General features: G+C 38.0%; 59 protein-coding genes and 1 tRNA gene (2 of these 60 running past the window's edge). 33 read left to right on the top strand and 27 right to left on the bottom strand.

Annotated elements, in window-relative coordinates; all coding sequences use genetic code 11:
- The 4 genes from hemC to hemA all read right to left on the bottom strand — a co-directional run.
- Positions 1-1,244: the 5' portion of a hydroxymethylbilane synthase gene (gene hemC / locus ABD682_RS02740; RefSeq protein ID WP_344738745.1), read on the bottom strand. The gene continues 334 nt to the left of window position 1, outside the view; the window shows 1,244 of its 1,578 coding nt (coding positions 1-1,244); it begins with the start codon at positions 1,242-1,244; its stop codon lies beyond the left edge, outside the window.
- Between the two features lie 37 nt (positions 1,245-1,281).
- A complete protein-coding gene (locus ABD682_RS02735) occupies positions 1,282-1,968 on the bottom strand; it encodes a potassium channel family protein (protein WP_344738743.1) in 687 nt (228 codons plus the stop codon).
- Positions 1,969-1,979: 11 nt separating this feature from the next.
- The gene (locus ABD682_RS02730) at positions 1,980-3,713 is read right to left on the bottom strand and encodes a TrkH family potassium uptake protein (RefSeq protein WP_344738741.1); all 1,734 of its coding nucleotides are present in this window, start codon (positions 3,711-3,713) and stop codon (positions 1,980-1,982) included.
- A 74-nt stretch (positions 3,714-3,787) separates the two neighbouring features.
- Positions 3,788-5,050 (bottom strand): glutamyl-tRNA reductase, encoded by a 1,263-nt coding sequence (gene hemA / locus ABD682_RS02725; RefSeq protein WP_344738739.1) that lies wholly within the window; start codon positions 5,048-5,050, stop codon positions 3,788-3,790.
- A 203-nt stretch (positions 5,051-5,253) separates the two neighbouring features.
- Between hemA and ABD682_RS02720 the strand changes: the two genes are divergently transcribed.
- The 8 genes from ABD682_RS02720 (at position 5,254) to ABD682_RS02685 (ending at position 12,699) form a co-directional block, all read left to right on the top strand.
- Positions 5,254-6,138 (top strand): AraC family transcriptional regulator, encoded by an 885-nt coding sequence (locus ABD682_RS02720; protein ID WP_344738737.1) that lies wholly within the window; start codon positions 5,254-5,256, stop codon positions 6,136-6,138.
- Positions 6,139-6,143: 5 nt separating this feature from the next.
- Positions 6,144-6,302 (top strand): hypothetical protein, encoded by a 159-nt coding sequence (locus tag ABD682_RS02715; protein ID WP_344738735.1) that lies wholly within the window; start codon positions 6,144-6,146, stop codon positions 6,300-6,302.
- Between the two features lie 19 nt (positions 6,303-6,321).
- Positions 6,322-7,356, top strand: coding sequence for a ferrochelatase (gene hemH / locus ABD682_RS02710; RefSeq protein WP_344738733.1), 1,035 nt, complete (start codon positions 6,322-6,324; stop codon positions 7,354-7,356).
- Positions 7,356-8,711: an MATE family efflux transporter gene (locus tag ABD682_RS02705; protein WP_344738731.1), complete on the top strand. Its 1,356-nt coding sequence runs from the start codon at positions 7,356-7,358 to the stop codon at positions 8,709-8,711. The genes hemH and ABD682_RS02705 overlap by 1 nt, the downstream gene beginning before the upstream one ends.
- 17 nt (positions 8,712-8,728) lie before the next feature.
- Entirely contained in the window at positions 8,729-9,277 is a 549-nt protein-coding gene (locus tag ABD682_RS02700; RefSeq protein WP_344738729.1) for a CopD family protein, read from the top strand.
- Between the two features lie 99 nt (positions 9,278-9,376).
- Positions 9,377-10,834 carry a sensor histidine kinase gene (locus ABD682_RS02695; protein WP_344738727.1) on the top strand — a complete coding sequence of 486 codons (1,458 nt, stop codon included), beginning with the start codon at positions 9,377-9,379 and terminating at the stop codon, positions 10,832-10,834.
- A gap of 3 nt (positions 10,835-10,837) precedes the next feature.
- On the top strand, positions 10,838-11,620 hold the full coding sequence (locus ABD682_RS02690; protein ID WP_344738725.1) for an enoyl-CoA hydratase/isomerase family protein: 783 nt from the start codon (positions 10,838-10,840) through the stop codon (positions 11,618-11,620).
- Positions 11,621-11,625: 5 nt separating this feature from the next.
- Positions 11,626-12,699 carry a PA0069 family radical SAM protein gene (locus tag ABD682_RS02685; RefSeq protein WP_344738723.1) on the top strand — a complete coding sequence of 358 codons (1,074 nt, stop codon included), beginning with the start codon at positions 11,626-11,628 and terminating at the stop codon, positions 12,697-12,699.
- A gap of 66 nt (positions 12,700-12,765) precedes the next feature.
- Here ABD682_RS02685 and ABD682_RS02680 read toward each other — a convergent pair whose 3' ends face one another.
- A complete protein-coding gene (locus ABD682_RS02680) occupies positions 12,766-13,362 on the bottom strand; it encodes a hypothetical protein (RefSeq protein ID WP_344738721.1) in 597 nt (198 codons plus the stop codon).
- Positions 13,363-13,561: 199 nt separating this feature from the next.
- On the opposite strand from ABD682_RS02680, the gene ABD682_RS02675 reads away from it, so the two are divergent.
- The 4 genes from ABD682_RS02675 (at position 13,562) to ABD682_RS02660 (ending at position 15,299) form a co-directional block, all read left to right on the top strand.
- Positions 13,562-14,434: an AraC family transcriptional regulator gene (locus ABD682_RS02675; protein ID WP_344738719.1), complete on the top strand. Its 873-nt coding sequence runs from the start codon at positions 13,562-13,564 to the stop codon at positions 14,432-14,434.
- An 81-nt stretch (positions 14,435-14,515) separates the two neighbouring features.
- Positions 14,516-14,755, top strand: coding sequence for a ribbon-helix-helix domain-containing protein (locus tag ABD682_RS02670; RefSeq protein WP_344738717.1), 240 nt, complete (start codon positions 14,516-14,518; stop codon positions 14,753-14,755).
- A complete protein-coding gene (locus tag ABD682_RS02665) occupies positions 14,748-15,035 on the top strand; it encodes a type II toxin-antitoxin system RelE/ParE family toxin (protein WP_344738715.1) in 288 nt (95 codons plus the stop codon). The genes ABD682_RS02670 and ABD682_RS02665 overlap by 8 nt, the downstream gene beginning before the upstream one ends.
- A gap of 84 nt (positions 15,036-15,119) precedes the next feature.
- The gene (locus ABD682_RS02660; protein WP_344738713.1) at positions 15,120-15,299 is read left to right on the top strand and encodes a hypothetical protein; all 180 of its coding nucleotides are present in this window, start codon (positions 15,120-15,122) and stop codon (positions 15,297-15,299) included.
- A 3-nt stretch (positions 15,300-15,302) separates the two neighbouring features.
- On the opposite strand, the gene ABD682_RS02655 is transcribed toward ABD682_RS02660, so the two are convergent.
- From ABD682_RS02655 to ABD682_RS02640, 4 genes are all read right to left on the bottom strand, one after another.
- Positions 15,303-15,956 (bottom strand): HD domain-containing protein, encoded by a 654-nt coding sequence (locus ABD682_RS02655; RefSeq protein ID WP_344738711.1) that lies wholly within the window; start codon positions 15,954-15,956, stop codon positions 15,303-15,305.
- 16 nt (positions 15,957-15,972) lie between these two features.
- Complete coding sequence (locus ABD682_RS02650) at positions 15,973-16,968, bottom strand: acyl-ACP desaturase (protein WP_344738710.1); 996 nt, start codon at positions 16,966-16,968, stop codon at positions 15,973-15,975.
- Positions 16,969-16,978: 10 nt separating this feature from the next.
- On the bottom strand, positions 16,979-17,716 hold the full coding sequence (locus ABD682_RS02645) for a lysophospholipid acyltransferase family protein (protein WP_344738708.1): 738 nt from the start codon (positions 17,714-17,716) through the stop codon (positions 16,979-16,981).
- Between the two features lie 115 nt (positions 17,717-17,831).
- A complete protein-coding gene (locus ABD682_RS02640) occupies positions 17,832-18,242 on the bottom strand; it encodes a BrxA/BrxB family bacilliredoxin (protein WP_344738706.1) in 411 nt (136 codons plus the stop codon).
- 191 nt (positions 18,243-18,433) lie between these two features.
- Here ABD682_RS02640 and ABD682_RS02635 point away from each other — a divergent pair, with 191 nt between their 5' ends.
- Entirely contained in the window at positions 18,434-19,192 is a 759-nt protein-coding gene (locus tag ABD682_RS02635; protein ID WP_344738704.1) for a TerB family tellurite resistance protein, read from the top strand.
- A 4-nt stretch (positions 19,193-19,196) separates the two neighbouring features.
- Here ABD682_RS02635 and ABD682_RS02630 read toward each other — a convergent pair whose 3' ends face one another.
- The gene (locus tag ABD682_RS02630; RefSeq protein ID WP_395360183.1) at positions 19,197-20,213 is read right to left on the bottom strand and encodes a S66 peptidase family protein; all 1,017 of its coding nucleotides are present in this window, start codon (positions 20,211-20,213) and stop codon (positions 19,197-19,199) included.
- A 125-nt stretch (positions 20,214-20,338) separates the two neighbouring features.
- Here ABD682_RS02630 and metG point away from each other — a divergent pair, with 125 nt between their 5' ends.
- The 5 genes from metG (at position 20,339) to ABD682_RS02605 (ending at position 25,733) form a co-directional block, all read left to right on the top strand.
- A complete protein-coding gene (gene metG / locus ABD682_RS02625) occupies positions 20,339-22,405 on the top strand; it encodes a methionine--tRNA ligase (protein WP_344738700.1) in 2,067 nt (688 codons plus the stop codon).
- 218 nt (positions 22,406-22,623) lie between these two features.
- Positions 22,624-23,094, top strand: coding sequence for a lipocalin family protein (locus ABD682_RS02620; protein ID WP_344738698.1), 471 nt, complete (start codon positions 22,624-22,626; stop codon positions 23,092-23,094).
- A 33-nt stretch (positions 23,095-23,127) separates the two neighbouring features.
- Entirely contained in the window at positions 23,128-23,832 is a 705-nt protein-coding gene (locus ABD682_RS02615; protein WP_344738696.1) for a YiaD family glycine zipper/OmpA-like lipoprotein, read from the top strand.
- A gap of 389 nt (positions 23,833-24,221) precedes the next feature.
- Positions 24,222-24,698 (top strand): lipocalin family protein, encoded by a 477-nt coding sequence (locus ABD682_RS02610; protein WP_344738694.1) that lies wholly within the window; start codon positions 24,222-24,224, stop codon positions 24,696-24,698.
- A gap of 132 nt (positions 24,699-24,830) precedes the next feature.
- Positions 24,831-25,733 carry a histone deacetylase family protein gene (locus ABD682_RS02605; RefSeq protein ID WP_344738692.1) on the top strand — a complete coding sequence of 301 codons (903 nt, stop codon included), beginning with the start codon at positions 24,831-24,833 and terminating at the stop codon, positions 25,731-25,733.
- Between the two features lie 7 nt (positions 25,734-25,740).
- Here the strand turns inward: ABD682_RS02605 and ABD682_RS02600 are convergent, their stop codons facing one another.
- Together ABD682_RS02600 and ABD682_RS02595 are read right to left on the bottom strand one after the other, a co-directional pair.
- A complete protein-coding gene (locus tag ABD682_RS02600) occupies positions 25,741-27,144 on the bottom strand; it encodes an OmpP1/FadL family transporter (RefSeq protein ID WP_344738690.1) in 1,404 nt (467 codons plus the stop codon).
- 157 nt (positions 27,145-27,301) lie between these two features.
- Positions 27,302-27,733: a TerB family tellurite resistance protein gene (locus tag ABD682_RS02595; protein WP_344738688.1), complete on the bottom strand. Its 432-nt coding sequence runs from the start codon at positions 27,731-27,733 to the stop codon at positions 27,302-27,304.
- A gap of 386 nt (positions 27,734-28,119) precedes the next feature.
- On the opposite strand from ABD682_RS02595, the gene mfd reads away from it, so the two are divergent.
- Both mfd and ABD682_RS02585 read left to right on the top strand, forming a co-directional pair.
- Positions 28,120-31,482, top strand: coding sequence for a transcription-repair coupling factor (mfd, locus tag ABD682_RS02590; protein ID WP_344738686.1), 3,363 nt, complete (start codon positions 28,120-28,122; stop codon positions 31,480-31,482).
- 21 nt (positions 31,483-31,503) lie between these two features.
- On the top strand, positions 31,504-32,847 hold the full coding sequence (locus tag ABD682_RS02585; RefSeq protein ID WP_344738684.1) for a TlpA family protein disulfide reductase: 1,344 nt from the start codon (positions 31,504-31,506) through the stop codon (positions 32,845-32,847).
- On the opposite strand, the gene ABD682_RS02580 is transcribed toward ABD682_RS02585, so the two are convergent.
- A complete protein-coding gene (locus ABD682_RS02580) occupies positions 32,848-33,207 on the bottom strand; it encodes a YraN family protein (protein ID WP_344738682.1) in 360 nt (119 codons plus the stop codon).
- Positions 33,208-33,456: 249 nt separating this feature from the next.
- On the opposite strand from ABD682_RS02580, the gene ABD682_RS02575 reads away from it, so the two are divergent.
- From ABD682_RS02575 to ABD682_RS02560, 5 genes are all read left to right on the top strand, one after another.
- Entirely contained in the window at positions 33,457-34,113 is a 657-nt protein-coding gene (locus tag ABD682_RS02575; protein WP_344740792.1) for a metal-dependent transcriptional regulator, read from the top strand.
- Positions 34,113-35,153 carry a metal-dependent transcriptional regulator gene (locus ABD682_RS02570; RefSeq protein ID WP_344738679.1) on the top strand — a complete coding sequence of 347 codons (1,041 nt, stop codon included), beginning with the start codon at positions 34,113-34,115 and terminating at the stop codon, positions 35,151-35,153. Before ABD682_RS02575 ends, ABD682_RS02570 begins: the two co-directional genes overlap by 1 nt.
- Positions 35,138-35,902 carry a FeoB small GTPase domain-containing protein gene (locus ABD682_RS14700; protein ID WP_395360178.1) on the top strand — a complete coding sequence of 255 codons (765 nt, stop codon included), beginning with the start codon at positions 35,138-35,140 and terminating at the stop codon, positions 35,900-35,902. The genes ABD682_RS02570 and ABD682_RS14700 overlap by 16 nt, the downstream gene beginning before the upstream one ends.
- A gap of 9 nt (positions 35,903-35,911) precedes the next feature.
- Positions 35,912-37,330, top strand: coding sequence for a nucleoside recognition domain-containing protein (locus ABD682_RS02565; RefSeq protein ID WP_395360176.1), 1,419 nt, complete (start codon positions 35,912-35,914; stop codon positions 37,328-37,330).
- Between the two features lie 89 nt (positions 37,331-37,419).
- Positions 37,420-37,944: a hypothetical protein gene (locus ABD682_RS02560; protein ID WP_344738676.1), complete on the top strand. Its 525-nt coding sequence runs from the start codon at positions 37,420-37,422 to the stop codon at positions 37,942-37,944.
- Positions 37,945-37,947: 3 nt separating this feature from the next.
- On the opposite strand, the gene ABD682_RS02555 is transcribed toward ABD682_RS02560, so the two are convergent.
- The 5 genes from ABD682_RS02555 to ABD682_RS02535 all read right to left on the bottom strand — a co-directional run bounded on the left by ABD682_RS02555 (position 37,948) and on the right by ABD682_RS02535 (position 42,012).
- Positions 37,948-38,733, bottom strand: coding sequence for a transporter (locus tag ABD682_RS02555; protein WP_344738674.1), 786 nt, complete (start codon positions 38,731-38,733; stop codon positions 37,948-37,950).
- A gap of 27 nt (positions 38,734-38,760) precedes the next feature.
- The gene (locus tag ABD682_RS02550; protein WP_344738672.1) at positions 38,761-38,898 is read right to left on the bottom strand and encodes an NfeD family protein; all 138 of its coding nucleotides are present in this window, start codon (positions 38,896-38,898) and stop codon (positions 38,761-38,763) included.
- 38 nt (positions 38,899-38,936) lie between these two features.
- Positions 38,937-41,036, bottom strand: a complete 2,100-nt coding sequence (gene feoB / locus ABD682_RS02545; protein ID WP_344738669.1) for a ferrous iron transport protein B — start codon at positions 41,034-41,036, stop codon at positions 38,937-38,939.
- Positions 41,029-41,265: a FeoA family protein gene (locus ABD682_RS02540; protein WP_344738667.1), complete on the bottom strand. Its 237-nt coding sequence runs from the start codon at positions 41,263-41,265 to the stop codon at positions 41,029-41,031. Before ABD682_RS02540 ends, feoB begins: the two co-directional genes overlap by 8 nt.
- A 72-nt stretch (positions 41,266-41,337) precedes the next feature.
- On the bottom strand, positions 41,338-42,012 hold the full coding sequence (locus tag ABD682_RS02535) for an SCO family protein (protein WP_344738665.1): 675 nt from the start codon (positions 42,010-42,012) through the stop codon (positions 41,338-41,340).
- Positions 42,013-42,181: 169 nt separating this feature from the next.
- Between ABD682_RS02535 and rseP the strand changes: the two genes are divergently transcribed.
- The 3 genes from rseP (at position 42,182) to ABD682_RS02520 (ending at position 44,194) form a co-directional block, all read left to right on the top strand.
- Entirely contained in the window at positions 42,182-43,525 is a 1,344-nt protein-coding gene (rseP, locus tag ABD682_RS02530) for an RIP metalloprotease RseP (protein WP_344738663.1), read from the top strand.
- Positions 43,526-43,655: 130 nt separating this feature from the next.
- Positions 43,656-43,814, top strand: a complete 159-nt coding sequence (locus ABD682_RS02525) for a hypothetical protein (RefSeq protein WP_344738661.1) — start codon at positions 43,656-43,658, stop codon at positions 43,812-43,814.
- A 306-nt stretch (positions 43,815-44,120) separates the two neighbouring features.
- Positions 44,121-44,194: transfer RNA gene (locus ABD682_RS02520), tRNA-Asn, on the top strand.
- Between the two features lie 169 nt (positions 44,195-44,363).
- On the opposite strand, the gene ABD682_RS02515 is transcribed toward ABD682_RS02520, so the two are convergent.
- Entirely contained in the window at positions 44,364-44,996 is a 633-nt protein-coding gene (locus ABD682_RS02515; RefSeq protein WP_344738659.1) for a hypothetical protein, read from the bottom strand.
- 321 nt (positions 44,997-45,317) lie between these two features.
- On the opposite strand from ABD682_RS02515, the gene ABD682_RS02510 reads away from it, so the two are divergent.
- Positions 45,318-46,094, top strand: a complete 777-nt coding sequence (locus tag ABD682_RS02510) for a DUF6090 family protein (protein WP_344738657.1) — start codon at positions 45,318-45,320, stop codon at positions 46,092-46,094.
- A 543-nt stretch (positions 46,095-46,637) separates the two neighbouring features.
- Entirely contained in the window at positions 46,638-46,967 is a 330-nt protein-coding gene (locus tag ABD682_RS02505; RefSeq protein ID WP_344738655.1) for a YegP family protein, read from the top strand.
- A gap of 207 nt (positions 46,968-47,174) precedes the next feature.
- On the opposite strand, the gene ABD682_RS02500 is transcribed toward ABD682_RS02505, so the two are convergent.
- Positions 47,175-48,152 (bottom strand): YHYH protein, encoded by a 978-nt coding sequence (locus tag ABD682_RS02500; RefSeq protein WP_344738653.1) that lies wholly within the window; start codon positions 48,150-48,152, stop codon positions 47,175-47,177.
- Positions 48,153-48,377: 225 nt separating this feature from the next.
- Between ABD682_RS02500 and ABD682_RS02495 the strand changes: the two genes are divergently transcribed.
- Positions 48,378-48,779 carry a cupin domain-containing protein gene (locus ABD682_RS02495; protein ID WP_344738651.1) on the top strand — a complete coding sequence of 134 codons (402 nt, stop codon included), beginning with the start codon at positions 48,378-48,380 and terminating at the stop codon, positions 48,777-48,779.
- A gap of 23 nt (positions 48,780-48,802) precedes the next feature.
- Here the strand turns inward: ABD682_RS02495 and ABD682_RS02490 are convergent, their stop codons facing one another.
- The 5 genes from ABD682_RS02490 to ABD682_RS02470 form a co-directional block, all read right to left on the bottom strand.
- Positions 48,803-49,663 (bottom strand): ChaN family lipoprotein, encoded by an 861-nt coding sequence (locus ABD682_RS02490; protein WP_344738649.1) that lies wholly within the window; start codon positions 49,661-49,663, stop codon positions 48,803-48,805.
- Between the two features lie 104 nt (positions 49,664-49,767).
- Complete coding sequence (locus ABD682_RS02485) at positions 49,768-50,100, bottom strand: antibiotic biosynthesis monooxygenase family protein (RefSeq protein WP_344738647.1); 333 nt, start codon at positions 50,098-50,100, stop codon at positions 49,768-49,770.
- A 75-nt stretch (positions 50,101-50,175) separates the two neighbouring features.
- The gene (locus ABD682_RS02480; protein WP_344738645.1) at positions 50,176-50,754 is read right to left on the bottom strand and encodes a YdeI/OmpD-associated family protein; all 579 of its coding nucleotides are present in this window, start codon (positions 50,752-50,754) and stop codon (positions 50,176-50,178) included.
- A gap of 50 nt (positions 50,755-50,804) precedes the next feature.
- Entirely contained in the window at positions 50,805-51,329 is a 525-nt protein-coding gene (locus ABD682_RS02475; RefSeq protein ID WP_344738643.1) for a YybH family protein, read from the bottom strand.
- A 119-nt stretch (positions 51,330-51,448) separates the two neighbouring features.
- Positions 51,449-52,120 (bottom strand): DUF6624 domain-containing protein, encoded by a 672-nt coding sequence (locus ABD682_RS02470; RefSeq protein WP_344738640.1) that lies wholly within the window; start codon positions 52,118-52,120, stop codon positions 51,449-51,451.
- A gap of 191 nt (positions 52,121-52,311) precedes the next feature.
- Between ABD682_RS02470 and ABD682_RS02465 the strand changes: the two genes are divergently transcribed.
- Complete coding sequence (locus tag ABD682_RS02465) at positions 52,312-54,990, top strand: alpha-L-rhamnosidase-related protein (RefSeq protein ID WP_344738638.1); 2,679 nt, start codon at positions 52,312-52,314, stop codon at positions 54,988-54,990.
- A gap of 40 nt (positions 54,991-55,030) precedes the next feature.
- On the top strand, positions 55,031-56,794 hold the full coding sequence (locus tag ABD682_RS02460; RefSeq protein ID WP_344738636.1) for a DUF885 domain-containing protein: 1,764 nt from the start codon (positions 55,031-55,033) through the stop codon (positions 56,792-56,794).
- A 111-nt stretch (positions 56,795-56,905) separates the two neighbouring features.
- Here the strand turns inward: ABD682_RS02460 and ABD682_RS02455 are convergent, their stop codons facing one another.
- Together ABD682_RS02455 and ABD682_RS02450 are read right to left on the bottom strand one after the other, a co-directional pair.
- Positions 56,906-57,487 carry an LOG family protein gene (locus tag ABD682_RS02455; protein ID WP_344738634.1) on the bottom strand — a complete coding sequence of 194 codons (582 nt, stop codon included), beginning with the start codon at positions 57,485-57,487 and terminating at the stop codon, positions 56,906-56,908.
- On the bottom strand, positions 57,484-57,671 hold the final stretch of the coding sequence (locus ABD682_RS02450; RefSeq protein WP_344738632.1) for an aldo/keto reductase. 796 nt of this gene lie beyond the right edge of the window; only the last 188 of its 984 coding nucleotides appear in the window; its start codon lies beyond the right edge, outside the window; its stop codon occupies positions 57,484-57,486. The genes ABD682_RS02455 and ABD682_RS02450 overlap by 4 nt, the downstream gene beginning before the upstream one ends.

Here is a 57,671-nt window from a genome sequence, read left to right as displayed (position 1 = left end):
TATTCTATTAAATATTTCGCCAGACTTTTCGCATTCTTTTCCTGATGCTTTACCGGGCCTATTTTTTTTTCGATAAGTCTTTTTGTTCTGCGCCCGACGCAGTAAATATTTTCGAATTGCAATTCGGCCGGTGAGAAGTTTGTTGTTAAGGCTTCTACCGCATTTTTACTGGTGATAATAACGTTTTTAATAGGGTTTCGCAAGATGCGCGGTGGAATCCGGTTGAGGCTGATTTTTATAAAATCGCTGCTTTCTGAAACCACTTTGTCATGGAACAGTAAACGTTGGTCTTCTGTTAAACTTTTAGTTGAATATATTGTGGTTTTTTTGTGCGAACGTCTTAGTGCATCCATGAGTCGTTTTCCACCACGTTCAATAATATAATTTGCCGCGAACTCAGCGATATCGTCATGTTGCCCCAGTTTCTTTACTTTGGAAACTTCAATTTTTTTGGTGCCGTCTTCACTTAATAGAACACCTTTAAAATTTACTTCCTCGTTTTTGATATACGCCAGGGCACCGATGGGTGCTGTACAGCCACCTTCGAGTTTATTTAAAAACTGGCGTTCGATAGTGGTGCAAATTTCAGTCTCTTTGTGGTTGAGGTGTGCACAAGCTTCCAGAACATAATCATCTTCTTCTAAGGCGGTGACCATGATAGCGCCTTGAGCAGGTGCGGGAATCATCCAGTCAAGATTTATAGCCTGTTCCGGACGGATCCCAATACGGCCAATTCCGGCTGCGGCAAAAATAGCCCCGTTCCAATCGTCGTTATCCTCAAGCTTTTGAAGGCGTGAATTCACATTTCCACGTAAATCCACCAAAGTATGCGTTGGATAACGGTTGAGCCATTGTGCACGACGGCGCAGACTTCCGGTAGCGACAACGGCGTGCTTCGCACTTAAAAATTCTTCATTGTTTTTATAAACCAGAGTGTCGTTTACATTACCACGTTTTAAAACAGCGGCCTGCACAATACCTTTAGGTAAAATAGTGGGGACGTCTTTTAAGGAATGCACGGCAATATCGATATCCTCATTGAGCATAGCGATGTCTAAAGTTCGGGTAAAAATTCCGGTGATGCCCAATTCGTAAAGCGGCTTATCCAGCACGATATCGCCTGTGGATTTTACAGGAACCAAAGTGGTGTTATAACCCTGTTCTTCCAATAATTTTTTTACAATATTGGCCTGCCAAAGGGCTAATTCGCTATCGCGTGTTCCTATTCGAATGGTTTTAGACATGTTTTGTTTTTGGTTTTGAAATTCTGATTACATACGATTAACTCATATTTCCCATTTCCGATATTTTTTCATTTAGTCCGAAGACTACCATGACATCTCCTTTCTCAATCTCCGTGTTACCTGTTGGAATCCCGATAACCTCCATTTGTGTGGTGGACACTCCGATGAGGTTGGTTTTTTCGTTTTTACGCAAAATGGTAATGATGTTTAGATTGTAATTTTTTCGGATATCAATCTCTTCAATGGTTTTGCCTACAAAATCATCAGGAACCTTAAGCTCGGAAATGGAATAACGGCTATCAATTTTAAAGTTGTCTACAATATTTTTAAGATTGATTTTATTAGTGAGTTTCTCCGCGGCTTCCTGTTCGGGATGTACAATAAAATCGATACCCATAGCCTGTAACACGGTGTCGTGTATTGGTGATAGCGAACGGCTGATCACACGGGCTTTGGATAGTTTTTTAATGATGGCGGTAGTGATGATGGCAGCACCTTCATTCTCCCCAATGGCCACCACGGCAATATCTGTTTGCTGAATAGGCAATGCCTGATACGCTTGTTCGTTGGTCGAATCCAGGCAAATACTATGAGAAATCTTATCTTTTATTAAATTGACTTTATCCATTTTGTTGTCAACACCAATAACCTCGTTCCCTGTTTCCGTTAGGCTTAAGGCTAAAGACATTCCAAAATTACCGAGACCAAAAATGATAATTTTCATAGTGTTTCGTTTTAGTTAATTAAAATATTTTCCTGTGGATACTGGTAGAATTTTTGTTCTACTTCACCCATAATTCCAAACAATAAGTTCAACATACCGATACGCCCTAAGAACATCACCAAAATGATGACAATTTTTCCGCCATAAGATAAAGTAGGCGTTACATTTAAACTGAGCCCCACGGTACTATATGCCGAAAAACATTCGAAGGCCAGTTCCATCAGGGTTTTATCCGGTTCAAAATAGAGCAGGAACATGATGGCTACACCAATAATGATCAATGAAATACTAATAATTGAAAAGGCTCTGTTCACGGTGCTACTGGAGATCTCACGGGAATTGATCTCAATGCGTTTTTTACCTCGGGCTGTTGCAAAAATGTTCAGGGTTGCAATGGCAAAAGTACTGGTTTTAATACCACCACCGGTAGAGGCCGGTGAAGCTCCGATCCACATCAATAAAATAACAAATAACAACGATGGCGTTGCCATATGCGTATAATCTACCGTATTAAATCCTGCAGTTCTGGGCGTAACCGAAGAAAACATTGCTGTGGTAATTTTGCCAAAAATTGAGGTGTGTGCTTTTTGAGTAAAATTGGCTTCACCAAAATAGAAAAACAAACCACCTGCAAGGAGTAATACGAGCGTGGTAACCAGGATTAATTTTGAATTCAAAGTTATAACACGAACCGTTTTTATTTTTTTTGCTTTGAACAGATTAAGTAAAAAGGTCTTGAAATAAGTAAATATGTTGAACACAATATTATAACCCAATCCGCCGCAAACAATGAGGATCATAACCACCCATTGTAGGCCGTAATTAAAGCGAAGCGTCGCAGCATAAAAACTAGATGATGAGGTTGAAAAACCCGCGTTGCAAAAAGCCGAAACTGAATGGAAAATGGAGAAAAAGAATTTATTGTTTACTGTAGGGTCGTCGCTAATTGAGGTATAAATAAGCAAAGCTCCAATAGCTTCAATTCCAAGGGTGAACAACACAATTTTTACGGCCAGATTAAATACGTCGTATAAATTTTCTGAAGACGTGAAATCCTTAATATACATACCTTCACTAAACGATGAATTTTCTTTAAAAAAGTAAGCAAAAAAGGAGGTGAAGGTCAAGATTCCTAAACCACCAATCTGGATGAGTACCATAATGACGGTTTGCCCAAGTTGGGTAAAATCTTTAGCGGTATCCAAAACGATAAGTCCCGTAACACAAATAGCACTTGTAGAAGTAAACAAGGCATCAATAAATGAAATACCGTGCGTTGTTACTTTGGGAAGCATTAAGAAAAAAGCGCCTATCAAAGAGAAAATTCCAAAACTCCCAACAAAAAGTATGGCCGGATTAAAGTATATTTTATAGATGTATTTGATGAGGAATGATAGCCGGATCAGCAAGTATAAAAACAATCCGATCTCAAAGATCACCTTGGTTTTAAGGGTTTGTTCTACAACCGTATGATCACTATTGTACAATATGAATACCGTGGCAGCAAAAAGTGTCCACAACAGAATGATCAGATTGATACGAACCGATTTTTTAGAACCTTTATCCCGAAACTGGTAATGCTTGATGACGTTGAAGGCAACTAACGTAATTGTAATTGCAAAAAAACCAACGAGTTTATAAGGTTTATAGTCGTCGTTTACGGAAAATCCAAAATCGAATACTAAAAACGTCAGGATTATAATATCAATGAAGCGGTATAAATTAACAAAAAGCTTATTTTTCATTGAGTTGTTTTAATATTCTAAGGAATTCGAAAAACCTTATGGGAAGCCTTAAAGCAGTAGCAAATGTACTGATTTTAGGCATTTGTTGAGTGTTGTTCCAGCTGAAATACTTTTTTGATGAGTTCCAGACTCTCATCTGTGGAAACGCCCTCATCTTTTAAATGATGTGCGAAGTGGTTTGTGATTTTTTGAATGATATTTTTACTGATGAGTTCTGCCTGAGATTCATTAAAATCAACAAGTTTTTTACGCTGTGTATCTAATTCCGCAAGGGCGAATTCATTTAATTTTAATTTTAAAGCTTTAATGGTAGGTGCAAATTTTCGGGTTTCAAGCCAACTGTTAAAATCGCTTTTAACCTCTTCAATGATGGCTTCCGCAGAAGGGATATGGGCTTTCCGGGCTTCTAGGGTTTGATCGGTGATCTGCGATAACTGATCCAGGTGTATGAGGGTAATCTGCGGTAGTTCTTTCACATTTTCATCAACGTTCTTGGGGATGGAAAGATCTAAAATGAGCAGTGGTTTTTTCGACTGAATGATTTGTTTATCGATCGTTGGGCGTTGTGCTCCGGTGGCCACAATTAAAATATCAGCCTGCGTAAGTTCTTCTTGTAAATTTGAATAATCCTTAACTACCAAATTAAATTTTCCGGCAATTTTCTCAGCTTTATCTTTGGTACGATTTATTAAGGTGATGTGTTTGTTTTCGGTATGTTTTACCAGATTTTCACAGGTGTTCCTACCAATTTTTCCGGTTCCGAAAAGTAAAATGTTTTTTTCGGAAACATTTTCAACATTGTCAAAAATGTATTGTACGGAAGCGAAGGATACCGAGGTTGCTCCGGTAGATATATCGGTTTCATTCTTGATGCGCTTACTTGCCTGGATCACGGCATTAATCAATCGCTCGGAGAAGGGATTTAATAAACCGTGTTTTTTTGAAAGTCGAGCACTGGATTTCAACTGACTGATAATTTCAAAATCTCCAAGGATCTGACTATCCAAGCCGGAACCTACACGGAACATATGCGTGATGGCTTCCTTGTTTTTATAGATATAGGCAACCTCTTGAAATTCTTCAACAGTGCCTTCTGTATTTTCGCAAAGGAGTTGAATGAGCTGGAAAGGATGTTGTGCAAAACCATAAAGTTCAGTACGATTACAGGTAGAAGTAGCTACCAAACTTTCCACGCCATTAGTCTTGGCTTGCTCCAGTAAAGCCAGCGTGGATGCTTCATCTAAACTAAAACGACCACGCATATCCGCATCGGCTTTTTTATAGCTCAAGCCGATGGCGTAAAATGATTGACTACGCGACATATTAAAGTTCTGCATCCTGTTTCTAAAAACGTCTAGCAAAATTATAGGGATGCTTTGTAAAAAAGTAACGCTGAAGGAACTTTTAATGTCGTTTCAAGTTTTTTAAAGTGATTTTTATAAAATGATGTATAAAAACCTTATTTTTGCAGCAATTACGGTTGTTTTGACGGTAATTATTTAGAACGAATCTAAATAAAAGGAATATGCAAAGCGTCGATATGTCGAAAAAAAATAACGCTCAAAGTTCTTTTGAAGAAACTCCGATTGATACCGGGTTTTTAATTTTAACCTATAAAAATGATGAATCTAGTGCGCAAAATATTGTAAAAGAGATTCATAGCGATTATATACAGTTTCATTTTTGTGTTAAAGGTACCGGTAAATTTAGCTTTAATCAAGGGCGTTACATTTTAGATATCCACGAGGAGAATTCCTTGTTACTTTACAATCCCCAGCGTCAATTACCAATAGACCTTACTCTGGAACCTAATTCCTGGATGGTCTCCATTTTAATCTCCATTAAAAAATTTCATAGTCTATTTTCAACTGAAGCGGGATATATCACGTTTTTAAGTGAAGAAAATCGCGATAAGAAATACTATAAAGATGGTTTGATATCGCCATCCATGGCTATCGTATTGAATCAGTTAATTAATTTTAATTTGAATCCTTCCATAAAAGGATTGTACTACCGGGCAAAAGCCTATGAGTTGTTAAGTTTATATTTTAATCGCAGTGAAGAAGCCGATGTGGAACAATGTCCGTTTTTAGTGGATGAAGCTAATGTGATCAAAATTCGTAAAGCCAAGGATATCATGATTTCGAGAATGGCAGAGCCGCCAACGCTTCAGGAATTGGCCGAAGAGATCGGGCTGAACATCAAAAAACTTAAAGAAGGTTTTAAACAGATCTATGGCGATTCGGTGTTTAGTTTTCTTTTTGACTATAAAATGGAATTTGCACGCAAGTTGTTGGAGTCAGGAGAAAATAATGTGAATGAAGTTGGTTTAAAGGTTGGGTACAGCACCTCGAGTCATTTTATTTCTGCCTTTAAGAAGAAATATGGTACAACGCCGAAAAAATATGTTATGTCTTTAAATTGATCGCTATGAAGTACTTAACACCAGAGATCGAAGCATTATCCAAACAATTCAACAGAGGTAAATCGTTGGCACGACCTAATGTGTCTTGTGGGATTTTTCAAGACCTCGATTACAATGAAAAACGGCCTGAGTTGTACCATCAACAAAAACAAAAAAATAGCTAAATCGAAATAGAAAAAGAAAATGAAAAAAGGAATATTGTTAGTGAATTTGGGCTCGCCCGACACACCGAAGCCTAAAGACGTTAAAAAATATTTAGGTGAGTTTTTAATGGATGAACGCGTTATTGATTTACCAAAATGGGCCAGAACCTTACTCGTTAAAGGCATTATCCTCAACACACGCCCAAAAGCTTCCGCAAAAGCTTACCAAAAGATCTGGTGGGACGAAGGTTCTCCCTTGATCGTGATTTCTGAAAGGCTTCAGGAAAAAATTCAAAAGCAGGTAGAGCAGCCCGTGGCTTTAGCCATGCGCTACGGAAGTATGAGCATCAAAAAAGGCCTTCAAGAACTGGTGGATCAAGGTGTGGAAGAAGTTTTACTTTTTCCTTTGTATCCTCAATTTGCGATGGCTACAACAGAAACCATTACTGTTTTGGCTGAAGAGCTGCGTCAGGAATTTTTTCCGCAGTTAAAAATGGAATCCGTACCCGCATTTTATAACAAACCGGATTATATCGAAGTGCTTTCAAACGCTATAAAAGAGCATTTGGAAGGCAAGGAATATGAACATCTGCTGTTTTCTTATCACGGTGTTCCGGAACGTCATATCCGCAAAAGCGATGTTACGAAATCACATTGCCAGATCGATGGGAGTTGCTGCCGAACACAAAGTGCAGCGCACGAGTTTTGTTACCGGCACCAATGTTATGAAGTCACCCGTTTGGTAGGAGAAAAATTAGGTTTGGAGCCCGGAACTTTTTCCACGTCCTTTCAATCGCGATTAGGTTTCGATCCGTGGCTACAACCATATACTGACAGAACCATTGAGCGTTTAGGAAAAGAAGGCATAAAAAATATGGCTATCGTAACCCCGGCCTTTGTAAGCGATTGCCTTGAAACACTTGAGGAAATTGCCATGGAAGGCGAGGAGATCTTCCATGAAGTAGGCGGCAAGAATTTTGTCACCATCCCTTGTTTGAACGATGATGAAGCCTTTGTAAATTTATTGTCGAATTGGATCAATGAGTGGGTAAGCTCTGAAATGGTAACGGCATAATGGCAAAGGTATCCTCTGAAGATTTAGGAAAACTTCCTATTAGCAAACTTCTCGTAAAACAAGCTGTACCGGCCTCTATCGGGATTCTGGTAATGTCGCTCAACATTTTAGTCGACACCATTTTTGTTGGTAATTGGATTGGTCCTACCGCCATTGCAGCGATCAACGTGGTGCTTCCGGTATCCTTCTTTATTGCGGCCTTGGGGATGTCCATCGGTATCGGTGGTTCTTCGATCATTTCTCGTGCCTTAGGCGCCGATGATATGAAAAAGGCTTTAAAGACCTTCGGTAATCAGCTCACTTTAACGTTGCTCTTAACGGTTTCCATGGCTATTTTGGGACTCATTTTTGTGGATTCCATTATTCCCACCTTTGGTGGAAAAGGCGCCATCTTTGAACCGGCCAAAATTTACTATATCATCGTACTTTACGGGGTTCCGTTTCTCGCCTTATGTATGATGGGAAATACGGTGATCCGGGCAGAAGGCAAACCAAAATTTGCCATGTATGCTATGATGATTCCATCAGTAGGAAACTTAATTTTAGATTATGTTTTCATCAATCTATTGGATCTTGGGATGGAAGGTGCGGCCTGGGCTACAACGGGATCTTATATGTTGTGTTTCCTGTTTATTCTTTGGTTTTTCCTTTCAAAAAATTCTGAAATAAAGATCACACGCTCACATTTCCGACTCGATAAACCCATCGTTTCTGAGATAGCATCATTAGGATTTGTAACTCTGGCACGCCAGGCTGTAGTGAGTGTTACGTATTTATTTATGAATAATATTTTATTCCATTACGGCGGTGAAACCTCTGTGACTTCATATGCCATTGTGGCTCGCATGCTCATGTTCGCCTTGTTTCCCGTTTTTGGAATTACCCAAGGATTTTTACCTATTGCGGGCTTTAATTATGGGGCTCACAAATACAACCGGGTTAAAGAAAGTATTTATACAGCCATTAAATATGCGGCTGGTTTGGCTACTTTAGTTTTCATCATGTTGATGCTTTTTCCAGATGCGATAACCCGACTCTTTACTGATGATGCGGATGTATTAGCTCAAACACCTTCGGATATGCGTTGGGTTTTTGCGGCAACCCCAATTATTGGGATACAACTTATTGGTGCTGCTTTTTTTCAAGCTATTGGTAAAGCACGGCAAGCCTTATTACTTACCTTATCACGGCAAGGGTTTTTCTTTATTCCATTGATATTTATTTTACCTCTTTTTATGGGAGAACTTGGCGTTTGGGTGGCATTTCCAATATCTGATACCCTATCGACCATTGTAACGGCCTGGTTCCTTTACAGGGAAATTAATAAGAATTTAAATGAGGAAGTTTTAACTTAGCAGGAAACAAACGAACTATGGATTACTATCCGTACATTAAAGCTTTTCACCTGATCTTTGTGATCACCTGGTTCGCCGGACTCTTCTATATACCACGGCTTTTTGTATATCAAATTGAAGCGCATTCCAAGCCTTCCCCCGATCGGGAAATACTCGGAAAACAACTCAAACTTATGGCCAAGCGTTTGTGGTATATTATTACCTGGCCGTCGGCTATTTTAGCAACTGTTTTTGCTATATGGTTGATCATTTTGCAACCTTTTTGGTTGTTGCAGGCCTGGATGCAACTTAAATTAGCCTTTGTTGTACTTCTTATTTTATATCATCTTAAAACCCATCAATATTATAAGCAATTGCAAAACGATGTATTCAAGAAATCTTCAAATTTTATGCGAATTTGGAATGAAGGAGCAACATTTATTCTTTTTGCGGTTGTGTTTTTAGTGATTTTGAAAAGCGCGATCAATTGGATCTGGGGTTTGATAGGCCTTATTGTGCTTAGTGTTTTAATTATGCTGGGCTTTAGAATGTATAAACGAATTCGCGAAAAAAATCCTGAAGCCTGATTTTTTGGTTTGAGAACCCCATTAGTTTTAATGATTTGTCTGCTTCTTTTTTAATGCTTTGGTGCGATTATTGCTATATTTATAGCAGCAATTTTTCAGATGAAAATTAAAAAACTCTCTTTAAGACACCGTATTTTCCTGGCCATGATTTTCCTGGTTTTGGTAGCGTCTATCACGATTACGCTCGTAGCCATTTATCAGTATAAGCAGGAAACAAAAGATTATCATAAAGATCGTTTGGCCACCAAAGAGCGTAATATTCAGAACCATATCAAGAGCGTTTTGAATAGTCGCCAAAACACCTGGGAGGTAAAAACGGAGAATATTCCATTCATTTTCAAAGAAGAAGTTTACAACATTGCCAACATTCACAAATTGCAAATTAACCTGTATGACCTGGAGGGAAACCTTCTTATTTCCTCAAAAACAGGCATAAAGCAAGAAGATCTGGACACTTGTTTAGACCCTAAAATACTCAATCAACTTGCTAATACCTCACAACACCGGTATGTAGATAAATTAAAGTTGAACGGCGAGACCTTTCAATCCTCATTCACTTATATTACCGATAACAAATCGAAAACCCTGGCCATCCTGAATATTCCTTATTTAGAAAATGATGACTTTTTAGCGAAAGAACTCAGTGAATTTTTAGAACGCATCAGTTACGCCTATTTGTTCGTGCTCGCCATGGCTATCGGGATGTCGTATTTATTGTCGAAATACATTACGAAGTCACTAAAAAGTATCAGTGATAAAATGAATACCACGAGATTAGAACGGACCAATGAAAAAATTGAGGTAAAAGATACCAGTGAAGAAATTTCAACCCTTGTAAAATCGTATAACAGCATGATTGATGAACTCAGGGAAAGTGCTGTAAAACTGGCGCGAAGCGAGCGAGAACAGGCCTGGCGGGAAATGGCAAAACAAGTGGCTCATGAAATTAAAAATCCTTTAACCCCAATGCGTTTAACGGTTCAAAGCTTTCAACGCAAGTTCGACCCACAGGATAAAAATATTCATTCAAAATTAGATGAATACAGTAAAACACTGATTCAACAAATTGATACCATGAGTTCCATTGCTTCAGCATTTTCTAACTTTGCCGAAATGCCGGCACAACAGAACGAAACTCTAAACGTTGTTAAAATTGTAAGGCTGGCTCTGGATATTTTTAGTGAGGATTTCATCTTTTTTACTGCTGAACAGGAGAATATAATTGCTAAGTTTGACCGAACGCAACTGATACGCGTGGTTACCAACTTAGTGAAGAATGGTATTCAGGCTATGGCAGACCAACCAGATCCTAAGATCGTTATCAATGTAGGAACGGATGGTGACAACGTAGTCATCACGGTCTGTGATAATGGCTCAGGCGTTAAAGAAGAAAATAAAAGTAAGGTTTTTGAGCCAAAGTTCACTACAAAAACCAGTGGTATGGGTCTGGGATTAGCCATGGTAAAAAACATTGTTGAAACCTATAAAGGAACGATTTCATTTGTGTCTGAAAAAGATAAAGGCACCACATTTAAAGTTACATTTCCTAAAGAATAAATTATGACATTTAACAACATTATATCAGAAACTGAAAATGGTATAACCACCATAACAATTAACCGGCCAAAAAAACTGAATGCCTTAAACAGGGAGACCATTAATGAATTACACCAGGCGTTTAAAAGTGCCAATGCTGATAAAGACACGAAGGTAATTATCATCACCGGAAGTGGCGAAAAAGCGTTTGTTGCAGGTGCTGATATTAGTGAATTTGCAGATTTTGATGAGGCACAGGGAAGTCAGCTGGCAGCTAGAGGACAAGCGTTGTTATTTGATTTTGTTCAAAATTTAGAAACGCCTGTTATTGCAGCCGTTAACGGTTTTGCGCTTGGTGGTGGTTTAGAGTTAGCCATGGCCTGCCATTTCAGAATAGCGAGTAATAATGCTAAAATGGGCCTACCGGAAGTGTCGCTTGGCGTTATCCCGGGTTATGGTGGAACGCAGCGTTTGCCGCAATTGATAGGAAAGGGGCGTGCTATGGAACTCATCATGACAGCGGGTATGATCGATGCTAATCAGGCTTTGAATTATGGTCTAGTAAATCATGTAACGTCACAAGAAGAGTTATTGCCGTTTAGTGAAAAGATAGCAAGCAAAATCAGTAGAAACTCTTTAGTGGCCATTGGGCAGGCTATCAAAGCTATCAATGCTAATTATGAAGAAGGCGTTAATGGTTTTGAAGTTGAAATAGAGGCCTTCGGGCATTGTTTTGGAACGGATGATTTTGAAGAAGGTACTTCAGCATTTTTAGAAAAGCGCAAAGCGAATTTTAAAGGAGAATAAATGTGATGGATTCTAAATCATCCATAAAAGGTCGGGGCGCTCAACGCCAATTGAATAATCGGTTTTTTGAGTTGTCGCACGAACTTCGTGATGATTTTCTAGAATATTGTCGGGTTGAAGGTGAAGAAAGTACTTCGAATAAAACCACATATTCCGAGGTTTTCCCAAAAACTATTGTTAATAAAGTTACGAGTCCCGATGTCGGGATGATGTACTCCATGAACCCTTATCAGGGTTGCGAACATGGCTGTATCTATTGTTACGCTCGAAACTCTCATGAATACTGGGGTTTAGGCCCGGGATTAGATTTTGAACGGCAGATTTTGATCAAAAAAGATGCACCAAAATTATTGGAAGCCTTTTTAAAAAAGAAAAGTTGGAAAGCCGAAACTATTGTGCTGTCAGGAAATACGGATTGCTATCAACCGGCTGAAAAAAAGTTCGAAATCACACGAAAATGTCTTGAAGTATTTTTAAAATACAAACATCCAGTTGGCATCATTACAAAAAATGCCTTGATCCTTCGGGATCTCGATCTTCTAAAAGAACTGGCTAAAGACCATTTAATTTCGGTGAGTATATCGATTACTTCCTTATCGGAAGATACCCGGCGCATTTTAGAACCCAGAACAGCCTGTATCAAAAAACGTCTGGAAACCGTAAAGATTTTGAGTGACAATGGCATTCCTGTAAATGTGATGTTGGCTCCGATAATTCCTTCAATAAATAGCCATGAAATTTTACCCTTGGCTAAAGCTGCCGCGGAACATGGTGCATCTTCTTTAGGTCATATTGTAGTGCGTTTAAATGGAGCTATTGGGGATCTTTTTAAAGACTGGATCGAGAAAACCCTACCCGATCGCGCTGAAAAAGTACTGCATCAAATAGCATCCTGTCATGAAGGCCAATTGAACGACAACCAATTTGGAAGACGTATGCGTGGAACCGGTAAAATAGCCCAGCAAATTAACGATTTGATGGAACTTGCCAAGCATAAATACTTTAGAGATAAAGAAAAGGTAACCTTAAATAAAGAGTTACACGAAACCTACAAGGATGGTCAGTTTAAACTTTTTTAGTTTAAAGCAAAAAAAAGTGGGCCACCACAGCCCACTCTTACCAACTAAACTAAATAAGACATTAAACTAATTATTAATGAATGTTGTAAACTCCTTGTTTATAGATTTAAGAGTAATTTTATACGTTGCGCCACTTTTAAGGGCGTAAACTTTTCCTATTGCTTTAACACCTTTGATAGTTTCAGAGTACGATAATTGATAAACACCATCTGTTTCAGCATAAATATCTATCTTAACTGGCTCACCATTTAAGGCTAATTTTGAAATTAAAACCTTGTTATCTTTTTGTCTGATGTAAGGTTTGAAAATCGATTTTGACTCAGCTTTTTTGAATGCAACCTTATTCGCTGTTACAGTGAAAGGAATAATTTTAATTTCAAGATCTTTATCCAATTCAAAAACATAAGCTCCATCGGGCAATGCTGTTAAATCGAATCCTTTTTTATAAGTACCGGAAGTTTTAATTAATTCTTTATAAAGCACCATGCCGTTGCTATCTTTGATCGCCAGAGAATTTCCTGAACTTACATTTTCTAAGGTTAATGCCATTTTACCTTCGTCATAAGGTTTTAGGTCATTATTTATTGTTGCTGTTGCAGCAAAACTGTGTACCGTAGCAAACATCGTTGCTATCAAAATACTGTTAGTTAATAATTTTTTCATGATTTGGATTTAATAACGTTCAACGGTACAAAGATAGAGGCATCATACGGCGTAGAAAACATCAAATTTGATGAATTTATATGCTAAATTATCTGTTAAACGAATGTTAACTGAATGTTAAGTTAAAATAACATAGATTTGAGGTAATAGAATATATAATGTATGCATAATAAGTAGTACTTTTGTCTAAAATTGCAATATGATAACCAAAAAACCTACTTTAGAAAAACTGACACCAAGTTTTGGAAGTTCCATTTTGGTGAGACAGCATGTTGAGCAACTGGACAAGAATAATGCCTACTGGCATTTTCATCCGGAGTTAGAACTCGTTTATGTTGATAAAGGGCAGGGAAAAACACATATTGGTAACCATTTGTCTTATTTCAATAACAGTCAATTAATATTAATAGGGGCGAATTTACCGCATAATGGTTTTGCTGACAGGCTTACAGCGAACGGGAGTGAGACCACCGTACAATTCAAACAGGATTTTTTAGGTAATGATTTTATTAAAATTCCTGAAATGCAGAGTGTTGCTGCGTTGTTCGATCGAGCAAAAAAAGGCATTCGTTTTAATATTGAAACCAAAAAGGTTATTGGTCCAAAAATTAACAGTCTAACGGATTATGACGGGCTGGAACGTGTTTTAAAATTTTTAGAAATTTTGAACTATTTGGCAAATACCGATGGCTATACTTTGTTAAATGCTGACGGCATTGCTTTGGAAACCAATCCACAGGATAGTGATAAGATCAGTATGATCTATAAATATGTGAATAAGAATTTCCAAAATCAGATTCCTTTGGATGAAATTGCAGATGTTGTTAGCATGACGGTTCCTGCTTTCTGTAGATATTTTAAGAAAACCACCGGTAAAACCTTTACACAGTTAGTAAATGAATATCGTGTGGTGCATGCCACCAAGTTACTTAATGAAAGTCAGATGAGTATTGCTGATATTTGTTTTGAATGCGGATTTAATAATTTTTCACATTTCAATAAGCAGTTCAATGAATTGACCGGAAAAAGTGCCTCTCAATACCGTAAAGAGATCAAGCACATTATTCAGTAGGTATCAGCGGTAACAATACTTTAGATTAGAAAATTTGAAAAATAGAGTTTTTGGTGTAAATTTACATCAAATTCGCATCTAATGGCACGACAAAGCATTTCTTTAACGGAACCAAATGATAAATGGTTAAAGGCACAGGTTGAGAATAATGAGTACTCAAGCAAAAGTGAACTTGTTAATGATCTCATTAGGCAAGCACGCAAACAGCAAAAACAAATTGATTGGATTGCTGCTAAGTTAGATAGTGCAGAAAACAGTGGGTTTACCTCAGATAGTAAAGATCAGATTTTATCTCAGTCTAAGCGCCAATTAAATGGCTAAATACAAATTAAGTAACACTGCTAAAGAGGACTTAATTAGAATTCATCATTATGGTGTTAATAAATTTGGTATGGTGCAGGCGGATAAATATTTTCACTCTTTTTTTGAATATTTTGATATTATCTCCCAACGACCATATTCATTCGATTCGGTTGATTTTATTAAAACGGGATATAGACGCTGTGTCTGTGGATCGGACAGTATTTTCTTTAAAATCAATGGCGATATGGTTGAGACAATGGCTATTGTTGGTCGGCAAGATTTAAAAAATTTAGTTTAAAAAATATGGAGCAGTACATGTTCAATCTATGTTCTCGGCTTATTAATAACCATTACTTAACCTACAACAAATTGTAAACACAACATGTCCGATTCAAAAAAAATTGCAGAAGCCATCAGTTATTATTCTATAAAACGAGAGGAAATTATACGTTTTATGAATGATCATAACGACCTATCCGCTGAAGAAATTATTCAAAAAGGAGAAGAATTGGCTGTTTTAGAAAGTAAACTCACCGCTTTGGAAGTTGCCAGAGAAAATTAAACCTTACTTATTCCCATCCCATTCCGCGTAGAATTCATCCAGATATAATTCCATGAAAGCATGGCGCTTCTGAGCGATCTTTTTACCGGTAGCGGTATTCATACGATCCTTCAAAAGCAATAATTTTTCGTAAAAATGATTGATCGTAGGTGCTTTTGAAGCTTTATATTCTTCCTTGGTCATGTTGAGGTTGGGCTTAATACTCGGGTCGAAAAGAGGTCGGTTTTTAAAGCCGCCATAATTAAAACAGCGCGCAATACCAATGGCACCAATGGCATCGAGGCGGTCGGCATCCTGAACAACATCCAATTCCGGAGAGTTAAAGGCCTGATTTACGTTTCCGCCTTTAAAGGAAATATGCTCAATGATATTTACCACATGTTCGATCACCTGAGAATCTACATCATTTTTAAATAAAAACTCACGAGCCATTTTAGGTCCTACAGATTCATCACCATTATGAAACTTACTATCGGCGATATCGTGTAACAAGGCGCCGAGCGATACTACAAAAACATCTACCGGTTCCGATTTGGCAATCAATAAACTATTATTATAAACACGTTCAATATGAAACCAGTCATGACCGCCTTCGGCATCTGCCAAAGTATGTTTCACAAAAGCTATGGTTTTATCGATAACCTCTTTTTCCTTCATGTTTAATTAGGATATTTTACTTTACAATTGCAGGCTGCACCCATTTAAATTCATAGGAGTTTTCAGGAATTTTCATGCGTTCCGATAAGCGATACATTCGGTCCGGAAGTTTCATTAAATAATCACGGGCTTTTTCGGCCTCATCAGTTAAGTCAGTGATCTTATCTATTTCCCAACGCTTGATCAGTTTTACTAAAATATCTACATAATCTTTTGAGGTATACACACCGATACGTTGCGCCGTATTTGAAAATTCTTCAAAAGCGGTTCCTATTTTTCCACCGGATTCCCGTAAAAAATGGGCCGGCATGGTAATTTTTTGCTTGATCATATCGTAAAACGCCAGCATCATTTGGCTTGGATCTACTTTGAAAATACGTTCAACAAACTCGGAATAAGCGTTATGATGGCGCATTTCGTCGCCGGAAATGATCTGACACATTTTACCCAATTGTTTGTTGCTGTTTTTCTTGGCGATCTTGGCAACACGATTATGAGAAATGTAGGTTGCTAACTCCTGAAAACTGGTGTAAACGAAATTCTTGTAAGGATCGCGATCGGTTCCAATATCAAAACCGTCAGCAATAAGGTGCTGGGTGGTCTTTTCGATCTCGCGCATATTCACGCGGCCCGATAAATACAGGTATTTGTTCAGTAAATCACCATGACGATTTTCTTCGCCCGTCCAGTGTTTTACCCATTTCGACCAGCTATTACCGCCATTTTCTACCTGATTAACACCTTCAACATCCATAAGCCAGGATTCATAGGTTGGAAGCGCTTCTTCGGTAATCATATCACCTACTAAAACGACCCAAAAATCATAGGGTAATTCTTTGGAAAGCTCCCGGATCTCTGTCACTTCGTCAAAAAAACTATCGGATTCTGAATTGGGTAAAAAATCACTGGGTTGCCAGATGGTATCTACGGGGATGAGGTATTTTTTGATTAAGGATTCTACGTCTTTTTCCAAAAACTGCATAACTTCTAAACGAACATTCTTTTCAGACATAATTTTATTTTTAAGGATGAATATCTTTTTTTACTGCTTTTTCAATTTGGTCAATTAATTCGGCTTTGTCTTCATAATCACTTAAATATAAGGGTTTTTGTACCTTAAATTTCATATGCGTGCCAATTCCCATGGGAAATTTTCCATAACGGAACGTTTTCCAGGAATTATTTATGGTAATGGGAACGATAATGGCCGACGGGATTTTTTTAAATAAAAGGGTTAAACCTTTTGTTTGAAAGGGTTTTGATTCACCTGTTTTACTTCGGGTACCTTCCGGAAAAATAACAGCGCAACGCTTGGTGCGCTCAATGTATTCGCCAAAATTTGATATGGCTGGGAAAGCTTGTCTCGGATTTTTGCGGTCTATCAAAGCCGAACCGCCATGACGCAAATTGTAAGAAACGCTGGGAATGCCTTTACCCAATTCTATTTTACTAATGAATTTAGGATGATATTTTCGCATATACCAGATCAACGGTGGAATATCGTACATGCTCTGGTGATTCGTTACAACAATAAGGGGATGACCTTTGGGAATATTAAAATCATTCTTAAAACTAAAACGTGTTCCTAGAATATTAAGGCATCGCATAATGAAAAATTGCATCCAGTCCACGCTTATTTTGTGGGCTTGATAACCGAAAACATTAAAACTGATCCATTGTATGGGATGAAACACCAAAAGCGTTGTGTAGAAACACAGATAATAAACAGCCGTTAGGGGATAAGCAATTATTTTACGCATGAAACAAAGGTAACTTAATGCCTAGAAAATGCATAAAAAAAACCACGAATAAATCGTGGTTCTCTCATATTGTAAAGTTTTACTTTCACCTAAAGTAAAAGCAATTTTCTTGATCTTAGCAATGTGTGTTGTAAGCGTCTACAAGATTGTCTGCGATCAATTCGGCAGGACGTCCTTCAATGTGATGACGTTCTAACATATGAACTAATTCACCATCTTTGAATAAAGCCATACTTGGTGAGCTTGGTGGAAATGGCACCATATGTTGTCTGGCACGCTCCACGGCTTCTTTATCAACGCCTGCAAAAACAGTAACGATATGATCAGGGCGTTTGGCGTTTTGTAAACTTAAACGGGCACCCGGGCGAGCGTTGGCTGCAGCACAACCACAAACAGAATTTACTACAACTAGTGTAGTTCCTTCTTTAGCTAAAGCGGCATCAACATCTTCCGGCGTATGTAATTCTTCAAAACCTACTTTAGTAAGGTCTTCACGCATAGGTTTTACTAATTCTGCTGGATACATATATTTTAATTTTTAATAATTAGATTGTAAATGTGTGCAAAGATACCAATTGTGTAACAATTCTGTGAACCAAACAACTAACATTTACAATTATTGAACAATTTTTTTTGTTGGCCTTTCATAAGCCGGATTCTGCTTTCAATAGCGAGAATTTATGTGTAGGTTTGACGTAAATTTAATGAGATACTTACATGGGTTTTTCAAAATGGATTGGTGGTGCCCTGGGATGGTCTTTTGGAGGTCCTATTGGCGCTATCATAGGTGTAGCAATTGGCAGTATGATAGATGCCATGTCAAATGGCGATTCCGGCAATTTTACCGGGCATCAAGGACAACAACGGCAACACCATAGTGCGATATACAATACACGCCCGGGCGATTTTGAGGTGAGTCTTTTGATTCTGGCTTCCATCGTCATTAAGGCTGATGGTAAACAAGACCAGCGCGAACTGGATTTTGTGCGGAAGCAATTTGTGAGCATGTATGGGAAAGAACGCGCAAATCAAGCCTTTCGGTTATTTAAGAACATAGCAAAACAAAAAAATATTTCTACCCGCCAGGTTTGTTTGCAGATCCGACAAATGATGGATCATCCCTCGCGTTTGCAGTTAATCCACTTTTTATTTGGTATCGCTAAAGCGGATGGTCTGGTAACGGCAGATGAAGAACAACAAATCAGTATCATGGCCGGCTATTTAGGCATTAGCTCTTTAGACTACGAAAGTATCAAAGCCATGTTCTACCGAAACAGTGATAATGCTTATAAAATCCTGGAAATAGACAAGTCGGCTTCCGTGAATGAGATCAAAACAGCCTATAGAAAAATGGCTAAAAAATACCATCCCGATAAGGTTATTCATTTAGGTGAAGCTCATAAAAAAGGCGCTGAAGAAAAATTCCGTCAGGTACAGGAAGCTTACGAACAGATCCAAAAAGAGCGCGGTTTTTAGCCTTTTATTGGTGAAAATTTATCGTTGAACCACTTTTGGCAACTGTCAGGTCGATAGTTCGCCCCAGAATCATTGCCCTGTTGTCATCTTCATGACCCGCTGGCATTTTAAATGCAATAGGAAAATCATAATCCTGTAAAGCATCCAAAATAAGTTGTTCAACAGACGATCCCCATTTGGTGGTGTTTTTGCGAAGTTTGGTCATATCTCCAACGATCAAACCTTTACAATGATCGAAGTAACCGGCTCGTTTCAAACTTTGAAGCATCCGATCGATATGGTATTTGTATTCTCCAATTTCTTCAATAAAAAGAATTTTACCCTCGGTATTAATGCTCGTTTTAGAGCCCAACATGGTATGCAATAGCGTTAAATTACCACCAACCAGTTCTCCCGTAGCCGTTCCGGGGCGATTGTATTTCGAAGGTTTAAGTTTATAACTAAGGGGCTGTCCGGAAATAGCAGCTTTAAAAGATTCAATAGACTTTTCTATTGGTGCTTTATCATCCTGTAAACTGGAACACATGATGGCGTGAATGCTTTCCACACCTTCATTGTGAATCTGGTTGTGAAGCGCCGTGATATCCGAATACCCAATAACCCATTTCGGGTGTTTCTTAAAAGTAGTCCAGTCGAGATGATCTAAAATACGCACACTGCCATAACCACCACGAGCACACCAAATAGCTTTTATTGAGGGGTCGTCAAGTGCTTTTTGAAAATCTTCGGTGCGTTCGGCATCTGTGCCTGCAAAATGATGATCCTTACTGAACAAGTTTTCGCCCAATACCGGATGTAAACCCCAGCTTCTGAGAAGGCGTTCAGCTAAATCAATATCGTGTTCCTTGTTCTTCAAAATTCCTGAAGGTGCTACAATGGCTACAGTATCGCCTTGCTTTAGGTAAGGTGGTTGCATTAATTCGTGTTGTTTTTGTAGGTCATGTTGTTGTGCAAAACTCAGTGTGTTTCCCATGAAAAAAAGCGCAAAAAAAAGGCGAACTATTTGTGGGGTTTTAGACATATGGTAAATGTACATTTTTTTTCTAAATCGCTTGTAAATTGTGTACTTTTACGGCCAATTACAAAACTGAAACAGCGTTGCGAAATGACTTTTGAATCGCGATGTGATGAAATTAAAGAATACTGATGAATAATCCTAAACGATATACAATTACAACGGCTTTACCTTATACCAACGGTCCAATTCATATCGGGCATTTGGCCGGTGTTTATGTACCTGCCGATATTTATGCCAGATATCTGCGACTTACAGGAAAGGATGTGGTTTTAATTGGTGGTAGCGACGAACATGGTGTGCCTATTACCATCAAAGCAAAAAATGAAGGCGTGACCCCGCAGGATATTGTGGATAAATACCATGCCATCATTAAGAAGTCGTTTGAAGATTTTGGTATTTCATTTGATAATTATTCCAGAACTACGGCTAAAATTCATCATAATACCGCTTCTGAATTCTTTAAAACCTTATATGAAAAGGGTGCATTTATTGAAGAAACCACAGAACAACTTTACGATGAAAAAGCGCATCAGTTCCTTGCAGATCGTTTTGTAACCGGTACGTGTCCGAAATGTGGTAACGACGAAGCTTACGGCGACCAGTGTGAGAACTGCGGCTCTAGTTTGAATGCCACAGATTTGATCAATCCGAAATCAGCACTAACCGGGAATACCCCAACATTAAAAGAAACAAAACACTGGTTCTTACCTCTTGATCAGCATGAAGCTTTTTTAAAAGAATGGATCCTGAAAAGTCATAAAAAAGATTGGAAGCCCAATGTATACGGACAATGTAAATCCTGGATCGATGATGGTCTGCGTCCGAGAGCGGTAACTCGTGATCTCGACTGGGGAATCCCTGTACCTGTTGAAGGTGGTGAAGGTAAGGTGCTTTATGTTTGGTTTGATGCCCCTATAGGCTATATTTCATCTACAAAAGAATGGGCCGATCGCGTTGGAAAAGATTGGGAACCCTATTGGAAATCGGAAGACACGAAACTGGTGCATTTTATTGGAAAAGACAACATTGTATTCCATTGTATTATTTTCCCGGCCATGTTGCGTGCTGAAGGCTCTTTTATTTTACCTGATAATGTGCCTGCCAACGAATTTTTGAACCTGGAAGGGAACAAACTTTCAACCTCCAAGAATTGGGCGGTTTGGTTGCATGAATATCTTGAAGAATTTCCGGATCAGCAGGATGTTTTGCGCTATGTGTTAACAGCAAATGCTCCGGAGACCAAGGATAACGATTTTACCTGGAAAGATTTTCAAGCCAGAAACAATAGTGAACTGGTTGCTATTTTTGGAAACTTCATCAATCGCGTGGTTGTATTAACCCAAAAATATTATGATGGTGTTATTCCGGAACCTTCTGAGTTAACCGAGGAAGACGAACACACTTTAGCGGCAATTAAAGCCTATCCTGATGTGATAGCGAGTTCCATTGAGCGTTACCGCTTCCGCGAAGCGCAACAAGAACTTATGAATCTCGCACGTTTAGGAAATAAATATTTAGCAGATGCCGAACCCTGGAAAGTCATCAAGGAAGATGAAGACCGAACGAAAACGATTATGTATGTAGCCCTTCAAATTACGGCTGCCTTGGGCACTTTGAGCGAACCATTTTTACCTTTTACTTCGGCGAAACTTAAGGAGATGTTGCATTTTGATGCCTTGGAAAAAGCATTGGACTGGCAGGCCATTTCCGAACAAAATACGCTGTTACCGGCCGGACATGCCATTGGTAAAGCCACCCTTTTGTTTTCTAAAATAGAGGATAAAACCATTCAGGAACAACTTGATAAACTGGAGGCTAATAAAAAGGCCAATGAGGCTGCAAACAAACAGGCCACACCTCAAAAAGATACAATTTCTTTTGAGGATTTCAGTAAATTAGATCTGCGTGTCGGCACCATTCTGGAGGCTGAAAAAATGCCCAAGACCAAAAAGTTGTTAAAACTAAAAGTAGATACCGGATTGGATGTGCGAACCATTGTATCGGGTATTGCCGAAAGTTTTTCTGCGGAAGAAGTTGTGGGAAAACGCGTTACCGTTTTAGTTAATTTGGCGCCACGCGCTTTACGAGGTGTTGAAAGTCAGGGAATGATCTTGATGACGGAAACCGCTGAAGGTCAGTTGGTTTTTGTGAATACTGATGATAATTCTACTCCTAACGGTTTACCAATTAGTTAATTTAGTATAGCTTTATTTCAATACAATTGCGTACCTTTAAAATTGTTGCGAAGTCATACAAAAATCAGGAACAACCAATCTTCGGTTTCTGAGTAAGTTCAAGGGTTTCAAAATCTAAGACTCCAAAGGTTCTCGTATATATTTACAGATGTTCCGTTTTACGATGGCATGTCGAGGAAATTAAAGCTATTAATCCTAAAAATCTTAAAACCTATTCTATGAAAAAATTAATGATAATGGTGCTAACCCTGGGACTCCTGTCTTGTGGTGCATCCAAAACAGTCCGAACAGCAAAACATACTTTAAAAGGCACCTGGACTCTAAGTAATATAACTTACGACCGTGCCGGAACCTATAAAATAAAACTCCTGGACGACGCTTCCAAAGACTGCTTTGAGGGCAGTAGCTGGCAATTCATCCCGAATAATAATACCGGAACCTATACCATCAACAATTCTAGTTGTGGCATTGGCGAACGCTATTTTATTTTCACAATAGATGAAGTAGATGCACAAACCGGTTTGTACGACTTTTTATTGAAACCCACTGATGCTAAGGGTAAATCAGAAACCAATCAAGGCTTCCGTATAAAATTAAGCTCTTTAACAGAAACAACCATGCAATGGCAACAAACTGTTATGGTTGGTGGTAGTCCGTTTACCATTAGTATGAACTTCGTTAAGAGCTAAACTAAAACACATCTAAATTATAAATTAAAAAACATGAAAAACTATATAAAAAAAGGAACTCTATTAGGATTAAGTTTCATCCTGGTTCTAAGTTTGACGCAGTGTAAAGCCATTCAAAATGCCAACAACAAACAAAAAGGCGGCGTTATTGGTGCCGCAGGAGGAGCCGTAATTGGCGCCATAATTGGTAACAATGTAGGTAAAGGTGGTAATGGTGAACTTGGTGCCGTAATTGGCGGTGTAGTTGGCGGAACAGCCGGTGTCCTGATCGGAAATAAAATGGACAAACAGGCCCAAAAGATCGAAGAGGAAATTCCCGGGGCTGAGGTAGAACGTGTTGATGATGGTATCGTAGTAACCTTTAACGAAAATAGTGGCGTATATTTCGCTACAAACAAATACAATATCAACACAGCGTCGCAAGAAACCTTAAATAAATTGGTAGGCGTATTCAAAGAATATCCAGATACGAATATACTGGTAGTTGGACACACAGATAGTACCGGAGACGCAGACTACAACATGGAATTATCTAAAAACAGAGCTTATGCTGTAACTAATTATTTTATTGGAAAAGGCTTGAGTTCAGGTCGTTTTACCACCAATTGGTTTGGTGAAACCCAACCAATGTATGATAACAACACGGCTGAAGGGCGGGCTAAAAATCGTCGTGTTAACATTGCCATTTTGCCAAATGAACAAATGATTAAGGAAGCAAAACAGCAAGCCGGCGAGTAAGACATATTTTAATTAAAGTTAATGACTTAGGGTTGTATCTATGAGATGCAACCCTATTTTTTTAATAGTCTTAAAAGAATTAACCGTTTGTCGGAATTTTGAATAAATCATGAAACCATTCAAAATTCATTTAAAATACTGAAAATAAGTTAGTTAAAACTAATTTAAAATAATAAAAAAAGAAAAATTCATTAATTTTCTCTAATGGGAAATTATCTTTACATCTGTGTCACAAGTGTTTATTTAATACATAAAACATTTTAGTTTTTCATAGTAACTAGGTTCAATAAACCTGAGTGACACAAAAATCATATTAAACCACCCCCTTAGCTTGTTGATAAATTCAACTTGTTAAGGGGGTTGTTTTTTAAACCTAAATCTTAATTCATATGAAAAAAATTTTTATCCCTCTTTTGTTCGCAAGTATTGTGTTGGCTTGTGGTACAACAAAAAATTCAACAACAACGCAGAGCAACCTCCCTAAAGGAACCTGGGTTCTCAACAGTATTACCTACGACGATTCGGACGAGTATTCCATTAAATTATTCAATGATGCCTCAAATACCTGCTTTACAGGAAGTATATGGAAGTTCTCCTCAAATAAACAAAAAGGGACGTACTCCATAACAGATGCTACCTGCCAACCCGGTGATCGCTATTTTGTTTTTAAAATTGATGAAACGAAACAGGAGATCGGCAAGTACGATTTTTTGATAACACCTACCGATGCTGATGGAAATTCTGAGACTAATGCAGCATTTCGTACCAAAATGATCTCCCTCACATCGTCCAAAATGGAATGGCAACAAACTTCAACCATCGATGGAAGTCCTTTTGTTTTCACAATGAATTTTATTAAACAATGAATTAGTCAAATTCGTAATTAACGAATTTTTTAAATTCTAATGTTAGCAGGGGCTCCTTTTGGAGCACCCTGTTTTTTTTTGGTATTTTCGCAAGAAACTGAACTCACCGTAGGAACGGTTACTGTCTTGTCTATGTTAAAAATTGCGTATCATCCTATTTATAAACACCCATTACCGGAGGGTCATCGCTTCCCAATGATTAAATATGAGTTATTGCCGCAGCAACTTCTCCACGAAGGCACCTGTAACTACGACCATTTTTTTAAGCCGCAAATTCCTGATGAAAGCCACATTTTAAAGGCTCACACCGAAACCTATTACAGGCAGTTACAAGATCTCAGTTTAGATAAACGAGCCGCTCGAAAGATTGGTTTTCCGTTAAGTACCGAACTTGTGGAACGCGAGATCATCATTGCCGACGGAACCATAAAAGCTAGCGATTTTGCGCTACAATACGGTATTGCCATGAATATTGCAGGAGGCACGCATCACGCGTATTCCGATAGGGGCGAAGCATTTTGCTTGCTTAATGATCAGGCGATCGGCGCACGCTATCTACTTGATGCCGGAAAGGCCGAAAAAATTCTTATTGTGGATCTTGATGTACATCAAGGTAATGGTACGGCAGAAATCTTTCAAAATGACTCCCGAGTATTTACATTTTCCATACACGGAAAAAGTAATTATCCTTTCAAAAAGGAAACCAGCGACCTCGATATTCCCCTGGAAGATAATACTGAAGATACCCACTATTTAAAAGTCCTTAAGGATACGCTCCCAAAACTCATCGAAACCCAAAAGCCCGATTTTATCTATTACCTCTGTGGCGTTGATGTATTAGCTTCCGATAAACTGGGCAAACTAGGCTTAACTCCTGAAGGATGCAAGGAACGCGACCGATTCGTGTTACAAACCTGTAAAAATCTAAATCTTCCGGTAATGTGTTCCATGGGAGGCGGCTATTCCAAAGACATCAAAATTATTATCAACGCTCATGCCAACACCTTTCGCCTGGCTCAGGAAATATTCTTTTAGCGTCTCCTTACTTTTTATGAAACGTATAGCTTAATCCAAACATAGCCATGGAAGTATTCATTTTGTATGAAACAAAAGATTGCGGAATAGCTCCTAATGGATTGTTAGCGGAAATATTTCGAGGGTTTAAAATTTTCCCTTCAGTAGAGCCGTTACTATCTCCATAATGGAAAACCGCATCGATCTTCCAATTTGAATTTAATTCATAGCTCAATCCAAACTGGTATGCATTTTTAATAACAGCAGTTGCGGGAATATTAAAAAAGGCGAGGTCTTTTGGGATAGGGTTCGAACTGTAGGTATACCCTAATCGAACAGGTAGTTTTGTAATGCCTTTGTATTGAATACCCATAGAAAGTATCGAAATATTTTGCCATCCAAATCCAGCGACAGAGGGTAACATATTGCTGTCAAATGTCCAACCTGTTTCTGAGAATCCATCGGTATTTTCATAATCAATACGTCTGAAATCCAATGCAAGGTCAATATTTCCGGAAGAATACCCCAGACCTAAAGAGAAGATAGCAGGATAATCCATTTGAAATTTATTTTTAGCAGTCGAGCCATCCGGATAGGTGTTTTCAAATTCGAAAGCACTAAATTTTTGAACCGTTTTATAAGAAGCGCCTAATTTTAAACCCATTCCGGAATCATAGAACAACCCAAACTGGGCACCAAAACCAAAAGCCGAGGCATGGTTGGTAGCTGGATAACCGGTCATATTAGGTTTTGCCGTAGGGTTAGGCTCAAGTTCTAGCCCTGAGTAATTGATGTTAGGTTGTATCCCGATTGAAAAGTGGTCCGAAATGGCGTAAGCATAGGTTCCACTCACTTGAAAAAGCATGTAATCAGATTCAATTCTTCCAAATCCCTGTGCTGCCTGTGGGTAGTTTACAGGATTCGAATTTAGATAGGGATTAAAATTTGGATTTGGTTGACCCAAAGCATCTACAGGCGCATTATTTTCCTGTGGGAAGGTTACTCCAAACCCACTAATACCAAATGCTGATACACCAAAAGTGTGTTTGCTCTCATTATTAGCCCAAACCATCGCTAGAGCAGGCATTACAGAAAGACCTCGATCGTCTTTAGTAACACCTGATACTGGGGGTGCTCCGGGTGTGTCCGGGCCAAAATCTCCGGGTTGCCAAAGCATGTTTGCCGGTAGGCCTGAGCTTAATTCCGGAGACGAAAAAAATAGGCCGACATCCAGTTTTACAGAGGTTTTATCAAAGGCAGAAATAGAGGCCGGGTTCCATTGCAATGCTCCGGAAATATCTAAAGGTTGAGCAGTCGCAGCACCACCCATCGACATATTTACAGCGCCCACGCCCTGCATAACATGGCCAACTTGTGAAAAAACAGATATAGAAAAAAGTAAAAATAACGAAGGTATTAGGGAAGTTTTCATAACAATTTACATTTGAAGAAACTCAGTGGTTATAAATAGAGTCACAAAGGTAAACGGCCTATTTTCAGGGAAATATGACCTTTGTCATGAATTCTATTTTATTCATAAAAAAAGCACCCAAAAAAGGGTGCTTTCAAATTATTAGGGTACAGAGCTATTATCTGTTCATATTCTTAATTTCTTCCATAAATGTGTCCAGATCGGCACCATTACCAACCAGCGTCAGAGCTTTATCCATAATGTATTTCACATTCACGGCATGAAACCCAAGACCAACACCAATCTTGTTTAAAAGGCGGTGCTCCGGATCTCCTTTAATTTGGTCTACATGCACCATACGCACCAAATCGTACAAACGCTCCAAACGGTTATCGTAAGATACCGGCGGATTAATAGGATGCGAATTGTAATCCTTTAAAATCTCTTTATAATCCGATTCGCTAATATCTAAATTCCGCGCCAAACGGTCCAAAAAGGCCTGTTCATCCGGGGTAATAATCCCATCATCCATAGCCACACGAACAATCGCCGCGAAGTGATCTTCGTTGCGTTCTTTAAATCCACTGTCAAATAAATCTGAAAACGACATAAACTTGTTTTTATATGCTACAAACCTACATAATTTTTTAAAAATTCAAACTGATATGAAACAGTTTTTTTGGGCGTTACCACAAGGGTCGGGCTATCCGCTGCAAGTCCGCGCTCGTGCCTCGCTGTGGGCTTTCCGCTACTATCCCTGCCTGCCGGCAGGCAGGCCTAACGCGGGCTTCATAGTACACGAATGTTGTTTAGAGCATCATGAAGAATCTCTCCGTTATTGAAAGCAGCGCGAAGTAATCTTTCAAAAAGGAGATCCCATCATAAAAATACTTCGTCATTCTTCCTCGTAATGACGACATCCTCAAAAAAACTCCTAAAAATCCTTTTATAACACACGAACCATACCGTATATTTGCAGCACTAAAAAAAGCATAGGTGAGTAAAACCCTAATCTCTCAAACCTATCAACAGGCTTTGCAAGTGCAAAATCTGCAGATTGCTATTGCCCAATCCCAAAAAAACACGCCAAAATTAGCGCTTACAGGATTAGTAGGTTCTGCACTGTCTTTCGTGATTTCAAGCGTATTTAAAGCCGCCGAAAAACCGTTTCTTTTGGTGTTTAACGATAAAGAAGAAGCCGCCTTCTACCTGAATGACCTTGAGCAATTATGCAATGAAAACAATGTGCTCTTTTATCCCGGGAGTTACCGCCGCCCTTATGAAGTAGAGGAAACCGATAACGCCAATGTGCTGCTTCGTGCAGAAGTTTTAAACCGTATTAATTCACAGAAAAAACCGGCCATTATCGTAACCTATCCCGACGCCCTGTTCGAGCAGGTGGTTACCAGAAAAGAACTTGAGCGCAACACACTGAAAATTTCGGTTAACGATAAACTATCCATCGATTTTGTAAATGAGGTCTTGTTCGATTATAAGTTCAAACGGGTTGATTTTGTCACGGAACCCGGTGAGTTCTCTGTTCGTGGAGGTATTGTAGATGTGTTTTCTTTCTCTCATGATCAACCGTATCGTATTGAATTTTTTGGCGATGAGGTGGATAGTATTCGAACTTTCGATGTGGAAACCCAGTTGTCGATCGATCAGATCAAAAAGATCAATATCATTCCGAACGTAGCTAACAAAATGGTTCAGGAAAGCCGACAAAGTTTCTTAAAATACATTGCGCAAAAAACCGTCGTGTGTTTAAAAAACCCGGATATGCTTTTTGCTCGTATCGATGAATTTTATGCTAAAGCCGAGGAAGCCTATAAGAATCTTTCAGACGATATTAAACACGCGAAACCTTCAGAGTTATTCTGTAATTCTGAACTTTTAAGATCACAACTCGAAGCGTTTACACTTATCAATTTTGGATCGTCTAAGAATAATTCCGCCGTAGGCGAGATCACTAAAAAAATAGAATTTAATACAACACCACAACCGGCATTCAATAAGCAATTCAACTTACTCATAGAAGACCTGAACGCCAACCATGATAAGGGTTACGCGAATTTTATTGCTTGTATTAGTGAACAACAAGCCAAGCGTTTTCACGATATTTTTGATGATGCGCATTTGGATGTCAAAGAATACAAAACCGTGATCTTATCCTTGCATCAGGGTTTTATCGATCACAATAACAAATTGGTGTGTTATACAGATCATCAGATCTTTGAGCGCTATCATAAGTTCCACATAAAAAACGGTTATGCGAAAAAGCAGGCCATTACGTTAAAAGAACTTACCAATCTGGATATTGGTGATTATGTTACCCACATTGATCACGGTATTGGTCGTTTTGGCGGACTTAAAAAAATTGATGTAGAAGGGAAAAAACAGGAAGCCATCAAACTCATCTATGGCGAGCGCGATATATTGTATCTGAGCATCCATTCTTTGCATAAGATCACGAAGTTTAATGGTAAGGACGGCAAGCCACCCAAAATATATAAACTGGGAAGTAACGCATGGAAAACGCTTAAACAAAAGACCAAAGCGCGCGTAAAACACGTGGCCTTTAATCTGATTAAACTTTACGCCAAACGCAAGACGAAAAGAGGCCATCAGTACAACCCGGACAGCTACATGCAGCATGAGCTGGAAGCGTCATTTATCTACGAAGATACTCCGGATCAAAGTACCGCTACAGCGGATATTAAAGCGGATATGGAAAGCGAGCGCCCAATGGATCGTTTGGTGTGCGGGGATGTTGGTTTTGGGAAGACCGAAGTTGCTATCCGCGCTGCTTTTAAAGCTGTGGATAATGGCAAACAGGTGGCAGTATTAGTCCCCACAACCATTTTAGCGTATCAACATTCCAGAACGTTCAAAGAGCGCTTAAAAGAATTCCCGGTAACGGTGGATTATGTGAACCGCTTCCGTACGGCTAAAGAAAAACGTGAAACTCTGGAAGGTTTAGAAAAAGGTTCGGTAGATATTATTATCGGGACGCATCAATTGGTTAATAAAAATGTAAAATTTAAAGACTTAGGCCTGCTTATTGTAGATGAAGAACAAAAGTTTGGTGTGGCCGTGAAAGAGAAATTAAAGACCATAAAAGAGAACGTAGATGTGTTAACCTTAACCGCAACGCCTATCCCGCGAACATTGCAGTTTAGTTTAATGGCAGCTCGCGATCTTTCAGTGATCACGACACCTCCACCAAACCGATATCCTATTGAAAGCCACGTGATCCGATTTAATGAAGAAACCATTCGTGATGCCATTAGTTATGAGATACAGCGTGGCGGCCAGATATTCTTCATTCATAATCGTATTGAAAACATTAAAGAAGTGGCAGGTATGCTGCAACGCTTAGTTCCGGATGCGAAAATAGGTATTGGTCACGGGCAAATGGAAGGTAAAAAACTGGAGCAACTGATGCTCGCTTTCATCAATGGTGAATTTGATGTTTTGGTGAGTACAACTATTGTAGAAAGTGGTTTGGACGTTCCGAATGCGAATACCATTTTCATTAATAACGCCAATAATTTTGGTTTGAGTGATCTGCACCAAATGCGCGGACGTGTGGGGCGAAGCAATAAAAAAGCATTTTGTTACTTCATAACTCCTGAATATTCTGCCATGACCGAAGATGCGCGAAAACGGATTACAGCCCTGGAGCAATTCACAGCTTTAGGAAGTGGCTTTAATATTGCCATGAAAGATCTCGAAATTCGTGGTGCCGGAGATCTGTTGGGAGGGGAGCAAAGTGGGTTTATTAATGAGATCGGTTTTGACACCTATCAAAAGATCCTGAATGAAGCCATTGAAGAACTTAAAGAAAACGAGTTCAAGGACTTATATAATGAAGACAGCGCCAATAAAGTCTATGTAAAAGACGTTACTATTGATAGTGATTTCGAGTTATTGTTCCCGGATGATTATGTAAACAACATTACGGAACGTTTGAACCTGTATACGCAGCTCAATAATTTAAAAACTGAAGAAGAACTGGTGGCGTTCGAAAAAGAGCTAATAGATCGTTTTGGGCCCTTACCAACACAGGTGGAGGACCTTCTGGATAGTGTTAAAATTAAGTGGCTCGCAACTAAAATTGGCTTCGAAAAAGTAGTTATGAAGCATGGCAAATTAGTAGGTTACTTTATTCACGATCAGCAAAGCAGATTCTATCAAAGTAATAATTTCACGAGCGTATTGCAATATGTGCAAACAAATCCGACGATTTGTAAAATGAAGGAGAAACAAACACGCAAAGGTTTGCGATTATTGCTTACTTTTGAGTCAATAAAATCAGTAAAACAAGCACTTAAGGCCTTACAACCAATGGTGACTTAAAATATAAAAACCCTCATACTTATGTTGAACAAATTTATAGTTTACGTTCTTTTATTACCCGGTATGTTATTGGCCCAGCATACCATTAAAGGAACTTTTACGCCACCTAAGGACTACAAGGTGGTTTTGCTCTATAAGGTAACCCCAAGTTTATCGAATTACATAACAAACACCAAGGTAGATAAGGACGGACATTTTCAATTTTCTTTAGATTCTACGGCAACCACAGGAATTTACCGAATTGTATATGCAGTGCCTCAGGAGGATTATAATTTTGATGTGATCTATAACGGAAAAGAAGATATTGAACTAGCTTTTAACGCCGAAACCGGTGTGGAATTTTTAAAATCAAAAGAAAATAAACTGCTTACCTCGTATACAAATAGCATGTCGTTGGTAACCCAGAGTATTAGCAATTATTACCGTGAACAACGTCAGGATACTACCGCGATCATGTCGATCTTTAAGACCCAACGAGAAACCCAGGCACAATATGAAAAGGCAGCCGAAGGGATGATTGCACTGCACTTTATTAAAGCGAATAAACCATACATCCCTAAGAAATATCAGAATGTATCCACCTACGTAAATAATTTAAAAACCCATTATTACGACCATGTAGATTTTAAGGATCGTATCCTGCAAAGCTCAAGTTTTCTGGAGGAACGAATGCTCAATTATGTGTTTGGCATGCGTGCCGATGGTTTGGATGAGGTTTTAAATTATGAAAAGAACATTGATAAATTCTGTGCTGCTATGAAGGATGATCTTCCCATAAAAGCAAAACGCATTTTATTGGTTGATCTTTGGGAGCAATTTAAAGACCTGGGGCAGGACAAGGTGGCAAATTACATTGCTGAAACTTATTTGATGGATATTGCTGTAAAATTGAATGATCAGCAACTCATCCATGATCTATTGATGTTGATAAATACCGGAATAGGAGAAATTGCCCCGGATTTTCCTATTGAAATGACTCAAAATGGGAAAACGGTGATCAAAAAACTTAGTGAGTTAAAAGGAGCTGAGGAGTATGTTGTGCTGTTTTGGAGCAGCACCTGTTCACACTGTTTATATGAAGTTCCTAAATTCTATAAATACATAGAAACCAAACCTAATGTAAAAGTAGTTGCTGTTGGCCTTGAGGACGGGCGTGATAACTGGGAAAAGGTAAAACAAAAATTTCCTGATTTTATACATGTTTACGGCGCAGGCCATTGGGATAATGAAATTGGCAATAACTATGGGGTTACAGCCACGCCAACTTATTTTATTTTAGATAAGGATAAACACATTATCAATAAGCCTAAAACACTCGATGAATTAGAAGAATTTTTAGATACTCAGGGGCAAGTTTCAGAATAATTAAAAATGATAAAAGGCATCTTCAAGATGCTCTATGTCAAAATTTTTACCGTTTCGTACAATCGCGACAATATCAAATCGCACCTCCATATCCAAATTGTTCGAGGCAATATATTCATCCACCGCTTTCACGAGGTTTTCAATTTGTTTAGGTTTTACAAAATCCTGCGGATTTCCAAAATCTGCTGTAGAGCGCGTTTTTACTTCAATAACAGCAAGCGTTTCGCCTAACTGGGCCAAGATATCAACTTCGGCCTTATCAAACCTATAGTTGCGTTCTAAAATGATGTAGCCTTTAGTTAACAGAAAATCTACTGCTAGTTCCTCACCTTTTTTACCAAGTTCGTTGTGTTGTGCCAAAATAGTTGTGTTTTATATTGGCTCAAATACCAATACCCGTTAGTTAAAATCAGCAGCGTTGTTAATCACGCTTTAGTGCCATTAAAGTTATTGGTGGTTATTTATTAAGGTGTTAATTTTCAAGGATCAAAGTACAATTTATTTTTAAGACTGTAATTATTAAATTAACAAAACTTTAAATTTAGCTTTACCTAAAAATATTTTTATGTGAAAGTAAATTTAATTATTTTTGTATAATAAATGTGAATGATGACAACCTTATCAGAGGAAAATTATTTAAAAGCCATATACCATTTAGGGAAACAGGGTACTATTTCTGTAAGCACCAATGCCATTGCGAAAAAAGTAGATTCCAAAGCATCTTCGGTTACCGATATGGTTAAAAAACTAGCGGAAAAAGAGCTTGCAAATTATGTAAGATATCAAGGTGTTAGCCTTACGGAAAAAGGTCGTTTAGCAGCTGCTTTGGTAATTCGTAAGCATCGCCTTTGGGAAGTTTTTTTGGTTGAGAAATTGCATTTTTCCTGGGATGAGGTTCATGATGTAGCCGAGCAATTGGAGCATGTAAAATCCTTGAAGTTGGTAAATGAACTGGATGCTTTTTTAGGTTTCCCAACGCATGATCCTCATGGTGACCCAATTCCGGATAAAGATGGCAATTATTCACCGATGAAGAGTGTCAATATTTTTGATATTGAAACAGGAACAACAGGTGTTTTATCTTTTGTGAAAGATTCTACAGATGCTTTTTTGAAATATTTAAACAAGAATGATCTCGCTTTGGGCGATACCATAAAAGTATTGGATTATGAACCTTTTGATGATTCACTGACTATTGAAACCAATTCGCAAAAAATGGTGATCTCAAAAGAAGTTGCTCAGAATTTATATGTAAAACAAGTGTGATGGAAAACTACAATCCCCTTATAGCGCTCCTGGTATTTTTTGCCATCGTGTTGGTGTTGATCGTGTTATTCCGTCCCATGAAAGGTTGGTTTTGGATCTTGAAAAAGAATTTTCAGAATAATGAAAAGATCATTATTGAAGATATTCTGAAACAATTGTATCACTTTGAGAATTCGGGTAATAAAGTAGATATGAAAACCCTGGTTCAAATGATCAACTACAATCACCACCGCGTCGTGGAGGTTACTAAGAAAATGACGGTTAATGATCTTATTTTTTTTGAAAAGGATATCATGAAACTCTCTGATAAAGGGCGGGAATATGCACTGCGAATTGTAAGGGTGCACCGGTTATGGGAACGGTATTTGGCTGATAAAACAGGTTTTAGTAAGTCTGAATGGCACGACCGCGCTGAGGCTATGGAGCATCAGTTAAGTCATGATGAAACAAATATTTTGGCTGCACATTTAGGGCACCCAAAGTTTGATCCACATGGCGACCCCATTCCGACACAAACCGGAAGGATAGCCGAAATACATGGAGAAGAATTACCACTCTTATCTGTAAATACCATAGGTAGGATTACTCATATTGAAGATGAACCAGATGTGATCTATAAACAGATCCTGGCGGAAAACATTCATATAGGATCTCTTATTAAAGTGATCGAAAACAATAGTACCCGGATCACGTTTGAATCTGAAGGCGAAGTTTTCAAACTTGCGCCTATTGTTGCGGCGAACCTTACGGTGGCTCCTTTGGAAAAATCGATTGCAGTTGAAGATAATATTGCCAGATTATCCAGCCTTAAGGAAAATGAAACGGCAAAGATTATTGGTATTTCTAAAGAAAGTCGGGGCGAAGCACGACGCAGATTACTGGATCTTGGCTTCGTAAAAGGTGCTGTTATCAAGATCGATCTTATGAATCCGCTCCGCGAACCAAATGCCTACTTGATCAAAGGGACATCGATTGCCTTGCGAAACGATCAGGCTGCAAAAATTTTAATTAAAAAAGATGAGTTATGGACCCAAAAATAAAAAGTGCCTGTGAAACTTGTGAACATTTTAATGCCAATGGCTTAAAACGTATGGGAGTGCAGACCGATAATGTGGATTTTGTAGTGGCTTTGGCCGGAAATCCAAATACCGGAAAAAGCACTGTTTTTAATGCTTTAACCGGTTTACGACAACACACTGGTAACTGGCCGGGTAAAACGGTAACGCGAGCTGAAGGTGGTTTTGAATATAACGATCAGAAATACAAATTGGTTGACTTGCCCGGAACGTATTCCTTGCTATCTACCTCAGATGATGAGCAGGCAGCGCGTGATTTTATTTTGTTTGGAAAACCTAATGTTACCGTAATTGTTGCAGACGCCAATCGACTGGAACGAAATCTTAATCTCGTATTACAAATTTTAGAGATTACCGATAAAGCTGTGTTATGTTTGAACTTGATGGATGAAGCAGAGCGAAATGATATATCTATTGATGTACGAACTTTGGCTCGTGACCTTGGAATACCGGTAGTACCTACGAGTGCAAGGTATAATAAAGGTATCCCTGATCTCATTCAAACCATAAGTGGTATCGCCAATGGGACTATCGAATGTAAACCTCATCGTATTAAAAATGTACCGTCGAATGTGGAGTCTGCTGTAAAAAAACTGGCTGAAAAAGTAAAGGAGGCCTTTCCAAATATTCCGAACAGCCGTTGGATTGCCTTTCGTTTGCTGGAAGGAGATACCCAGATTATCAATGCCTTAAAAAAAGGCGAATTTGTTTAAAACTGAAGCATGAGCGACAAAAATATAGATCATATAATTGAACTGTCTAACGAATTGCGATGGCAAATTGGCGACGATTTTCACGATACGCTAACGGAAAGTATATATGCTGATGCCGCGGATATTGTAAAAGACACCGTAGATGATCGGCAATCTAAAAAGCGATTTCGACTCGATGCGAAAATTGATAAAATTGTAACCAGTAAAATCTTCGGATTTCCAATCATGTTCCTCATTCTTGGGGTAGTCCTTTGGATTACCATTATTGGGGCAAATTATCCTTCATCGCTTTTAGCGGAATTATTATTAGATAAAATTCATCCGGCTTTAAAAAGCGGCGCGGCCAGCATTAATATGCCGTGGTGGCTTGATGGTTTTTTAATAGATGGTGTGTATTTAGCAGTAGCATGGGTTATTGCAGTAATGCTTCCTCCTATGGCTATCTTTTTCCCTTTATTCACACTTTTAGAGGATTTTGGATATTTACCGCGAGTGGCTTTCAATTTGGATAGTTTATTTAAGCGTTCCGGAGCTCATGGAAAGCAGGCCCTAACCATGAGTATGGGCTTTGGTTGTAATGCCGCCGGCGTTGTAGCAACGCGAATTATTGATAGCCCAAGGGAACGATTGATTGCTATTATTACGAATAATTTTTCCTTGTGCAATGGTCGCTGGCCTACACAGATCCTGATTGCTACAATTTTTATCGGGGCCATAGCACCTAAAGGAATGTCGAGTTTTGTATCCTTGTTAGCAGTTATAGGAATTGCCGTTTTAGGGATGGCATTTATGTTCGGAACATCCTGGGCTTTGTCCAAAACAGTTTTAAAAGGGGAAGTGTCTACCTTTCATTTGGAGTTACCTCCTTATCGACCACCCAGATTTTGGAGAACCTTGTATACCTCGTTGATCGATAGAACCATCATTGTGCTATGGCGCGCCATCGTGTTTGCGGCTCCGGCCGGAGCAGTTATTTGGTTGATCTCTAATATCCATATAAGTGGAGATAGTATTGCTGCAATCCTTATTGACTCTTTCAATCCGTTTGGTTATCTCTTAGGTTTGAATGGTGTGATATTACTTGCCTATATCGTGGCTATTCCAGCTAATGAAATTGTAATTCCGACAATCCTAATGCTTACGGTTTTGGTTACAGGAATTTCCGCAGGAAATGGAGCAGGAGTGATGTTTGAACTGGATTCAATGAACGCTACCGGAGATTTGCTTCGTGCAGGAGGTTGGACTTTATTAACAGCCATCAATTTAATGCTGTTCAGTTTGCTTCACAACCCGTGTAGTACAACCATATATACTATTTACAAAGAAACCAAAAGTGTAAAGTGGACTACAGTAGCTTCCATAATGCCGGTGATTTTAGGTTTTGTGGTTACGTTTCTTGTGGCACAGGTTTGGCGTATTTTAGTTTAAATCGATCTTCCATCGCATACATTTTTTTAAAAATTGTTTTTAGGTTGATATTCAAAAAGTTAAAAGCTTTTAATTCGTATTTTTAGTATATGAATTTCTCAGTTAAAATATTTGGATATTGTCTTTTCACCTGTTGTTTTCTGGCCTGTATTCCGTTGCGAGTACCACCAAGTATTAAGAACTACGAGGTGAAAATTGCTAAAAAGTTTAAAGGCGATTTACCGGAACGTTATGCCTTTATTTTTGAAGATAACTATCCTGAAGGTTTCTTTTATAATTTTATGGATCGCCGGTTTGAAAGAAACGGTGTAAACGTGAATCGTTTTGTGCCGATTGAAGTTGATTCCAGTACATACTATATGTCATTTTATGAAGTGAAACGCATAGATAAATCAGTAAGTCTTTTGAATTTATTTATTAACGGAGAAATGGAAACCGATGTTGATGCCGAAGATTCAGATGTTTCAAAAGAAGATTACTGGTATATCGCTATTACAGTTTCAGACCAAATGGATCAGGATGTATTAAACAAAAGTTATAAAACACAAGCTAAGGTTGTGGATTACCTCAGAGCATTACAACTGTCTTATCAAAATAGTTCAAATAGACAATAGATCTTATTTTTTACCGGTAGGAATTCTGAAACTTACCCCACCACTTAAAAGTAGGTCCTGACCATCAGTAATTCCGGAACCAACAGTAGCGTCCAACTGTACGTTATCTGAAAGTAAATAGGTAAAACCGAGATCCCAATAATGGTTTGAAGCGCTGTTTTCAGGAAGATTACCGTAAAGTTCGGCATAAAATCCCAGTGCATTCGTTAAAGACCTTCCGTAGGAAAGGGTGTAAATGTAGCTAGCTTCAGGAGAATCATCGCCCCAGGCCATCCCCAGGTTATAAGATAAACTCGACTTCTCATTTAGTGTGTGAGCAAAAGAAAACCTAAAATCTACACCTGTAGTTTCAGGTTTATAGTCATTTCCTGCTAAAAAGGGGAGGTAAACATGACCCACAAAACCAACTTCAGGCCATCCGTTATTTTCTTTGGCAATGGCTAACTTGGTACCAAGTAACAGCGGATTAAATCCACTTAAAACAGCATTAGTATTTTCGAACTTATTTTCAACAAAATCCCAACCTAAACGCAATTCTACATTGTTCAACAGACCCAAACGAAGTAATGAGGTGTTGTAAGTGAATTGTTCAGATTTTATAGAGTTAGTGTTATTTTTCGTGTAAAATGAACCGGTTTCAACTTGTAAATACCCTACAGGAACAGTACTTGGCGATTCCGTGGCATCAGGGCGATCCGTAATTAGGGGTTCTTTTGGGTCTTCCTGGCTACTCACTTCAAAGGACGACAAAAATAAGGCAGTAAATACTAATTTTTTTAGTTGATTCATGTTTTGGAATAGCTTTTAGATGCCAGATTAATGGCAACCACAATTATCACCGCCACCACATGCTTTATCTGACTTTGGTTTTTTGAAGAAGAATTTTCGAATTAAAAAAAACAAGGCAAAGCCCAAAGCAGTAAAAACCAGAATATATTGGATCAATGAATTCATAAATTTTTAGTCGTTTTTCTTGTATCTATCTTACGATTTTAATGTAACAATTGAAATGAAACCAAGGCCGCTACATAGGCTATGGCTGTCATTATAAACAATTGTAAAACGGGCCATTTCCAACTATTTGTTTCCCGTTTTACTATGGCCAAAGTACTCATGCACTGCATGGCAAAGGCGTAAAAAAGCAATAGTGAAACGCCCGAAGCAAAGGTAAATAAGGGTCCGCCTAAAATGGGGTTGACCTCTCCGGCCATTCGGTTTTTAATGGTGTCTTCATCATCATTACCCACACTGTAAATAGTGGCCAAAGTTCCTACAAAAACTTCACGCGCAGCAAAACTACTAATGATAGCAATACCAATTTTCCAATCGTAACCCAAAGGTTGAATAACGGGCTCGATAGCCCGACCGGTAATCCCAATAAACGAGTGTTCCAGTTTTTGCGAGGCTACTTTTTGCTGTAATTCTATTTGGGTAAGTTCTTTGCCTTTATTTTCAGCCTTTACAATAGCTTCGGCATTGTTGAAATTATCTCCGGGACCAAAGGAAGCCAAAAACCAAAGAATAATTGAAATCGCTAAAATAATTTTACCGGCACCGAATACAAAGGATTTGGTCTTTTCAATAACTGTTAAAGCCACGTTTTTTATAAGTGGTAACTTGTAGTTTGGCATTTCAACTACAAAAAAGGTTTTCTTTTTGATTCTTAAAATTTTATTCAGGATCCAGGCTGAAAATACGGCCATACCAAAACCTAACAGGTATAGGATCATAAGCGCGAGGGCCTGATAACCCAATCCTAATATACGCCCTTCAGGAATCACTAAAGAAATGATAATGAGATAAACCGGTAATCGCGCTGAACAGGTGGTGAATGGTGTTACCAAAATAGTGATCAGTCGTTCCTTCCAACTTTCTATGTTTCGGGTTGCCATGATAGCCGGGATGGCGCAGGCTGTTCCGGAGATCAAAGGCACGACGCTTTTACCGCTAAGTCCGAATTTCCGCATCACGCGGTCCATTAAAAAAACCACACGACTCATATAACCACTTTCTTCTAAAATCGAAATAAAGAGGAATAAAAAGGCGATCTGTGGAATGAAAATAACGATACCACCCAATCCCGGTATAATACCTTCGGAGATCAGATTTGTAAAGACGCCTTTAGGCAAATGGGTTTTAACCCACTCACTCATTAGAGCGAAAATATTGTCTATGAAATCCATGGGGACGCTCGACCAGTCGTAAATAGCCTGAAAAATGGTAAGTAGTATCACGCCAAAGATGAGGTAGCCCCAAACTTTATGTGTTAAAATGCGATCCAATCTTGTGCGGAGATCTTTAGCCTGAGTAACATCAATGGTTTGGCCAACTTTAAGTACATTATTGATAAACTGATAACGTTTAATCGTTTCTTTCTGCTGAAGGCGCTTAAGATCACTTTTCGATTTGGTCTTAAAATTCGCCAGAGCATCAATTTCATTTCTGGTGAGTTTTCCAAAATTTACGTCCTGAGTAATCACCAACCACAATTTGTATAATAATTGATTAGGGTAGGTTTCACGCAGGGTATCAAAATAAGGTTTATCGATCTCAGAAGCATTCAGGCAGGGCTCAACGGATAAATCCTTGTAATTAGCGATCAGATCTTTAAGCCGCTCGATGCCTTCCCGTTTTCGGGTACTAACCAAAGCGATTTTGGTTTTCAGCTGTTTTTCTAAATAATCAATATCCAGAGAAATACCTTTATAGCGCATTCTATCAGCCATATTGATCACCAAAATAGCTGGAATTTCAAGATCTTTTATTTGGGTGAACAGGAGTAAGTTCCGTTTTAAATTTTCAACATCACTAATCACTACAGCAACGTCAGGGAAGTCCTTGTCATTTTTATTGAGCAATAACTCGATAACCACATTCTCATCCAATGACGAGGCATTCAGGCTATACGTTCCGGGTAAATCGATAATGTGTGCTTTAACGCCGCGAGGCAGTTTGCAGATACCTTCTTTTTTCTCAACAGTGATGCCCGGGTAATTACCTACTTTTTGATTCAAACCTGTTAGGGCATTAAATACAGAGGTTTTTCCGGTATTAGGATTCCCTATTAAAGCAACATTGATTTGTTTACTCATGGACTTCTTTTTCAATGATGATATGTAAAGCAGTTTCTTTTCGAATAGCGAGATAAGATCCATTAATGTTTAGGTACATCGGATCTTTAAAAGGCGCCAATTGAACAAGCTCTACAGAATTTCCCGGGAGACAGCCCATTTCCAGCAGTTTTAGAGGAACATGAACAGACGATACATCAGCAATTACTGCTGTTTCTCCACGTTTTAAATGTGCTAATGTGTCTTTCACGCTTATTTAGATTGATTTTAAAGAAGCAAAAGTAAGCTAAAAATTTAGGGTAAAAAAATCCTTAAGGTAAAACTATAAAGTGTATTCTTTTTCGAGGTGTTTAATATCTTTAATCAGCTGATCTACCTCCTCGGGATTGGTACCGTCGTAAAACCCACGGATCTGTCTTTTTTTATCTACAAGAACAAAATTTTCGGTGTGGATCATGTCGTATTTCCCGGCAAACGGATTGTCTTTCACGGCGAGGTAGCTTTTTCGAGCCAGGTCGTAGATCTGTTTTTTATCGCCGGTAACTAAATTCCATTTCTTATCATTAACGCCTTTTTCGATGGCATAGCGTTTTAGTTGCGCTACGGTATCAATATCCGGAGTAACACTATGAGATAATAACATCACCTGCGAATCATTCAAAATAGAATTTTGAACACGCACCATTTGATCTGTCATCACCGGACAAATACTTTGACACGTGGTAAAAAAGAAATCAGCCACATAGATCTTATTCTTATAGTTATCCTGAGTGATGGTTTTACCGTTTTGATTCGTCAATGAAAAATCGGCGATCTTGTGGTATTTTTTTTGATACTGCATGGTTGTATCTACCAGATCGGCGCTCACATTGGAAGGTTGATAAACAGGTAAGGGTTTATAGGTGTTAAGGGTATTGTAAATGATATACATAATGATGGCCGACAGTATACCAAAGCCAATAAAAAATTTAAGATACCCTTTGAAAAAAGATCGCATGGTAAGTGTAGCGTTTAAATTTGTACAAAAATACAATGATTCAGTAACATGTTGCCGTTAAAAGACCCCTAAATTCATGTTAAAACTCTATCCAAAATTATTGACCTGGTTTAAAGTTTGTTTAAAAAGCTTACTTTTGTGCGATTATAAAATATGACCTGAATAATCTATGGATTTTGTTATAAAAATATCTCAATTTTTAATGAGCTTATCGCTCCTGATCATCTTGCATGAATTGGGACACTTCATACCCGCGAAATTATTTAAAACCCGCGTTGAAAAATTCTATTTGTTTTTTGATGTGAAATATTCCTTGTTCAAAAAGAAGATCGGCGAAACCGTTTATGGTATTGGCTGGCTGCCGTTGGGTGGTTACGTAAAAATATCCGGTATGATCGATGAGAGTATGGATACCGAGCAATTAAAGGAAGAACCACAGCCCTGGGAATTCCGTTCAAAACCGGCCTGGCAACGGTTGATCATCATGTTAGGTGGCGTTACAGTGAATTTTTTATTGGCCGTACTCATTTATATAGGCATGAGTTATTATTATGGCGATAAATACCTTCCGGTTGAAAATATTAAAGATGGTTTAGAGATTGAAAGCGTTGTGGCAAATAATGCTGGTTTAAAAACCGGAGATAATATTGTGGCAATTGATGGCGAAAAAGTGACACGCTTCAATGAGATCCCCGAAAAAGTGTTGTTCGGAAAAAACATCACGATAGAGCGCCAGGGGAGAGATTCAACGGTGACTTTACCTCAGGATTTTTTAGCGAAAATGATAGATTCCAAAGAAAGAGGTTTTATAAGTAAACGTATGCCTTTTGTAATTGCCAAGGTACCTGATACCTCATTCAACAAAAATAGTGGTTTAAGAAAAGGAGATGTTATTGTTGGGTTGGATAGTATCAATACCAAATACATCGACCAGGTAATTCCGACTTTGAGCAAATTTAAGGGACAAAAGGTTAAAGCTCATGTATTACGAAATGGGGAGACTATTAATGTTCCATTAAAGATTTCTGATAATGCTAAACTTGGAGTAGTTTATGGATCAATTACAGATGATAATCTTGAAAAGTTGGGTTATTATCAGTTTGAAACCAAAAAATACAGTTTCTTAGAAGCAATACCTGTGGGAATAAAACTTACGGGAGATCAAATTACTTCCTATTTAAAACAATTTAAAGCTATTTTTACACCAAGCACAGGAGCTTATAAAGGGGTGGGTGGTTTTTATGCCATTTTCAACATTTTTCCAGCCTTTTGGAGTTGGGCTAATTTTTGGAGTATTACCGCCTTTCTATCAATCATGTTGGGGGTATTGAACCTATTGCCAATTCCGGCATTAGATGGCGGCCATGTGATGTTCTTGTTATATGAAATGATCTCAGGTAGAAAGCCCGGCGATAAGTTTATGGAGTATGCTCAAATGGTTGGCTTCTTTATTTTGATCGCTTTGGTATTATTTGCCAATGGAAACGATATTTATAAGGCTATTTTTTCTTGATTAATTTGCGAACTGCAATGTTTTGGCAGTGAAAACAATTAATATTGATTAAATATTTTCCGGAAAGATATTTATTTATGAATTAATTGTTTAACCATGTTTACTAATTGTAAACAAAAAACATTTTATTATGAATTTAAAAAAATTTGGAGTTCAAGAATTAAAAATTACTGAATCTACTAGCATTAATGGAGGATTCTGGTGGTTTAGAATTTCTTTGGGAAGTTATTTGTTTAATAATGACCTAAAGGCAGTAATAAGACGAGCAAATGAACCTAAACTTGCTTAAAAAATTTAATTAAAGCGTTTATTTTATATAACTATTGGAGATTTTTTCTTCAATAGTTTTTTTAATCGCATTAGTTTTATTCGCTAACGGAAACGATATTTATAAGGCGATCTTTGGCTAAGTTTTTTTTAAAAATTATATTTGTAGTAATTAAAAATATATATATATTTGCGCTCGCTTAAAAGAGCGAAACACTCCTCCTTACCTGCCTGCCGGCAGGCAGGGCTCAGAACTGAGCTCAAGCGCATCCGGCACAAAGTAAGAAGCAGAGTTGTCAAAAAAGACATAAAAACAAGATATTAACACTCCTCCTTAGCTCAGTTGGTTAGAGCATTTGACTGTTAATCAAAGGGTCCTTGGTTCGAGCCCAAGAGGGGGAGCAAAACAGAGAAAAGTTCAACAGAAATGTTGGACTTTTTTTGTGCGTTATATAGGGTTTTCCGCATCACACGATTTCTGATATGGCTTTAGCGAATGTGGTGGAGGTAAGCTAATTCACCATAAATCTAATTTATTTCAAAATAAGTTCCTTAACTATAAATAATCCTATCAATATTCTATTAAATAATAAAACGTTTCATCATCTTCTATAATAATTTCATCTGAATGAGTACTGATAAGAACACCAGACTCCTTAACCTCCCATTCAATAGATATATTTACTCCTTTAGCAACACCTACATACCAAAAAGTATCGATGTCTTTACCTTCAAATGGTCTGCTTCCACCATAACTTCTCAGATTATTAATCCTAAAAAAATAACTTACATCAACCCTATCATTAACGGTTGAAGGTTCAATGTTCACTACATGAAATTGAATCCAAGATTTTGGATTCAATTCAATAATATTAGTTGAACCATTTAAAGGAAGGGCTTCAGGAATATTAAAATAAAGGTTTTCTAATAAATATGTATAAAGAATTGCACTTGGACCATCGTCATTCCAATGTTCAAAACACCACACACCATCATTGTTTGTTATTCCTTGACTGCTTAAAACATTATTAGGTCCGTAATGGATTAATATACTTAATCCAACTATTGGTTGGCCACTTCCTTCTTCTATAAGCTTGTAACAAGTAGTTATATATTCTCTTTTGTTTTTTTCTTCATTTTCAATGGAGCAGCTTAAAAAGCATATTACCATTACTATTAAGAATGTGGGCTTGAAAATTTTCATAACTAATATGTTTGAATTAGTCGAAAAACTACTTTTGTAAGAACAATTAAAACTAATTATTTGCAAAGTGTCAGCCAATGATTTTGGTCAGCTAAAAAGTATAATTAAGAAGCTGTAAAGTTCACATCATACGATTTCGGATGTTCCTTTACGTGGGGGATTTCTAGACTCAACATCCACTAGAATTTATTGTCTTATATTTAGGATTAACATATTGAAGAACAAAACAACTATTATTGTTCTTGAGTTGAATTGTGGAAATAAAGAGATATACAAATAATAAATCACGACTTTCCCTTAAATAATACTAATTAGTAACCAATGATAAAATTCTTTAGAAACATCCGAAAAACTCTTATTAACCAAGGTAAGACTACTAAATATCTAAATTATGCCATAGGAGAAATTGTATTGGTTGTGATTGGTATTTTGATTGCCCTTCAGATTAATAATTGGAATGAGACTAGGAAGGCCAAAATAAAATCTAGAAACTACTTAATTGAGATTAAAAGTGATTTAAAAGCGGACACCATCCTTTTTAATACCGGAATAAAGCACTTAAATAATTATATTGCCGATGAGGAATGGGTTTTAAACGCTACCGATTACACCTTCAAGGATGCCGATAGATTATGGGATTGTATAAGTGGTTGGTATATGCCCCTTAGTGTTAATACTCGAACCTTTAAAGAAATGCAAAATCAAGGCAGCTCTAAATTAGTTGGGTTTGATGCACTCTCAGAAAAAATCAATACGTATTACACAATTATTAAGGATGAAACTGAAAGAGCCGCTGCCTGGGAAATGAAAGATGTAACTGAGCGACAAATTTATTTAAGGGATTTAGAAGAAACAATAGAAATAAGCAACCACAGGATGAAAGTTTGGGGAGTTGGCCTAGTAAAGAAATCCTTCCCAATGAGACAGGATTCTATAACCAATTCTGAATTAATTATATCCTTTGCCAAATCCATTCGTGGTCGCAATCATTTTAAAAATAACTATGTAAGACACCTAAGAACAATAAATACGGTTAAAATAGTTACTGCTGAAGCCACAGAACTCATAAAAGAAATAGAAAAAGAATTACAAAACTAACGAAAGCACAGCTGCTTATGTTATCGATAGTTCATTAGACAACTGATATATTGCATAATTTAAAAATTTTAATAACCCACACATTATATACTATCACAGATGTGGTATTATTGTGAGGAATAGTTAGCAAATTCAACCAGCTCTAAAAATTCACTTACAAACTCATTTAGGTTCCATAATTAGATGCTTCCCACCAGGGGATAAGACTATTAGCGTTTACAATTCCTGTCGTAAAATGAAGCAAACCTCATCAAATCTTCACTGAATTGGTTCGACAAAACGATATTAGAGGGAGCAAAATTCAAAAAGCCTTTACAGAAATGTGGAGGCTTTTTTTGTGCGTTTACTTTTCATAATACGGCGATCTTAGCATGAGTTTCAATTTTGATAAATGTCAAGCTCTAAAAGTTGTATAAAGAATAATGAGATACTTTATGTGTTAGCAAGTATCCAGCATGTGTTACTTGAATTAAGGTTTGCAACTTGATAGACTATATCTACAATTTTGTTTATATTTATGAAACAATCACTAAAATAATTATCATGGCAAAATTTGAAATTTACAAAGACAATTCTGGAGAATTTAGATTTAGACTTAAATCTAGTAATGGGCAGAACATTTTATCAAGTGAAGGATACGCTGCAAAAACAGGTTGTACTAATGGTATTGAATCTGTAAAGAAGAACGCTCCAGATGATTCAAGATACGAGCGTTTGGAATCTAAAAGCGGTAAACCGTACTTTAATTTGAAGGCAGGAAATAATCAGGTTATAGGGTCAAGCCAAATGTACGCCTCTAAAAGTGGCATGGAAAATGGCATTGAATCTGTAAAAACAAATGCTCCTTCAGCATCAGTAGAAGATTTGACATAAAAGTAACCATAATAGTGAAATGGGTTATAAATATTTGCGGTTTTTTTACGTAGCTCCTTGTAACCAAAAATGTATTTATACACATTTATCACGTAAATCATGGAATAACGCAAACCTCATCGATTTTTCGCTAAATGAGTTGGAAAAAGTATTAGAGGGAGCAAAATTCAAAAAGCCTTTACAGAAATGTAGAGGCTTTTTTGGTTTTTAATTCTCAACATCACCCTTAAGACATCTTGTAAAAAAGGGGAAATCATCGGTAACAACGTAGTAATAAATACCTTCAGGGAACTCTGGAGTTACGCCAAACCGACCATTACATTGATCCAAATCGCCAAGTCCCTCAACATACTCATAGTCCTGAGTAAATGCTCCCATTGGAATAGGGGTGTTTGGATTTACTGTTCCCTGATCAGGACCACCAATGAGAGCTGTTAAGATACCTGGACGATTCGTATCAGGTTCTGATTTTAATCTATAACTTGGGGTTAAGTTTTTTATCCCACTGTTTGAATCGTTAGGATTGGAATAGCCATATCTGGCATACACTGGAAATCCATCAGATGCCCACCCTACTAATGTCATTCCTTGTTTATCTCCCAGGAAATCAACCAGTAATTCCGGTATTCCGTGATAATGGTATGCTCCTGTAGGTTGTACATGTGCATGATTCATATCATCTCCAAAATCAAATGTATCATGTCCTAAGGCTTCAATATTCCACTTACCTTCGCCTTGCGCCAAACTACATTCTCCGGCATCGTTGCATCTTCCTGCTGTGGCAGGATCGAATTTAACACTATTTAATGCATAGGCAATGGCTAAAGCAGGACCAACAACCTCTAAACCATTTTCAGAAATGATCTTTGGACAAAGCGTAAATTTTTTATTGACATTTTGTTCGCTGATTGTATTTGGATTATCAGGGTTTGGGAATGATCCAACGTCATGATTTGGGATTCCATTTCCATTCAAAATTCTATAAACACCATCTGAGGACCAGGAGTATCTGCTGTAAGCGTTAACAGATTCATTATCATTGTAGATTTCCTCATTAATATCAACCAATATTCCGGCAGTTGAATAATCTCCGGTACAGTCAGTAATATTTTGTTTTTGTTGACTTTCATTTTTACTACATGACAAAATGAAAAGTAATAAGGGGAACTTTAAAATCCGATTCATATTTTTTTGATTTATGATTTAGACCAGAAACTAAGCGAAAGGTTTAAATTGAATATTTCAGTGATGTAACCTGGAGTATTGGTGGGAGTAAAATTTAACCTCGTATACTGACATTTAGAGGTTTTTTTATCTTGTTGGAAATAAATTCATATTATGAAAAAAGTATTTTTCCTTTTATTTTAGATTTCTTCCTTGTTTGGGTTTGCTCAAAATTCAGATTATAACATGCATTCCTTTAAAGATGAAGGAACAAAAGCGCCAAATGTGCATCATTTAGGTGACGCCTGGTTAAACATGTTAATTCAAGCTAATGATGATTTTAATTATAACATCACGCAGGCGATTTTCAGCCCTAATGCCACTTTAGATTGGCACATGCATAAAACACCTCAGGTTATTATTGTTCTTGAAGGTGAGGGCTATTATCAGGAAAGAGGGAAAGCCCCTGTAATCATGAAAACAGGTGATGTTATTACATGTGAAATAGGTGTGGAACACTGGCATACCTCCAGTGCTCATAGTAAAGTCTCTTATTTAGCGATCTATGGTGAGGAACCAACAATTTGGACCGAAAAACTCACTCGAGAATATTACGATAGTGTTGCTAAAAAGTTGGAGGAAAAATAGGTCTTAAGTGTTTAACTTTTTAATCAATAGGTTTTAGTAACGTCAGCATCAACACAAATAATAAAATCAGCTTTATCGAAGTTCTCTTTATCTAACTTTTCGATATTTTCCTGTTCTACGGTTGTTATTGTTTTTATTTCTAATGAAGGTTTGTATTGATGTAAATACCAAACAATACCTTCTTTATAATTGGAGTGGTAAGATCCGTTAAAATGAATAAATTGCGTTTGTTTCTTTAGGTTTTTTGAAATAAAATAAGCCATTGTAGCATCCTTCATGGCCTGAGCTTTTACCATATCCACAGTTCCATGATCCCCCATCATCTTTAACATATTCTGGTATTGAGGTAAGTTGATATCAAATGCAATGGGTAACGGAGCCATCCATTCTTTTTGTTCCTGGGTTAAAGGAACTAATGCTTCAAATCCTCCTTTTTTATAAACTTCATTTGCAAATCTTCTGGGAATATTTGTAGCGATAAATGGTAATTTATTTTCCATCGCAAAATCCACTAAAGGCTTATAATCGGTGTGGTAATTGGGCCAAAGAGTGATTACCGTATCCAAAGCTTTTTGGTTTAACTTACCCTCCAAATAATCGTTTAATGCCGATTGTTGATCAGCTTCAAACATTTCGGCTCCCAAAACAAGGTTCGATTTTTTTGAACGATCTTTTACTAACTCCAATTGAAGCCAATGACTGATACTGTTATTATGAAATTCTCCAAAAAACACCACATCAGCCACATCTAATTTCTTAATCATTTTTCCATATGAAATGGATTTTCCTTTGTTGGTATAGATTTTATAAGCGTATTTGTGCTGTGCCTGAATGGTATTCAGGAACAATAACATCAATACCAACACTAGCGTTGTTTTTTTCATGGCATATAGAATTTAATGATCAGTTTTAGCTTTTTTATAAAGATATGCATCAATAAGCTGTTATGGGTTTGTTGAAGGAACCTATTTATAACGACCTATAAATTTCATTTTGAAGATGCCATTGTAAAATCATAATCGCGCTCAACTTTTGCTATACGTACTTTGTATTCACGATACCAAAGGGCTTTGCCTTTTTCCTGAGCAATTTGATGTTCGGCATGGGCTCTCCAAAGTTTGATAGATTCCAGATCCTTCCAATAAGACACTGTGATTCCGGTATCATGTCGCGCACTTTCAAAACCTAAAAAACCCGGTTGCTGCCGGGCTAATGTTTCCATAAGGACAGCCATACGATTGTAGCCATCATCATCATTTTCAGTTCGTATGGAACTAAATATTACGGCATAATAAGGTGGTTCCGGAGTATTGGCTAGCATACTATTTTTAATTAAAGTTGAATTCTTAATTACGATATAAAGATACGCGAATTTCTTCCTTCAACCATTACTATATCACCGTTCCTCATGACCTTTCCCGGCCAATATGGCCGGCGTATATTTTGCAATACGTCTCTCGCGGGTTTTTGCTTGTTTGGCGTTGCCAAAGAAAATTAAATAACCGCGTTGCCTTCCTGGTGTTAATACCTTAAATGCCGTTTCTAATTCCGGATTTTCTTTAAAGGCTCTGGTGAGTTCTTCCGGAACCTCAAAGTCGGAGGTTTTTTTCTTTTTTACTTTAAGTCCGGCCTTTTCTACCTCAACAGCTTCGAAGATATAAGCTTTTATTAAGGCTTCCAGATCTAAAATCTGTTGTACGGTTGTAAACCGCAACTGGCGCTGGGATTGTACATGTTCTGTTTGTTGGATTAAAATATTTTCTGAGTCTTTCAAAAGGGAGCCTTTAAAAAAGAGTAGTGCGGAATGATCTTTAAAGCCATGGATGATAACAATATTTTTACCCTTATGGGCATAACACGGATGCCTCCATTTATAAGTTTCTTCAAGACCACATTCCAGACAAATACGGCGCAATTGTCTGGATTCTTCTTGCCAGTTCTTTAGGGTTTCAATGTAACGGTCTACCTGTTCCATGACAAAATAATTAAATCACAAAATCAATAAAATCAGTCTATAAAGATAATTTAATTTGGAATAGTATCCATGGCAGCTGGCATTGGCATTGGTGTGGTTGGCGACGGGGCATCCCAAACAATTTTCCAATCGCCGTTAATACGTTGCCATAATACCACATAATTACCTTCGTCGGTCATGGCCGGAATAGGTGAATTTTCATTTGGTGTGAACGTCAGAATATAGGAACCATATTCAGCAGCCAGATCACCATTAGCCTTGACATCATTAGTAACTAAATCGAAATTCCAGGTACCTATTTGTACATTTTGCTTCCAGGCGTTCTTAAAGTTATCAATTCCAATTAGAGGTGGTTGATGTGGAGGCATTTGCACACAGTTTTCTGCAAAATGAGCGGCTACAGAATCGATTTGACCTTCGGCATACCATCTTTCAATCTTAGCGTTTTTGGCTTCAATAATGGTTTTGATTTGATCTGCATATTCTGGTCCGGATTCTTTTTTAACCTCTTGGCAATTGCATAGAGAAATGACCAATACGACTAAAAAAAGTTTTGAAAGTTGCGTTTTTTTCATGGTTATGTTTGCTTTTAATTTCTTCATTATGTGGATAATATACTAAAAAATGAAGAAAAATACGACATCATTCCGAAAGATAATTCTTCTGAACTGTGTTCAGTTTTAAAGAAAAAATATTACTGATACAACAAAGGCTCATTGATCCCACGCTCCACAAACAAACTCTTGTTCATTTCAAAATGCATGATGGTCATTTGATTGTAGTAGGTTTTAAAATCAGGCAGATCAAAGGCGTTTCTTAAACTATCTACACGCAGCGAATCTACTAAACCGATCTTTGGAATGGCCTGGCCGAGTTTGTTATAAGTAAGCTGACTACCAAAACGTTGCGGCTGTTTTAAATTCACATTGATACGGTCTTCAAGCATCGCATAATGTGCTTTGTCCTTGCTGCCTTTTTCAATTTCCTTACCCATGGCTATAAGCATTTGCTGTTGAAACGGCTCATCATTATCGGCATGTTGGATGGGTAACCAAAAATGAGTAGCAGCCTCTTTGCCAACCATCTTTTCACCCAAATAACCGTAGGTTTCATATAATTTTTTAATGCGCTCCTGATTCACAACTCCAACACTATCCCGTTGTTCTTCAAAAATGTCCCAGGCTTTTTCAGGGCCATAAGTATCCATAAGAACTTGTGGTGGAATACCGGCAAATTTTTGATCAAGAACTTCAATGTTATGAAGCTCCTGGATCACTTGTTTTTTGGACGCCTCTGTTAAGGTTTTGTGTTTATTACAACTTTGAAAAGCAGCTATAATCAAGGCAAGACAAATGAATTTTTTCATTGAGGAAAGTTTCGTTTTAAAACGTATCAAAGATAAATATTTCCATAGAAAACCATTTTTAAATCTACTGACCTTTAGCTACGAGTAGAAATGAAAACGAAAAAAACCAAAATAATCTTCTTTACTTTTTTAAATTCCCAGTACTTTTATAGACCTTTTTCTCAAAGGAAAATCAACTAAATTAGTTCAAAATGAAATTCCAACAAACTAAGCTTTTCACTGTATTTCTATTTTTTCTCATTTTCACCGGCTGCAAGAACGAAAATGAAACAAATTCAAACGCATTATATGCTTCCAAAGCCTTTACGGTATACAAGGACAGTATTGTTCAAGGGAAAAATAAAGCAGTGATTGTTTCTTCGGATGAAATGACCTCGAATTATATCAGCCCGATGTATGCCAATTATTCGAATTTTATAAGTTTCAAGATCAGTATCAATGAGAAGGATATTGAAATGCCTTCAGGGAAAAATCATCATGTTCTCATTGAAAATGGTTCGCATGAATCGCCGGTTTTCACATTTGGTAAAATAACCCGGAATGCTGTAAAAGATAAAGGTGAAACCCTACCTACAAATTACAATTATACTTTTCAGGTGGACATGTCGCCGGTGTTGGATCAATTCAAAAAACAAGGCTTTTATCAGGCTTTTGATGGCACCAAAATAGCCAAACAGGATTTTAAAGGGTTTTATATAGCCGGAGGTTCTGAGCCTTTAACCTGGGATTTCTCAAATCTTGAAGAAAATAATCTCGAACTTACAGATCCTGATGGCGATGGAATTTACACCATCGCGCTCACGATGAATCCTTTTGATACCTCGGAAGCTGAACAAAAAACCTGGAAACTTTCCGAAGATATTTCTCAAAAACCTCATTACACTTCAGACCAGCCCATAGTAAATGCGCTTTACAATTTGGCAACCGAAGAAGCCATAAAAAATATTGAACCCGATAGTACGTTCAGAACAGGTGCCGAGTGGGGTGGCGTTTGGACGCGCGATATCAGTTATAGTATATATTTGGCCTTTGCCTATCATGAGCCTGAAGTGGCTAAAATCAGCTTGATGCGGAAAGTTAAACGCGATCGTATTATTCAGGATACGGGCTCGGGCGGTGCCTGGCCGGTGTCGTCAGATCGGGTGGTTTGGGCGGTTGCTGCCTGGGAAATCTATAAAGTTACAGGGGATACGGATTGGCTCAAAAAAACCTATAAGATCATCAAAAACACTTTAGAAGATGATGCTAAAACATTAGTGTCCTCAAATGGTTTGTACAAAGGGGAATCGTCGTTTTTGGACTGGCGTGAACAAACCTATCCGAAATGGATGTCGAATATGGATATCGCCGAATCTAAAAATTTAGGAACCAATGTGTTGCATTATGAAGCCAATACCATTTTGGGTAAAATGGCTGATGCATTAGGAGACAGCAGTTCTGAATATGATGCCAGAGCCAAGGCTATAAAAGAGGCTATAAATAAAGAACTCTGGTTACCTGAAGATGGGTTTTATGCGCAATATGAGTATGGTCGGGCCTATTTCAACACATCAAAACGTTTTGAAGCTTTGGGAGAAGCCCTGGCTATTTTGTTTGATGTGGCAGATTCTGAAAAAGCTAAAGCGATCAGCACAGAATCACCGGTAACACCTTTTGGTGTGACTTGTATTTATCCACAAATTCCCGGGATTCCACCTTATCATAATAACGGTGTCTGGCCATTTGTGCAGTCCTATTGGAATCTCGCTTCGGCGAAAGTAGGCAATGAAAAAGCACTGAATTATGGCCTGGCAGCGATTTACAGACCAGCCGCATTATTCCTAAGTAATTACGAGAATTTTGAAGCTGATAATGGCGATTTCCGAGGCACGGAAATTAATTCGAATCGTATGTTATGGAGTATGGCCGGGAATTTGGCCATGGTGCATCGGGTGTTTATGGGCATGCATTTTCAAAAAGATGGTATTTTGTTTCAACCGGTAGTTCCGGAGGCCTATAAAGGCAAAAAGGAACTTTCTAATTTTAAATATCGAAAGGCGAGTTTGGATATTACCGTTGAAGGTTTTGGAAATAAAATTAAAACCTTCAAAATCGATGGTGAAACTAAAGAAAAACCGTTTCTCCCTTCAGGTCTTGATGGAAAACATAAGGTTTCTATCCAACTAATCGATACATCTTTTGATACGGATACTATTCATCACGTTGAAAATAAATTCAGTTTACCGAATCCTGTAGTAACTGTAAAAAATAATATCTTGAGTTGGGACTCTATTCCCGGGGCGCAGTTTTACAAGGTCTATAAAAACGGAGAAATGATCTCTGAAATTAGAACCATAACATTCCAGGGGGAAGACCAATCGTTTTCTGAATATAAAGTAAGTGCGGTTGGACCCGACGGCTACGAATCGTTTACCAGCGAACCGGTTTGGTTATTCAAACCGCAGGAAGAAACCATTGTTGAGGTTGAAAACTACTATCAACTTTCCAATAAAAATTATATTAATTATTCAGGAAAAGGTTTTGTTGCATTGACACGGGAAACCAATCGCACCATTGAAATTCCAGTCCATATTAATGAACCGGGAACTTATATTGTGGACTTCAGATACTCAAATGGAAGCGGACCCTGGAACACCGATAACAAATGCGCGATCCGAAGTTTGTATGTCAACAAAAACTATCAAGGTGTGGCCGTATTTCCGCAACGCGGAAAAGACGAATGGTCGGATTGGGGTTATTCCAACAGTTTTAAAGTGGATCTGAAAAAGGGGCAAAATACCCTGATTTTAAAATTTGAAGACTGGAATAACAACATGAATGTGGACGTAAATACAGCGATGCTGGATCATGTAAGAGTTATAAAACTTTAAAATTGCTTAATTTGCCTGTGATATTCTAAAAAGCTCATTTATGAAGTCATTAAGCAATAGAGGTGTTGTTTTTGTCCTCTTCTTACTGATAAACCTTACCTTAAACAGTCAGAATAATTCAAAAAAATTAGATGCTGTTATTCAAAAATACCAGGATCGCGAGGGTTATGATAAAGAACAATTTCCTTTAGGCAGATTCGACGAAGCTTATTTTTTGCAAGAAAATAATTTTGCGAAAGGTCTGCTCCATGATTTAGCCACGATAAAACCGGATTCTCTTTCTGAAAATGATCGAATCAGTTTCAAACTTTTAAAATTCGTTTTAAAAAACGAGGTGGCAACTTATGATTTTAAAACTTATCTCAATCCTATTCAGGCGGATCAGGGCTTTCATCTGAACTGGAATTATTTGCCAAAACCTATACATTCGCTCAAGGAAGCTAAAAGTTATTTAGAAAAACTTAAGGCTATACCTTACGTCACGCAAAGCGAAATAAAACTCATGCGAAAAGGTTTTGAGGAAAAGATCATGCAACCTAAAATCATTTTTAAAGGGTATGAGTCCACCTATAACCAACATCTCGTTGCTACCCCGGAAGCCAGCGATTTTTATAAACCTTTTGAAAAACTTCCCGATAATTTGAGCTATCAAACCAAAGATTCTTTGCGTATGGTTGCCATAGAAGTCATTAGAGATTCCGTCATCCCCAGTTTCGAAACCATAAAAAGCTTTTTTGAGAATGAATATTTCCCCAAAGCCAGACTAAAAATAGGGGTAAACGCAGAACCAAATGGGGAAGCTTTTTATCAAAATCGTATAAATTTTTACACGACAACTTCAGAATACACTCCCGAGGACATTCACAATCTCGGACTTCAGGAAGTGAAACGCATTAGGGAAGCCATGGAGCAGATCATCAAACAAACCGGATTTACGGGAAGTTTTGAGGATTTTCTTCAATTTCTTCGAACCGACCCACAATTCTATGTAAAAACCGGTGACGATTTACTCAGGTATGCCCGCGATATTTGTAAACGCATCGACAACCAGTTACCGGCCTATTTTAAAAAATTACCACGACAACCTTATGGTGTTATACCGGTTCCTGAGGCGTTGGCGCCAAAATACACGGCCGGCCGTTACTCAGGAAGTCCTGTAACGAGTACTCAGGCCGGGCATTATTTGGTGAACACTTACGATTTACCAAGTCGCGGGTTGTACAACCTTCCAGCCTTATCGGCTCATGAATCGGTACCGGGACATCATTTACAAATTGCCTTGAATGCCGAATTAGGGGACTCCATTCCGAAATTCAGACGAAATTTATATTTGTCGGCTTACGGTGAAGGTTGGGGATTATATGCGGAATATCTTGCTGATGATATGGGTGTTTACAGAACACCCTATGAAAAATTCGGACAGCTAACTTACGAAATGTGGCGTGCCTGCCGTTTGGTGGTCGATACCGGGATCCATGCCATGGGTTGGAGTCGCGATGAGGTGGTAAATTATCTTAAGGAAAATACAGCGCTCTCGCTTCATGAGATCAGTACGGAAACCGACCGTTATATTGGTTGGCCGGGCCAGGCGATCAGTTATAAAATGGGTGAATTAAAGATCAGGGAACTCCGTAAAAAGGCAGAAAAGGCTTTGGGGCCAGCCTTTGATATCCGCGAATTTCACAGCGTTATTTTAGGCTACGGAACGGTTACGCTACCGATCATGGAAGAGCTCGTAGATGCCTACATTACGCGTGAAAAAAAAGTAGATTATTTAAGAATAAGGAAGGTCAATAACTTTTAAATTGAGAAACCCGGGATTTTTCTAATTTTTAAGTCGTTATGGGGTCAACGTGCTTATCAAATCTATTTTCTTAATTGAAGAGACACTTTAGAAAGCCCGACTCACACGCCATTAACTCGTTTCCTTGGTGATCCATTTTCCGGTTATTTTTGGTTGATAGGTCTTCATTTTTGAAAGCAGATCATCAATGTTGTCACTTACTAAAAGCATGTCTCTGTTTACTGCTTTTAAAAGGCCTTTGGTAACGGTATGGTCTAAAAAGGAAATGAGGTCATCATAAAATCCATTAACATTTAAAATTCCGATGGGTTTTTTATGAAGTCCTAACTGTCCCCAGGTTAGCATCTCAAAAAGTTCTTCCATGGTTCCAAAACCGCCCGGTAATGCAATAACACCATCACAAAGTTCGTTCATTTTGGTTTTTCGCTGATGCATGGAGTCTACAATAATGAGTTCAGTTAATCCTTGATGCGCAAGTTCTTTAGATTTTAAAAAGTTAGGTAAAACGCCAATCACTTTACCTGAATTTTCAAGAGCTCCATTGGCAACGGCTCCCATAAGCCCAACATTTGCTCCACCATAAACCAATGTGATATTTTCGAGAGCTAAGGTCTTTCCAAGAGCTATTGCATGCGTTTCAAAATCCTTTTCAGTTCCAAAACTTGAACCACAAAAAACAGTTATTCTTTTCATTTATTAAGGAATTTTTTCAAATGGCTCGGATAACGCTCCCCAACAATTGCAATGTTTTTCAGGGCGGTTTTGATCTGTTCCAGGTCGTCCCTGGATAGGCTGATGGTCGTACTTCCAAGATTTTCCTTCAAGCGATGCACTTTCGTTGTTCCGGGAATAGGAACTATAAAAGGCCTTTGAGCGA

Origin of the sequence: Gaetbulibacter aestuarii, from assembly GCF_039537665.1 — a bacterium.
Lineage (GTDB): Bacteria > Bacteroidota > Bacteroidia > Flavobacteriales > Flavobacteriaceae > Gaetbulibacter_A > Gaetbulibacter_A aestuarii.
This window is presented reverse-complemented; position numbering and strand designations above follow the sequence as displayed.

Bases quoted from the DNA above. Each gene is read 5' to 3' on its own strand.
- ABD682_RS02735 (WP_344738743.1), bottom strand. From the start codon at position 1,968: ATGAAAATTATCATTTTTGGTCTCGGTAATTTTGGAATGTCTTTAGCC.
- ABD682_RS02730 (WP_344738741.1), bottom strand. From the start codon at position 3,713: ATGAAAAATAAGCTTTTTGTTAATTTATACCGCTTCATTGATATTATA.
- hemA (WP_344738739.1), bottom strand. From the start codon at position 5,050: ATGCAGAACTTTAATATGTCGCGTAGTCAATCATTTTACGCCATCGGC.
- ABD682_RS02720 (WP_344738737.1), top strand. From the start codon at position 5,254: ATGTCGAAAAAAAATAACGCTCAAAGTTCTTTTGAAGAAACTCCGATT.
- ABD682_RS02715 (WP_344738735.1), top strand. From the start codon at position 6,144: ATGAAGTACTTAACACCAGAGATCGAAGCATTATCCAAACAATTCAAC.
- hemH (WP_344738733.1), top strand. From the start codon at position 6,322: ATGAAAAAAGGAATATTGTTAGTGAATTTGGGCTCGCCCGACACACCG.
- ABD682_RS02705 (WP_344738731.1), top strand. From the start codon at position 7,356: ATGGCAAAGGTATCCTCTGAAGATTTAGGAAAACTTCCTATTAGCAAA.
- ABD682_RS02700 (WP_344738729.1), top strand. From the start codon at position 8,729: ATGGATTACTATCCGTACATTAAAGCTTTTCACCTGATCTTTGTGATC.
- ABD682_RS02695 (WP_344738727.1), top strand. From the start codon at position 9,377: ATGAAAATTAAAAAACTCTCTTTAAGACACCGTATTTTCCTGGCCATG.
- ABD682_RS02690 (WP_344738725.1), top strand. From the start codon at position 10,838: ATGACATTTAACAACATTATATCAGAAACTGAAAATGGTATAACCACC.
- ABD682_RS02685 (WP_344738723.1), top strand. From the start codon at position 11,626: ATGGATTCTAAATCATCCATAAAAGGTCGGGGCGCTCAACGCCAATTG.
- ABD682_RS02680 (WP_344738721.1), bottom strand. From the start codon at position 13,362: ATGAAAAAATTATTAACTAACAGTATTTTGATAGCAACGATGTTTGCT.
- ABD682_RS02675 (WP_344738719.1), top strand. From the start codon at position 13,562: ATGATAACCAAAAAACCTACTTTAGAAAAACTGACACCAAGTTTTGGA.
- ABD682_RS02670 (WP_344738717.1), top strand. From the start codon at position 14,516: ATGGCACGACAAAGCATTTCTTTAACGGAACCAAATGATAAATGGTTA.
- ABD682_RS02665 (WP_344738715.1), top strand. From the start codon at position 14,748: ATGGCTAAATACAAATTAAGTAACACTGCTAAAGAGGACTTAATTAGA.
- ABD682_RS02660 (WP_344738713.1), top strand. From the start codon at position 15,120: ATGTCCGATTCAAAAAAAATTGCAGAAGCCATCAGTTATTATTCTATA.
- ABD682_RS02655 (WP_344738711.1), bottom strand. From the start codon at position 15,956: ATGAAGGAAAAAGAGGTTATCGATAAAACCATAGCTTTTGTGAAACAT.
- ABD682_RS02650 (WP_344738710.1), bottom strand. From the start codon at position 16,968: ATGTCTGAAAAGAATGTTCGTTTAGAAGTTATGCAGTTTTTGGAAAAA.
- ABD682_RS02645 (WP_344738708.1), bottom strand. From the start codon at position 17,716: ATGCGTAAAATAATTGCTTATCCCCTAACGGCTGTTTATTATCTGTGT.
- ABD682_RS02640 (WP_344738706.1), bottom strand. From the start codon at position 18,242: ATGTATCCAGCAGAATTAGTAAAACCTATGCGTGAAGACCTTACTAAA.
- ABD682_RS02635 (WP_344738704.1), top strand. From the start codon at position 18,434: ATGGGTTTTTCAAAATGGATTGGTGGTGCCCTGGGATGGTCTTTTGGA.
- ABD682_RS02630 (WP_395360183.1), bottom strand. From the start codon at position 20,213: ATGTCTAAAACCCCACAAATAGTTCGCCTTTTTTTTGCGCTTTTTTTC.
- metG (WP_344738700.1), top strand. From the start codon at position 20,339: ATGAATAATCCTAAACGATATACAATTACAACGGCTTTACCTTATACC.
- ABD682_RS02620 (WP_344738698.1), top strand. From the start codon at position 22,624: ATGAAAAAATTAATGATAATGGTGCTAACCCTGGGACTCCTGTCTTGT.
- ABD682_RS02615 (WP_344738696.1), top strand. From the start codon at position 23,128: ATGAAAAACTATATAAAAAAAGGAACTCTATTAGGATTAAGTTTCATC.
- ABD682_RS02610 (WP_344738694.1), top strand. From the start codon at position 24,222: ATGAAAAAAATTTTTATCCCTCTTTTGTTCGCAAGTATTGTGTTGGCT.
- ABD682_RS02605 (WP_344738692.1), top strand. From the start codon at position 24,831: ATGTTAAAAATTGCGTATCATCCTATTTATAAACACCCATTACCGGAG.
- ABD682_RS02600 (WP_344738690.1), bottom strand. From the start codon at position 27,144: ATGAAAACTTCCCTAATACCTTCGTTATTTTTACTTTTTTCTATATCT.
- ABD682_RS02595 (WP_344738688.1), bottom strand. From the start codon at position 27,733: ATGTCGTTTTCAGATTTATTTGACAGTGGATTTAAAGAACGCAACGAA.
- ABD682_RS02585 (WP_344738684.1), top strand. From the start codon at position 31,504: ATGTTGAACAAATTTATAGTTTACGTTCTTTTATTACCCGGTATGTTA.
- ABD682_RS02575 (WP_344740792.1), top strand. From the start codon at position 33,457: ATGACAACCTTATCAGAGGAAAATTATTTAAAAGCCATATACCATTTA.
- ABD682_RS02570 (WP_344738679.1), top strand. From the start codon at position 34,113: ATGGAAAACTACAATCCCCTTATAGCGCTCCTGGTATTTTTTGCCATC.
- ABD682_RS14700 (WP_395360178.1), top strand. From the start codon at position 35,138: ATGGACCCAAAAATAAAAAGTGCCTGTGAAACTTGTGAACATTTTAAT.
- ABD682_RS02565 (WP_395360176.1), top strand. From the start codon at position 35,912: ATGAGCGACAAAAATATAGATCATATAATTGAACTGTCTAACGAATTG.
- ABD682_RS02560 (WP_344738676.1), top strand. From the start codon at position 37,420: ATGAATTTCTCAGTTAAAATATTTGGATATTGTCTTTTCACCTGTTGT.
- ABD682_RS02555 (WP_344738674.1), bottom strand. From the start codon at position 38,733: ATGAATCAACTAAAAAAATTAGTATTTACTGCCTTATTTTTGTCGTCC.
- ABD682_RS02550 (WP_344738672.1), bottom strand. From the start codon at position 38,898: ATGAATTCATTGATCCAATATATTCTGGTTTTTACTGCTTTGGGCTTT.
- feoB (WP_344738669.1), bottom strand. From the start codon at position 41,036: ATGAGTAAACAAATCAATGTTGCTTTAATAGGGAATCCTAATACCGGA.
- ABD682_RS02535 (WP_344738665.1), bottom strand. From the start codon at position 42,012: ATGCGATCTTTTTTCAAAGGGTATCTTAAATTTTTTATTGGCTTTGGT.
- rseP (WP_344738663.1), top strand. From the start codon at position 42,182: ATGGATTTTGTTATAAAAATATCTCAATTTTTAATGAGCTTATCGCTC.
- ABD682_RS02525 (WP_344738661.1), top strand. From the start codon at position 43,656: ATGAATTTAAAAAAATTTGGAGTTCAAGAATTAAAAATTACTGAATCT.
- ABD682_RS02515 (WP_344738659.1), bottom strand. From the start codon at position 44,996: ATGAAAATTTTCAAGCCCACATTCTTAATAGTAATGGTAATATGCTTT.
- ABD682_RS02510 (WP_344738657.1), top strand. From the start codon at position 45,318: ATGATAAAATTCTTTAGAAACATCCGAAAAACTCTTATTAACCAAGGT.
- ABD682_RS02505 (WP_344738655.1), top strand. From the start codon at position 46,638: ATGGCAAAATTTGAAATTTACAAAGACAATTCTGGAGAATTTAGATTT.
- ABD682_RS02500 (WP_344738653.1), bottom strand. From the start codon at position 48,152: ATGAATCGGATTTTAAAGTTCCCCTTATTACTTTTCATTTTGTCATGT.
- ABD682_RS02495 (WP_344738651.1), top strand. From the start codon at position 48,378: ATGCATTCCTTTAAAGATGAAGGAACAAAAGCGCCAAATGTGCATCAT.
- ABD682_RS02490 (WP_344738649.1), bottom strand. From the start codon at position 49,663: ATGAAAAAAACAACGCTAGTGTTGGTATTGATGTTATTGTTCCTGAAT.
- ABD682_RS02485 (WP_344738647.1), bottom strand. From the start codon at position 50,100: ATGCTAGCCAATACTCCGGAACCACCTTATTATGCCGTAATATTTAGT.
- ABD682_RS02480 (WP_344738645.1), bottom strand. From the start codon at position 50,754: ATGGAACAGGTAGACCGTTACATTGAAACCCTAAAGAACTGGCAAGAA.
- ABD682_RS02475 (WP_344738643.1), bottom strand. From the start codon at position 51,329: ATGAAAAAAACGCAACTTTCAAAACTTTTTTTAGTCGTATTGGTCATT.
- ABD682_RS02470 (WP_344738640.1), bottom strand. From the start codon at position 52,120: ATGAAAAAATTCATTTGTCTTGCCTTGATTATAGCTGCTTTTCAAAGT.
- ABD682_RS02465 (WP_344738638.1), top strand. From the start codon at position 52,312: ATGAAATTCCAACAAACTAAGCTTTTCACTGTATTTCTATTTTTTCTC.
- ABD682_RS02460 (WP_344738636.1), top strand. From the start codon at position 55,031: ATGAAGTCATTAAGCAATAGAGGTGTTGTTTTTGTCCTCTTCTTACTG.
- ABD682_RS02455 (WP_344738634.1), bottom strand. From the start codon at position 57,487: ATGAAAAGAATAACTGTTTTTTGTGGTTCAAGTTTTGGAACTGAAAAG.